Source organism: Sphingobacterium sp. R2, assembly GCF_040760075.1.
GTDB lineage: Bacteria > Bacteroidota > Bacteroidia > Sphingobacteriales > Sphingobacteriaceae > Sphingobacterium.
Genome location: NZ_CP142884.1, coordinates 5,248,104 through 5,305,774, shown reverse-complemented (window position 1 = coordinate 5,305,774; position 57,671 = coordinate 5,248,104). Strand labels below are relative to the sequence as shown.

The 57,671-nt window shown below is 39.2% G+C and carries 47 protein-coding genes (2 of these 47 cut by a window edge); 25 read left to right on the top strand and 22 right to left on the bottom strand.

Going from position 1 to position 57,671, the window contains the following annotated elements; all coding sequences use genetic code 11:
* Window positions 1-960, bottom strand: the start of a protein-coding gene (feoB, locus tag VXM68_RS22190) for a ferrous iron transport protein B (RefSeq protein ID WP_367210091.1). It extends 1,143 nt beyond the left edge of the window; the window shows 960 of its 2,103 coding nt (coding positions 1-960); its start codon is at window positions 958-960; its stop codon lies beyond the left edge, outside the window.
* The gene (locus VXM68_RS22185) at window positions 960-1,199 is read right to left on the bottom strand and encodes a FeoA family protein (protein WP_209577867.1); all 240 of its coding nucleotides are present in this window, start codon (window positions 1,197-1,199) and stop codon (window positions 960-962) included. The genes feoB and VXM68_RS22185 overlap by 1 nt, the downstream gene beginning before the upstream one ends.
* A 128-nt stretch (window positions 1,200-1,327) precedes the next feature.
* Here VXM68_RS22185 and VXM68_RS22180 point away from each other — a divergent pair, with 128 nt between their 5' ends.
* A complete protein-coding gene (locus VXM68_RS22180) occupies window positions 1,328-1,777 on the top strand; it encodes a MarR family transcriptional regulator (protein WP_293951995.1) in 450 nt (149 codons plus the stop codon).
* A gap of 4 nt (window positions 1,778-1,781) precedes the next feature.
* Here the strand turns inward: VXM68_RS22180 and VXM68_RS22175 are convergent, their stop codons facing one another.
* Both VXM68_RS22175 and VXM68_RS22170 read right to left on the bottom strand, forming a co-directional pair.
* Window positions 1,782-2,591, bottom strand: a complete 810-nt coding sequence (locus VXM68_RS22175; RefSeq protein WP_293951998.1) for a ZIP family metal transporter — start codon at window positions 2,589-2,591, stop codon at window positions 1,782-1,784.
* Window positions 2,591-3,172, bottom strand: coding sequence for a phosphatase PAP2 family protein (locus tag VXM68_RS22170; RefSeq protein WP_294183343.1), 582 nt, complete (start codon window positions 3,170-3,172; stop codon window positions 2,591-2,593). Before VXM68_RS22170 ends, VXM68_RS22175 begins: the two co-directional genes overlap by 1 nt.
* Before the next feature lie 200 nt (window positions 3,173-3,372).
* Here VXM68_RS22170 and glmM point away from each other — a divergent pair, with 200 nt between their 5' ends.
* Window positions 3,373-4,755, top strand: a complete 1,383-nt coding sequence (gene glmM, locus VXM68_RS22165) for a phosphoglucosamine mutase (RefSeq protein ID WP_293952005.1) — start codon at window positions 3,373-3,375, stop codon at window positions 4,753-4,755.
* A gap of 104 nt (window positions 4,756-4,859) precedes the next feature.
* A complete protein-coding gene (locus VXM68_RS22160) occupies window positions 4,860-6,935 on the top strand; it encodes a Na+/H+ antiporter (RefSeq protein WP_367210090.1) in 2,076 nt (691 codons plus the stop codon).
* Between the two features lie 75 nt (window positions 6,936-7,010).
* Here VXM68_RS22160 and VXM68_RS22155 read toward each other — a convergent pair whose 3' ends face one another.
* Genes VXM68_RS22155 through VXM68_RS22140 form a run of 4 tightly spaced genes read right to left on the bottom strand, consistent with a single transcriptional unit; the run spans window position 7,011 to window position 10,126 of the window.
* The gene (locus VXM68_RS22155) at window positions 7,011-8,033 is read right to left on the bottom strand and encodes a WD40/YVTN/BNR-like repeat-containing protein (RefSeq protein WP_367210089.1); all 1,023 of its coding nucleotides are present in this window, start codon (window positions 8,031-8,033) and stop codon (window positions 7,011-7,013) included.
* Between the two features lie 10 nt (window positions 8,034-8,043).
* On the bottom strand, window positions 8,044-8,517 hold the full coding sequence (locus VXM68_RS22150) for a hypothetical protein (protein WP_294351130.1): 474 nt from the start codon (window positions 8,515-8,517) through the stop codon (window positions 8,044-8,046).
* A 1-nt stretch (window position 8,518) separates the two neighbouring features.
* Window positions 8,519-9,076: a hypothetical protein gene (locus tag VXM68_RS22145; protein WP_367210088.1), complete on the bottom strand. Its 558-nt coding sequence runs from the start codon at window positions 9,074-9,076 to the stop codon at window positions 8,519-8,521.
* 27 nt (window positions 9,077-9,103) lie between these two features.
* Window positions 9,104-10,126, bottom strand: a complete 1,023-nt coding sequence (locus tag VXM68_RS22140) for a LacI family DNA-binding transcriptional regulator (RefSeq protein WP_293952016.1) — start codon at window positions 10,124-10,126, stop codon at window positions 9,104-9,106.
* A 120-nt stretch (window positions 10,127-10,246) separates the two neighbouring features.
* Here VXM68_RS22140 and VXM68_RS22135 point away from each other — a divergent pair, with 120 nt between their 5' ends.
* The 8 genes from VXM68_RS22135 to dctA all read left to right on the top strand — a co-directional run bounded on the left by VXM68_RS22135 (window position 10,247) and on the right by dctA (window position 22,962).
* Entirely contained in the window at window positions 10,247-11,731 is a 1,485-nt protein-coding gene (locus VXM68_RS22135; protein ID WP_367211317.1) for a xylulokinase, read from the top strand.
* 1 nt (window position 11,732) lies between these two features.
* Window positions 11,733-13,061: a xylose isomerase gene (gene xylA, locus VXM68_RS22130; protein ID WP_293952018.1), complete on the top strand. Its 1,329-nt coding sequence runs from the start codon at window positions 11,733-11,735 to the stop codon at window positions 13,059-13,061.
* A 51-nt stretch (window positions 13,062-13,112) separates the two neighbouring features.
* Complete coding sequence (locus tag VXM68_RS22125) at window positions 13,113-14,789, top strand: sodium/sugar symporter (protein WP_293952021.1); 1,677 nt, start codon at window positions 13,113-13,115, stop codon at window positions 14,787-14,789.
* Window positions 14,790-14,925: 136 nt separating this feature from the next.
* Window positions 14,926-16,881, top strand: coding sequence for a gamma-glutamyltransferase (locus VXM68_RS22120; RefSeq protein WP_312331840.1), 1,956 nt, complete (start codon window positions 14,926-14,928; stop codon window positions 16,879-16,881).
* 9 nt (window positions 16,882-16,890) lie between these two features.
* Window positions 16,891-17,574 carry a 2'-5' RNA ligase family protein gene (locus VXM68_RS22115; protein ID WP_367210087.1) on the top strand — a complete coding sequence of 228 codons (684 nt, stop codon included), beginning with the start codon at window positions 16,891-16,893 and terminating at the stop codon, window positions 17,572-17,574.
* Window positions 17,575-17,658: 84 nt separating this feature from the next.
* Window positions 17,659-19,536, top strand: coding sequence for an Nramp family divalent metal transporter (locus VXM68_RS22110; RefSeq protein ID WP_367210086.1), 1,878 nt, complete (start codon window positions 17,659-17,661; stop codon window positions 19,534-19,536).
* A 120-nt stretch (window positions 19,537-19,656) separates the two neighbouring features.
* Complete coding sequence (locus tag VXM68_RS22105) at window positions 19,657-21,567, top strand: amidophosphoribosyltransferase (RefSeq protein WP_367211316.1); 1,911 nt, start codon at window positions 19,657-19,659, stop codon at window positions 21,565-21,567.
* 132 nt (window positions 21,568-21,699) lie between these two features.
* A complete protein-coding gene (dctA, locus tag VXM68_RS22100) occupies window positions 21,700-22,962 on the top strand; it encodes a C4-dicarboxylate transporter DctA (protein ID WP_367210085.1) in 1,263 nt (420 codons plus the stop codon).
* A gap of 59 nt (window positions 22,963-23,021) precedes the next feature.
* Here the strand turns inward: dctA and lon are convergent, their stop codons facing one another.
* A complete protein-coding gene (gene lon, locus VXM68_RS22095; protein WP_293952037.1) occupies window positions 23,022-25,499 on the bottom strand; it encodes an endopeptidase La in 2,478 nt (825 codons plus the stop codon).
* 343 nt (window positions 25,500-25,842) lie between these two features.
* Here lon and VXM68_RS22090 point away from each other — a divergent pair, with 343 nt between their 5' ends.
* Window positions 25,843-26,499, top strand: a complete 657-nt coding sequence (locus VXM68_RS22090) for a tetratricopeptide repeat protein (protein ID WP_293952039.1) — start codon at window positions 25,843-25,845, stop codon at window positions 26,497-26,499.
* 171 nt (window positions 26,500-26,670) lie between these two features.
* The gene (locus VXM68_RS22085) at window positions 26,671-27,225 is read left to right on the top strand and encodes a ferritin (protein WP_293879461.1); all 555 of its coding nucleotides are present in this window, start codon (window positions 26,671-26,673) and stop codon (window positions 27,223-27,225) included.
* Between the two features lie 55 nt (window positions 27,226-27,280).
* Here the strand turns inward: VXM68_RS22085 and VXM68_RS22080 are convergent, their stop codons facing one another.
* The 4 genes from VXM68_RS22080 to gpmI all read right to left on the bottom strand — a co-directional run bounded on the left by VXM68_RS22080 (window position 27,281) and on the right by gpmI (window position 32,376).
* Window positions 27,281-29,575 (bottom strand): TonB-dependent receptor, encoded by a 2,295-nt coding sequence (locus VXM68_RS22080; protein ID WP_367210084.1) that lies wholly within the window; start codon window positions 29,573-29,575, stop codon window positions 27,281-27,283.
* A 192-nt stretch (window positions 29,576-29,767) separates the two neighbouring features.
* Window positions 29,768-30,094 (bottom strand): hypothetical protein, encoded by a 327-nt coding sequence (locus VXM68_RS22075; RefSeq protein WP_367210083.1) that lies wholly within the window; start codon window positions 30,092-30,094, stop codon window positions 29,768-29,770.
* Between the two features lie 181 nt (window positions 30,095-30,275).
* Window positions 30,276-30,863, bottom strand: a complete 588-nt coding sequence (locus VXM68_RS22070) for a hypothetical protein (protein WP_294183303.1) — start codon at window positions 30,861-30,863, stop codon at window positions 30,276-30,278.
* Window positions 30,844-32,376, bottom strand: coding sequence for a 2,3-bisphosphoglycerate-independent phosphoglycerate mutase (gene gpmI, locus VXM68_RS22065; RefSeq protein ID WP_367210082.1), 1,533 nt, complete (start codon window positions 32,374-32,376; stop codon window positions 30,844-30,846). Before gpmI ends, VXM68_RS22070 begins: the two co-directional genes overlap by 20 nt.
* 171 nt (window positions 32,377-32,547) lie before the next feature.
* On the opposite strand from gpmI, the gene VXM68_RS22060 reads away from it, so the two are divergent.
* The 4 genes from VXM68_RS22060 to VXM68_RS22045 all read left to right on the top strand — a co-directional run bounded on the left by VXM68_RS22060 (window position 32,548) and on the right by VXM68_RS22045 (window position 35,544).
* Window positions 32,548-33,006: a DUF4783 domain-containing protein gene (locus VXM68_RS22060; protein ID WP_367210081.1), complete on the top strand. Its 459-nt coding sequence runs from the start codon at window positions 32,548-32,550 to the stop codon at window positions 33,004-33,006.
* Between the two features lie 77 nt (window positions 33,007-33,083).
* A complete protein-coding gene (gene nadC / locus VXM68_RS22055; protein WP_367210079.1) occupies window positions 33,084-33,941 on the top strand; it encodes a carboxylating nicotinate-nucleotide diphosphorylase in 858 nt (285 codons plus the stop codon).
* A 14-nt stretch (window positions 33,942-33,955) separates the two neighbouring features.
* Window positions 33,956-34,606, top strand: a complete 651-nt coding sequence (gene plsY / locus VXM68_RS22050; RefSeq protein WP_293952051.1) for a glycerol-3-phosphate 1-O-acyltransferase PlsY — start codon at window positions 33,956-33,958, stop codon at window positions 34,604-34,606.
* Window positions 34,607-34,740: 134 nt separating this feature from the next.
* Window positions 34,741-35,544, top strand: coding sequence for a M48 family metallopeptidase (locus VXM68_RS22045; RefSeq protein WP_367210078.1), 804 nt, complete (start codon window positions 34,741-34,743; stop codon window positions 35,542-35,544).
* A gap of 74 nt (window positions 35,545-35,618) precedes the next feature.
* Here the strand turns inward: VXM68_RS22045 and VXM68_RS22040 are convergent, their stop codons facing one another.
* Window positions 35,619-36,095 (bottom strand): hypothetical protein, encoded by a 477-nt coding sequence (locus VXM68_RS22040; protein WP_367210076.1) that lies wholly within the window; start codon window positions 36,093-36,095, stop codon window positions 35,619-35,621.
* Between the two features lie 464 nt (window positions 36,096-36,559).
* Between VXM68_RS22040 and VXM68_RS22035 the strand changes: the two genes are divergently transcribed.
* Window positions 36,560-39,820 carry a carboxypeptidase regulatory-like domain-containing protein gene (locus tag VXM68_RS22035; RefSeq protein ID WP_367210075.1) on the top strand — a complete coding sequence of 1,087 codons (3,261 nt, stop codon included), beginning with the start codon at window positions 36,560-36,562 and terminating at the stop codon, window positions 39,818-39,820.
* A gap of 629 nt (window positions 39,821-40,449) precedes the next feature.
* Here the strand turns inward: VXM68_RS22035 and VXM68_RS22030 are convergent.
* Window positions 40,450-40,965, bottom strand: coding sequence for a transposase (locus tag VXM68_RS22030; protein WP_367210074.1), 516 nt, complete (start codon window positions 40,963-40,965; stop codon window positions 40,450-40,452).
* 227 nt (window positions 40,966-41,192) lie between these two features.
* Here VXM68_RS22030 and VXM68_RS22025 point away from each other — a divergent pair, with 227 nt between their 5' ends.
* Window positions 41,193-41,900 (top strand): hypothetical protein, encoded by a 708-nt coding sequence (locus tag VXM68_RS22025; RefSeq protein WP_367210073.1) that lies wholly within the window; start codon window positions 41,193-41,195, stop codon window positions 41,898-41,900.
* Here the strand turns inward: VXM68_RS22025 and VXM68_RS22020 are convergent.
* From VXM68_RS22020 to VXM68_RS22000, 5 genes are all read right to left on the bottom strand, one after another.
* Entirely contained in the window at window positions 41,839-42,024 is a 186-nt protein-coding gene (locus VXM68_RS22020) for a MepB family protein (RefSeq protein WP_366770905.1), read from the bottom strand. The genes VXM68_RS22025 and VXM68_RS22020 overlap by 62 nt on opposite strands.
* A 159-nt stretch (window positions 42,025-42,183) precedes the next feature.
* Window positions 42,184-42,942 (bottom strand): YhcG family protein, encoded by a 759-nt coding sequence (locus VXM68_RS22015; protein ID WP_367210072.1) that lies wholly within the window; start codon window positions 42,940-42,942, stop codon window positions 42,184-42,186.
* On the bottom strand, window positions 42,891-43,307 hold the full coding sequence (locus tag VXM68_RS22010) for a hypothetical protein (protein ID WP_367210071.1): 417 nt from the start codon (window positions 43,305-43,307) through the stop codon (window positions 42,891-42,893). Before VXM68_RS22010 ends, VXM68_RS22015 begins: the two co-directional genes overlap by 52 nt.
* A gap of 51 nt (window positions 43,308-43,358) precedes the next feature.
* Entirely contained in the window at window positions 43,359-43,814 is a 456-nt protein-coding gene (locus VXM68_RS22005) for a hypothetical protein (protein WP_367210070.1), read from the bottom strand.
* A complete protein-coding gene (locus tag VXM68_RS22000) occupies window positions 43,774-43,956 on the bottom strand; it encodes a hypothetical protein (RefSeq protein WP_367210069.1) in 183 nt (60 codons plus the stop codon). The genes VXM68_RS22005 and VXM68_RS22000 overlap by 41 nt, the downstream gene beginning before the upstream one ends.
* 253 nt (window positions 43,957-44,209) lie before the next feature.
* On the opposite strand from VXM68_RS22000, the gene VXM68_RS21995 reads away from it, so the two are divergent.
* On the top strand, window positions 44,210-45,595 hold the full coding sequence (locus VXM68_RS21995; RefSeq protein ID WP_367210068.1) for a putative phage abortive infection protein: 1,386 nt from the start codon (window positions 44,210-44,212) through the stop codon (window positions 45,593-45,595).
* 772 nt (window positions 45,596-46,367) lie between these two features.
* Here the strand turns inward: VXM68_RS21995 and VXM68_RS21990 are convergent.
* A complete protein-coding gene (locus VXM68_RS21990; RefSeq protein WP_367210067.1) occupies window positions 46,368-47,216 on the bottom strand; it encodes an HNH endonuclease in 849 nt (282 codons plus the stop codon).
* Window positions 47,213-49,195, bottom strand: a complete 1,983-nt coding sequence (locus VXM68_RS21985; protein ID WP_367210066.1) for an AAA family ATPase — start codon at window positions 49,193-49,195, stop codon at window positions 47,213-47,215. The genes VXM68_RS21990 and VXM68_RS21985 overlap by 4 nt, the downstream gene beginning before the upstream one ends.
* 954 nt (window positions 49,196-50,149) lie before the next feature.
* On the opposite strand from VXM68_RS21985, the gene VXM68_RS21980 reads away from it, so the two are divergent.
* From VXM68_RS21980 to VXM68_RS21960, 5 genes are all read left to right on the top strand, one after another.
* A complete protein-coding gene (locus VXM68_RS21980) occupies window positions 50,150-51,943 on the top strand; it encodes a hypothetical protein (RefSeq protein WP_367210065.1) in 1,794 nt (597 codons plus the stop codon).
* A gap of 248 nt (window positions 51,944-52,191) precedes the next feature.
* Window positions 52,192-53,028, top strand: coding sequence for a DUF5655 domain-containing protein (locus VXM68_RS21975; RefSeq protein ID WP_367210064.1), 837 nt, complete (start codon window positions 52,192-52,194; stop codon window positions 53,026-53,028).
* 23 nt (window positions 53,029-53,051) lie between these two features.
* On the top strand, window positions 53,052-54,638 hold the full coding sequence (locus tag VXM68_RS21970; RefSeq protein ID WP_367210063.1) for a DUF6119 family protein: 1,587 nt from the start codon (window positions 53,052-53,054) through the stop codon (window positions 54,636-54,638).
* A gap of 95 nt (window positions 54,639-54,733) precedes the next feature.
* Window positions 54,734-56,812, top strand: coding sequence for an N-6 DNA methylase (locus tag VXM68_RS21965; protein ID WP_367210062.1), 2,079 nt, complete (start codon window positions 54,734-54,736; stop codon window positions 56,810-56,812).
* Window positions 56,813-56,847: 35 nt separating this feature from the next.
* Window positions 56,848-57,671: the 5' portion of a restriction endonuclease subunit S gene (locus VXM68_RS21960; RefSeq protein ID WP_367210061.1), read on the top strand. Its footprint extends 574 nt past the window's final position; only the first 824 of its 1,398 coding nucleotides appear in the window; it begins with the start codon at window positions 56,848-56,850; its stop codon lies beyond the right edge, outside the window.

Here is a 57,671-nt window from a genome sequence, read left to right as displayed (position 1 = left end):
CGCAGGAAGTGCCGACTGCGTATAGGCCGCAAAATCCCCAAAAAGGCCGTCTATAAAATCCATCGCAGGTCCAGACCACGTGTAAATTGCCTGGAAAATGAGAAATAAGATTCCAAAAAAGATCACATAACCAAAAATCGGCTGAAGCAGGATGCTATCGATCGCATTTGTTTTATTCTTATTTGAAGCCTCATCTTTCACATAGATTTCTCCAAGACTATGGTCTAACGATTTGCTGCGTAATATGGCTTCCTCTTTCTGTAGTTTATCCGCCCGTAATTGGTATTTCTCCAGGATTTGCTGAATAGCCTGATTCTTTTCCTTCGACAAAAACGATACTTCGCCCTTAGCTAAATATTGCCAAGTATGGTATTCTGTCTCTAACGGGAAGAGACGTTTCGTTTCTTCCAATGCAGCATCCGCTTCCTTTGGTAGGCGAAACGTACTGATATACATTGGTGGAACGGCATCAAAGTTTTTGATTAACTGTTCTACCCCTTGCCCTGTACGCGCATTGGTTTGGTATACCTTGGTATTTAACAAATGCTCAAGTTTTTGAACATCTATGGTAATACCTTTTTCCCTGGCTTCGTCGATCATATTGATGACAAAGATAGCCGGTAGGCCGAGCTCGCGTGCTTGCTGATAAAGAATGATCGACCGTTTTAGATTGGTGGGTTCGGCAACGACAACCACAAGGTTTGGTCTGAAACTACTGTCTTTATTGACTAAAGTGTTGAAAACAACCTCTTCGTCCATCGAACTTGGAAACAACGTATAGGTTCCGGGTAAATCAATAATACGATACGTTTTATTGTTGGCTTTTACTTGCCCCTCACGTTTCTCGACCGTAATTCCAGGATAATTTCCTACTTTCTGATTTAATTTTGTAATCCGGTTAAATAGAGATGTTTTACCCACATTTGGATTCCCCAAAAGTGCAATAATCGGGTTATTCATTATTTCTGATCAATAAGGATGACTTTAGCTTCTGATTTGCGGATAGCAATTAGGGCATTATTCGCACGGATGTTTAGGCATATCGGCCCATCCAGCGGGGCAATATGTTTTACCTCGACTTCAGTACCGGGTATAAAGCCCAATTCGAAAAATTTAGCTGGAATATCGTGTGATTCAAAATCAATAATTACCGCTTTTTCCCCTTTTTTTAGCTTATCTAAGCTAGTTCTATTACGCATCTGCCTGTTTTTTTGAATTCCTCAAATATACAGAATTTCCACCATTTAGAATGATTCTAATGTCATAGTTATGTATTTACTAAAAAACAGCTATCTTTATGCTATAAAACGATTAATTATCAACCAGAATGAAGATTGAGGACGAAATCAAAGTAAATAAGTTCAGCAATGAATGGCACCGTTGTACAGTAAATATTCTCTACACCTACCACTGTATTAGCACTGCGCTCGAACAGCGAGCTGCTAAAGAAGGAATCACTTTGAAACAATTTAATGTCCTGCGTATATTAAGAGGACAATATCCTAAGCCTGCAACCAATAGTCTCATTAAATCAAGAATGCTGAGTTTTACACCAGACATCTCGCGCATGATAGACCGCATGGTTTCGAAAGAACTGGTTTCGCGCTGTCAATCGGGAGCGGATAAAAGGGCCGTGGATCTGTTTATAACCGAAAAGGGCCAGGAAATTCTAAAAAGGCTTGATGAGGATATGCTGATGATGGATGTTTTGCCCAGCCGAATTAGCGAAGAAGAAGCTATGGCATTAAATACGCTGCTAGATAAACTTCGTGGCTAAAATGTTAGTGCGCATGATCATGATGCTCATGATCATGCGTTTGATGATGCTGATCATGCCCATGGTCATGTTCTCCAACAAATAAGAAGCTTCCCAGTGCAATGGCAACTCCTGCTATCACAGCAATCATTTTCTTTTTATTGAATTTGTGATGGTCAATAGAGCCCGATTCAAAAAGTATAGTCGTGGATATGTGTAAGAAAATACCAATAACCACTGCCATGATTTTATCGAAATATTGTTGGATATTACCCACTTCTCCTGCACTGATCGCTTTACTCAGTAAAAACCCAAAAGGGGTCATTGCCGCAAATAAAGCGAGTGTAATCAGGATGGTATTTTTCTTTAAATGCGTACTGAGTAAAATACTTCCCAATGCAAATGCTGCTGGAATATGGTGGATGGATATCCCCAGTGCAAGCTCTGTCTGGTGCGTCGCAGCCAAGGGCATTCCTTCGAGGAATGCATGAAGGCATAGACTGAACATAATACCGATTGGAAAACGATGATTATGATGATCGTGTTCAGTGTCCGCATGGATATGGCCATGTTCGATCCCCTGGGAAAACTGTTCAAGAAAAAGCTGAAAAAGAAATCCAGCTAAGACATAGATACCCAATACTTCGGGTGAGGTATTGGTCGACTGGTAAACATGGGGCATGAGGTGAAGTACAGTAATGGAGAATAAATAGGCTCCACTGAAAGAAAGAATGAGTTTAAGAAAATTAGTCCCTTTCTTTTGTACAAAAAATACGGCAATTCCACTTGCAAATGCAGGTACGAATAAAATTAAAATCAATAAAATTGAATTCATTATACTTGTTCAGTTTTAAAAAAGCTTGGTACAAATCGTTTGAATAAATAACCTGTTGCCAAGCCAACCAAGATGCCTAAAACGGCACCACAGAGGATATCAAAAGGGTAATGAACACCGACATAAATTTGAGCGACTGAAATCAACGTTGCCCAGGCAATACAAAGCCAGAGCACATGTTTCCATCTTCTCCGAAAAAGCACAATCCAGAAGAAAGCTAAAGAAAAATGATTGGCAGCATGCGAAGAAGTAAAGCTAAAGCCAGAGCCACAGCGCACCCGGATGTTAATATTTTCCTTAAACTCCACATCGTTACAAGGTCGAATACGTTTGACAGTTTTTTTGATCAATTGTGAAGACAGACCATCGGAAATTCCAAAGGTGGCCAGCGTCATGGCAACAATCAGTATACCTGTTTTACCGTAGGTCTTAATGAAAAATATGATCAGAAACAAATACAGAGGTGCCCATGTATATGGATTGCGCAATATAGGCAATAACCAATCAAACACAGGGTTGCTCAGGCCTTGATTGATGGCTAGAAAAATCTCTTGATCGATATGTATTAACTGTTGAATCATAAATGTTGCTGATGACAATGAAATTCCCAAACTTTAAAAACTCGTTTTTCAAAAGTAAAAATAATTTCATTGCGAAGAACTGTTTCTTTTAAAAACAACTTTGTTGCAACAAATATACGTTAAATATTTATTATTTATAATTTTAATTCGAGATTTTATTGCCATTGTGCTAAATTTACGCGTTAATCAATTCAAAAGAAATGACTTTAATTAAATCAATATCAGGGATACGAGGTACGATAGGCGGGCGTGCTGGAGAGGCGCTTACCCCCATAGATATCGTTAAATTTACAGCAGCTTATGGCAAAATCATTGTCAAGCAGAGCGGTATCAAAAAAATTGTAATTGGTAGAGATGCGCGTGTTTCTGGTGAGATGGTCAGTAATCTGGTGATCGGTACCTTGCAGAGCATCGGTGTCGATGTGGTCGATCTGGGCCTATCCACGACTCCAACAGTAGAGATTGCTGTACCGATGGAAAAGGCAGCTGGCGGTATTATTTTGACTGCTTCACATAATCCGGGTCAATGGAATGCGCTGAAACTGTTAAATGCAAAGGGTGAATTTATTTCAGATGCCGAAGGACAGGAAGTATTGGCTCTTGGCGAATCTTTGGACTTCGATTTTTCAGAAGTGGGCGAATTAGGACAGCTCCATAAAGACTATTCCTACATGCAGAAACATGTAGATGCTGTTTTGGCTTTGGAATATGTCGATAAAGAAGCCATTAAAGCCGCTAATTTTAAAGTCGCTTTAGATGCAGTCAATAGTACTGGCGGTACCTTTATCCCTGCGTTATTGGATGCGTTGGGGGTACAGACCATTTATAAGATCCATTGTGAACCCAATGGTCAATTTCCGCATAATCCTGAACCGTTGAAAGAGCATCTCACAGATTTGTCTGCTGCAGTGATCGAGAACAAGGCTGATTTGGGGATTGCTGTAGATCCGGACGTCGACCGCTTAGTCTTTATGATGGAAGACGGCGAATTATTCGGTGAAGAATATACGCTGGTTGCCGTAGCAGACTACCTGTTGCAGCATAAAAAAGGAAATACCGTTTCTAATTTATCTTCTACACGTGCACTGCGTGATGTCACTAAAGCACATGGTGGCGAATATTATGCAGCGGCCGTGGGTGAAGTCAATGTGGTTACAAAGATGAAAGAAGTCGATGCGGTGATCGGCGGAGAGGGAAATGGCGGCGTAATTTATCCGGCATCTCACTATGGCCGTGATGCGCTGGTCGGGGTAGCGATCTTCTTAACGCACTTGGCAAAACTTGGTAAAAAAGCATCGGAATACCGTGCTTCTTTACCGCAGTACTTTATGTCCAAAAATAAAATTACCCTGACGCCCGAATTGGATATTGACAATCTCTTGGCGAAAATGCAGGAGAAATATAAAAATGAGGACCATTCCACGATTGATGGACTGAAAATAGACTTCGAAAATGAATGGGTGCACTTGCGCAAATCGAATACTGAACCGATCATCCGCATTTATTCTGAGGGCCCGACGCCCGAAGCTGCTGAGCAGATCGCGCAGAAGATTATTAGTGAAATCGAAGAAATAATTAAATAGAAGAAATAAATAAATAAAAACAAAAAGCTGCGTCTGCAGCTTTTTGTTTTAGGACTAATTGGCGAATACAAAATAGGCCTAGATAGAAAGATGTTTTAGAATTTATGATTAGAAAGATCATTTTAAGTGTATGTTGTTTTGTTCATGTAGTGTTATTTGCCTTACCAACAAGCGCCCATCAAACTGTAGAAGAAATCAATAGGGTGTTAGACCAATGGCACAAGTCCTCGGGTGAGCTAAAGTATGGCCCATTTTTGAATGTTATTGCTTCCGATGGAATCATTATGGGTACTGATCAGAATGAAAGATGGGATAAAGCACATGCTGAGAAGCTTGCCAATCAATATTTCAATCCCAAGAATGCATGGACATACACGTATGACACTAGGCATATCAGCTTCAATGCAGATAGTACCATTGCTTGGTTTGACGAATCTTTTAAGATAAATACCAAGTCCTTTCGAGGTGTAGGCGTATTGAGCAAGCTGGATAATGCGTGGAAGATCCGCCAATACAGTATGTCGGTTTTGGTGCCCTATTCGGATGTGAAAGCTGCGGTAGGCGGAAAGGCTGGCCAGAAAATCCACAGCAATCTCTTATTGGTGATGCTGCTCTTTTTCTTTATGGCCATGTTGTTTGTGCTCAGTCAACGCTTAAAGATCTCTTATCCAATTTTGTTAGTGATTGGAGGACTCGTGATTTCCTTGATTCCGGGTGTTCCCGTCATTAGTGTGGATCCTGATATTGTGTTTATGGTCTTTTTGCCGCCTTTACTTTTTGAAGCCGCCTGGTATACCAATTGGGGTAATTTTTTAAAGTGGCGCAGGTCTATTTTTATCATGGGCTTCGGTCTGGTTTTCTTCACATCCTTGGCCATTGCCTACTTTTCAGTGAGTATTATTCCCGGATTTACCTTGGCACTGGGCTTTTTGCTGGGCGGGATCATCTCGCCTCCCGATGCTGTTGCGGCGAGTTCAGTATTGAAAGGTATCAGTATTCCTAAACGGGGAATAGCGATACTGGAAGGAGAAAGCCTGGTCAATGATGCTGCCTCACTCACTGTATTTCGATTTGCATCGATCGCAATCCTTACGGGCCAGTTTGTAATGACCAATGCGGCGACGCAATTTCTTGTATTATCGGTGATGGGCGTTGTGGTTGGCCTGGTCATCGGCCACATCCTATATTTCTTCTTAAAATATGTGGCGAAATCGTCCAGCATATCAACACCTATTACCCTCATCGCACCCTACTTAATGTATATTGTCGCAGAACATTTTGAATGGTCGGGCGTTTTGGCAGTGGTAAGTGGTGGATTGTTTCTTTCTTTTCGGGCAGGGGATTATCTCAACTATCATACCCGTATTCAAACCAAAGAAGTATGGGCAACAGTAGGCTTTCTCTTAAATGGATTCGTCTTTATTTTGATTGGGCTTGAGTTACCCGTAATTATTAATGGATTGGGCGAATATTCGATGGCGGAGGCCATTGATTATGCGCTGGCAATCGCCGTGATCGTCATTATTTTGCGATTGATTGCAGTGTATCTCTCGGCTTTTGTTCCTAGAATATTATTTAAGCGGATTCGGATAAAGGAAAAAAGCCCGGGATGGAAACTGCCCTTGGTTATTGGCTGGGCAGGAATGCGAGGAGTGGTTTCGTTGGCATCAGCTTTGGCGATTCCATTGACTTTATATGATGGGACAGCTTTCCCGCACCGTAATCTGATTTTGTTCATTACGTTTGTCGTTATTTTGGTGACGCTTGTCTTTCAGGGGCTAACATTACCCTTTTTAATTAAGCTGATAAAGATGGAAGATGTCGACGAGCAAGTTTCCATGGAAGAGCAGATTGATGAGATTCGCTTACGCCTTGGTAAAGAATCCATTGCCTATTTGGATAAGCACTATGCACAGGAAATGTTGGAGTATGAAACCATCGCCCGCGTTAAAGAGCAGATCATCCGAAGTGTAAATGCATCCGAACGTGCAAAAGAAGAGGATACACGTGCGCAGCTTTCGGCAGTGAGAGGACTGTATAATAAAATTATGCTGGAACTTCTGGCCTTACGTCGTGATGGATTGTATAAGATCAAAGAAAGTAAGGCGTACGATAGCGATGTCATCAGAGAAATGGAATATTCGCTAGATCTGGAAGAATCGCGTTTGTCGCGTAAGTAATAGCTATTCATACCATGTCAGGGGCTTATGCCCGAAAGGGCAAGACATCATGTTGCGAGCAATAGCGAAGTTAACTTACATTGTTAACTTCGCTATTTTTCCTTTATCACCGGCCAGATATATGGCGTTGCCTCTTTTGGCTTTTTGAACGGCATTGAAGCTTTCCTTTCCAATCGCTATCCAGTTTTTACCACCGTCAGTCGACAAGTCTGTGCCCGAAGTACCCGTGCTGATCAGTTGTTTTTTTGAGCAATAAACAACAGCGGATTTAAATCCATTGGGCGTTGTCTGTGGTGCAAACCAGGTTTTACCACCATCGTTGGTCAGAAAGCTGTTTCTGTCCTTGTTGGTGTCTTCTTTGTAATCTCCGCCAACGACAATTCCGGTCGTTGCGGAATAGAAAGCAATAGAAAAGGGGCCGGTGCTATTTTTTCCCTGCAGGATCGGGCAGCTGTAACGTGCCCATGTGTTGCCTTGGTCGTCGCTGCGATAGATATTGGAAACTGTACCCCCAGTGGCAATCCAGTATGTTCCTTTGTTGTTGCAGTAAATGGATGTCCCGCTAGCAGCAAAACCAGCTTCTCCATCAGTTATTGAAAAAGGCATGTTTGCCGTGATGTCTTTCCATGACGCTCCAAAATCGACACTTTTTAATAGCGGCATTTTGCCTTGAATGGCATCACCGAAAGCAATACCCACACCTTCTGATGTAAATGCCATGCCGTCATAAAATATTGCTGGTCGCTTGTCACTGAAAACCTCCTTCCAGCTTCGGCCGCCGTCGCTGGTACGTAAGATGATGGCCGGGGAACCCGCAGAAATAACGATGGCTTCATTTTCATCAAACGCTTCAATATCTCTAAAGTCTGTTTTTTCATAGCCAATTGGGTTGACCCACTGCCAGTTTTTTCCAGCATCGGTACTGAGCCCAACGGTGCCATTGCTACCGCTCACCCATACGGTCTCATCATCGACCACGCTTAGCCCTCTGTAGCTGCTGTTACGCTCCTGATTGACCAAGCTAAGTATTGCCTGTTGCGCTGTAAGCGGGTTTAGCCAGAAAATTTGAATAATAAAGACCAGAAATAAAGGTTTCATGTTTAACTATTTATTTAAACAAATCTACTTGTCTTTTCGATACTTTCCGTTGTTTTTTTAAGATTGTTTTACGGAGCTGCAGAAAGCCAACGGTCATTTTTCGGCGTGATTTGAAATATGGAATACTTAAAACGACCAATAAAGCAATGCAGGCTGATGTGCCCAGCGCGCCACCATACCCGGCAAAAAACTTGCTCGTGTTGAGCAGGATCGTTGTAAAGATAATACCGGCAAGGGCCAAACCGAAATAGGTTGATAACTGGTTTTTGGAGACCATGCCTATAAATGAGGCCCCAATAAAAACCGGAGGAATATATTGAGCCAGATACGGCGTCACAGTTTGTGGGAAAAAATGAAGAAAGCCGGCGACAAGCAATGTCAGCAATGCCGAGGAACGTACCGCACCTTGATCAAACTTGGTATTGACGTAGTAGGTCGCCGTGCTGGCGATAACACCAACGAGGTATAAAATGAATGTTTCCATATTACTTAAAAAGATATAACAGCAGGTAGGTCAATGAAACACCAAGAAAGGCCAATGTGCCTAATTTACCGCCGACCCCATTCAATAGACTTTTCGATACTATCAGAAAAATCGCTGTAAAAACGCTGGCGGCCAGAACAAACGAGAAGCCATGAGCTACCTGCGCATTGGACATGCCTACAAATGCACCGCAATAAATTGCCGCCGGAAGATGAGGGAGATACGTTGAATCTTTATAGATATTGGGTATGAAGGAGCCTAGTGTACCTGTAAGTGCTGCGCCCAAGACCGGACCTAACCCAAATGTATGATTGAAATAGTAAGAAATAATCGCTCCTACAGGCACCCAAACGGCAATTCGGATGGACTCATATTCATGTTTATGATGATGAATAGGCGAACGAAGGTAACTGTATAAAATAAGTAAGGAGAGTAGACCTATAAAAGCCAGTATAAGATAAGAACTTCTATTTTCTACAAAGATGGCCAATAAAAAAAGGGCCTGAATGACAAATAATAAGCAGATGCTTGCTGTCCTAAATTTGTGCCGGGCTTGCATTTAAAAAAATTTAGACAAAGGTAGGGATTATTTGTCTATTCTATGAGTAGATTTTCTTTTTATCAATACAGGATCAAGAACAATTTGCTCGATCGTTTCATAAGGACTTTTTTGTTTGACCATTTTCAAAAATAACTTTGCGCATTCTTCCCCCATTTTGTTGGCCTGTTGGTCTATACTGGATAGTGTGGGGGTAATGAAGGAGGAAAAGGTCTGGTTTGCAAAACCGATAACACCCGTTGCTGGAATATCAATATGGGCAGCTTTTAAAGCTTGGATAATCCCTACAGCTGTAAAGTCATCGCCTCCAATGAAGGCATCCGGTTGGATGGCAGATTGTAGAATCTGTTCCGTGCCTTTGATGCCGGCTTCAATGGATAAGTCGCCGCGGATAATAAAATCTTTGCGCGGTGAAATGTTCGCATCCTTTAATGCGGCTTCGAAACCGAGGAACCGATCCTGGAAAATTGCGATCTCTTTGTCAGTTGTAATAAAGGCTATATTTTTGTATCCCTCTTCCAGTAGATGCTGTGTTGCAAGATAACCCGCTTTATAATCGTCGAGTTTTACGACGGGTGCAGGAATATTTTTGTGGGTACGGTCAAACACAACAAGGCATTTGCGCTGGTTGATCACTTCCTGAAAGTGCTGTGTTTCTTGGGTTTCCAGAGACAGAGACGCAATGATACCAGCTACCTGCGCTTCGAGTAAAGTTTTTACGCCATTGACCTCGTCCGCAAAAGATTCATTCGACTGATAGAGCAATAAACTATAATTGTGTTTCTTTAATTCTTTTTCAATGCTGTGTACGGCTTCCGCAAAAAAATGAATTTGCATCGTTGGTACAATCACTCCGATGGTATTGGACTTGCCCGAAGAAAGGGACGAGGCCAGCTTATTGACACTATAATTTAATTCCTTTGCCTTTTCCAGCACTATTTTTCGTGTAGACTCACTGATGGTAGGCACATTGTTCAATGCGCGGGATACAGTGGAGACTGTTACTCCTAGCTCACGGGCGATATCGTAAATGGTTGTTTTTTTATTCACGCTCCAAAGTAAATAATTTTATTAATATTTTGAAAATTCAGAAACATGTCCTACTTTTATGCAACCGGTTGCAAAATGGATGCCGCCGGCGTTTTTTATAACCAATTAGAATTAATTACCATGTATTTGTTAGGTATAGATGTAGGTACTTCTTCTGTGAAAGTTTCAATTGTTGAAGCCTCTTCGCAACGCAAGGTGTGCTCGGTGCAATATCCAGATGTAGAAGCTCCAATAATTACTGTCGAACCCAATTGGGCTGAACAGAATCCGCTCGACTGGTGGGATTACTTCAAACAGGCTTTATTGAAAGCTAATGCATTGGGACTTTACGATCCTAAAGCAATTTCAGCCATTGGAATTGCTTACCAGATGCACGGATTGGTTGTCGTTGATAAAGAGCAGCAGGTGCTACGCAATTCAATTATCTGGTGCGACAGCAGGGCTGTTGAATTGGGTAATATCGCTTTTGAAGAAATCGGGCGGTCTTTTAACTTAAGCCATCATTTGAATTCTCCAGGTAATTTTACGGCGTCAAAGTTGGCCTGGGTCAAAGCAAATGAGCCTGCGGTTTACGAAAAGATAGACAAGATTATGTTGCCGGGAGATTTTATAGCGATGAAGCTGTCGGGACAAGTGACCACCTCCATATCGGCGCTTTCGGAAGGTATATTCTGGGATTTTAAAGCTAATGTTCTGTCGCGGACAATCATGGACTATTATGGTTTTGATGATGATCTCATTCCCGAGATCTTACCTGTCTTTTCAACACATGGTCAGATTAAAGCTACTGTGGCCGAGGAACTCGGTCTGTCTGCTGCTGTGACCATCAATTATAAAGCCGGTGATCAACCTAATAACGCGCTTTCGCTCAATGTGCTACAGCCTGGAGAAGTTGCTGCGACCGCAGGTACTTCTGGTGTGATCTATGGGGTCAGCGACCAGCTGATCGCTGACCGCGAATCACGCGTAAATACATTTGCACATGTGAATTATCGCGAGGACGATATCCGAACAGGCGTATTGCTCTGTATCAATGGAACGGGCATTATGAATAGTTGGGGCAGAAAGATGCTAGGGCGTGATTTGTCGTATGAACAGATCAATGCCATGGCGGGAGCTTCCCCCATCGGCAGCAAAGGACTACAGGTTATTCCATTTGGCAATGGTGCCGAACGCATGCTCAATAACCAAACCGTCGGCGCTTCAATCTCAGCAATAGACTTGAACAGACATGAGACCAGCGATATCTTGCGCGCCATACAAGAAGGAATTGCCTACGCGTTTCGTTACGGCCTGGATATCATGCGCGAGAACAATCTGTATCCGAATATGATTCGTGCAGGTTATGCCAATTTATTCTTGAGCTCTGTTTTCAGAGAGTCATTTGTAGGGGCTACAAACGTTCCTGTAGAGATTTTCAATCATGATGGAAGTATAGGAGCCGCACTCGGCGCAGGAATAGGAAGTGGGTATTATGCAGATTTTAAAGAAGCCTTTCGTTCATTGAAGCCTGTATATACCGTGGAACCCCAGTTCGTAGCGCAATATGAAGAGCATTATCAACAATGGAAAGAATTATTAAACAAACAAATAAATAGCAATTAAAATGAATGTTATCAAAGGGAAAAAAGAATTTTTCAAAGGCGTAGGCCAAATTCAGTTCGAAGGGAAAGACAGCACAAATCCATTGGCTTTCCGCTATTACAACCCGAAGCAACTTGTCGGGGGAAAGACAATGGAAGAGTATTTTAAATTTGCCTGTTCGTACTGGCATTCGTTCAATGGTAACGGATCTGATCCTTTTGGCGGACCGACACATCAGTTTCCATGGGATGAAAGCAGCGACGTAATCAGCAGAGCAAAAGATAAAATGGATGCGGCATTCGAATTTATCAGTAAAATTAATATACCTTATTACTGCTTCCACGACGTAGATTTAGTGGATTATTCGGATAATGTCGTTGAAAATGAAAAACGCCTGTCCACTATTGTTGATTATGCAAAGGAAAAACAACAGGAAAGCGGTATCAAATTGCTTTGGGGAACAGCCAACCTTTTTAGCCATAAGCGTTATATGAATGGGGCGGCGACTAATCCTGATTTTCATGTTCTAGCACATGGTGGCGCTCAGGTAAAGGCAGCATTGGATGCAACAATTGCCCTCGGCGGTGAAAACTATGTGTTCTGGGGCGGAAGAGAGGGTTATATGAGCCTTTTAAATACCAATATGAAACGCGAGCAGGAACATCTTGCGCAGTTTTTGCACATGGCCAAAGATTATGCCCGCAAAAACGGCTTTAAAGGGACTTTCTTTATCGAACCCAAACCATGTGAACCGACAAAACATCAGTACGATTACGATGCGGCTACCGTACTTGGATTCTTACGTCAGTATAATCTTTTGGACGATTTTAAATTAAATTTAGAAGTCAACCACGCGACATTGGCCGGACATACTTTTCAACACGAGTTACAGGTCGCTGTAGATGCCGGTAAATTAGGTTCTATTGACGCCAACCGCGGTGATTATCAAAATGGATGGGATACGGATCAATTTCCAAATGATATCAATGAGTTGACCGAAGCGATGTTGATTATTTTAGAGGGTGGCGGACTCCAAGGTGGAGGTGTGAATTTTGATGCCAAAATCCGTCGGAATTCCACAGATCCCGAAGATTTGTTTTATGCGCATATTGGTGGGATGGATATTTTTGCCCGCGCATTGCTTACAGCAGATCGTATCCTGCAAGACTCGGAATACAAAAAAATACGGGCAGAGCGTTATGCCTCTTTTGATACCGGCCATGGTGCATCATTCGAAGGACAGGCATTGACATTGGAGAACTTAAGAGATTTAGCAGTAGAATTGGGAGAGCCAAAAACGATTAGTGGTAAGCAGGAGTATTTAGAAAATTTGATCAACAGATATATATAGTTCTAAAAATATTTCTATATTAGGCGATCGAATTAAACCAATTACCATTACATGAATAATTATTTAAGCACAAAAGATTACATCGTTTTCCTGATCTACTTTGTCATTGTGGCGGGTTACGGATTATGGGTGTATTATCGCAAGAAATCTGAATCTGTAGGATCTAAAGATTATTTTCTGGCTGAGGGGTCTTTGACCTGGTGGGCTATTGGAGCATCCCTGATTGCATCCAATATATCTGCCGAGCAATTTATCGGTATGAGCGGTTCCGGATTTAAGATGGGATTGGCTATTGCAACGTATGAGTGGATGGCTGCCATCACGCTGATTGTTGTTGCCGTATTTTTTATACCGGTATATCTAAAGAACAAGATTTTTACGATGCCACAGTTTCTCCATAAACGTTATAATGGAACTGTTGCGATGATTATGGCCGTCTTTTGGTTACTGTTATATGTTGTCGTCAATTTGACTTCTATCCTTTATTTGGGGGCAATAGCAGTAAGCAGTATCTCGGGTATCAGTCTTGAAGCGTGTATGTATGCCATAGCAATTTTTGCGGTTATCATTACTTTAGGTGGTATGAAGGTGATTGGCTATACGGATATTATTCAGGTTTTCTTTTTGGTATTGGGCGGTTTGGCGACAACTTATCTCGCCCTCAACCTTGTTTCGGAGCACTATGGCGGATCAGGGGTATTGGAAGGTTATCACTTGATGACCGAAAAGGCTTCCGACCACTTCCATATGATCCTTGATCGTAAAAATGAGAATTACCTCGATTTGCCAGGCTTAACCGTCTTGATCGGAGGGATGTGGATCGTTAATCTCAATTATTGGGGATGTAATCAATACATTACGCAGCGCGCGTTGGGGGCAGATCTTAAAACTGCCCGAAACGGAATTCTGTTTGCAGCATTTTTAAAGTTATTGATGCCTATTATTGTTGTATTGCCGGGTATTGCAGCCTACGTCATGTGGAAAGATGGCTTGTTCCAAAATGAAATGATGCAACATGGTGAGGTCAACCCTGATCATGCGTATCCAGTTTTGTTGAATTTGTTGCCGGCCGGTCTCAAAGGACTGTCTTTCGCCGCATTGACAGCTGCAGTGGTAGCTTCTTTAGCTGGTAAGGCAAACAGTATTGCAACAATCTTCTCCTTGGATATTTACAAAAAAGTATTCAATACCGAAGCATCTGATAAGAAGTTGGTCAATATTGGTAAATTAACTGTTGTGGTTGCCATGATTTTGGGTGTGCTGATTGCTCCACATTTGGGTATTGATAAGAAAGGTGGATTTCAATACATTCAAGAGTATACGGGTTTTGTATCTCCAGGTATTTTTGCGATGTTCATTTTAGGATTCTTCTGGAAGAAAGCAACTTCAAATGCGGCTTTGTTTGCAACAATTGGAGGTTTTATTTTCTCCATTATCTTCAAAAAATTGCCGGATTGGGTCGATCTGTCATTCTTGTCATCGACAGGTTTCTCCGTTCCAAATCCAACAACAGGAGTGTACGAAATTCCATTTTTGGATCGAATGGGATTTGTCTTCGTGATCTGTATTGTCGGTATGATTCTCATTAGTATCATCGACAATAAGCGTGGTGTAGTACCCGCTGGATTGGAAGTTGATACCACGATGTTTAAACCACACCGGGCGTTTTTGGTCATTGCCTTGATCGTGGCGCTGTTGGTTACAGCATTATATTCTATTTATTGGTAAACCAATAGTAAATAAGATTTTAAAAACTCCTATCAATCTCGGTTGATAGGGGTTTTTTGTTTGTTTTAAAAATACCTATCTTGGTTTCACTAAAACCATTTCTTAACGAAAGATTGCTTAACGAAAGATTGCTGCTATGAAAAGAAGATGCCCCTTGCTACTGATGACGCTGTTTGGATTGCTTACTACCTGTACGCCGATGCTGAGTTCCGCCCAGCGTACACAGAAACCACCGTTACATGGAAAACATTGGATGGCTATTACGGGTAAGCCTTTGGCAGCTACTGCGGGTGCCCAGCTATTCCAGCAAGGGGGAAATGCGGTGGACGCTGCTTGTGCCATGCTCGCAGCAACCTGTACGATGTGGGATGTATTGAGTTGGGGCGGAGAGACACAAGCGTTAATTTATCATCCGAAGTTAAAAAAGGTGATTGCCATTAATGCATTGGGAGTAGCACCAACTGGAGCGACAGTCGATTTTTTTAGATCAAAGGGCTATGAATTTCCACCGGAATATGGTCCCCTTGCTGCGGTTACTCCGGGTACACCCGGCGGATTGTGCTATATGTTGGCGCAATATGGAACGAAAAGTCTTGCAGAGGTATTGGCTCCTGCTCTTGAAATGGCTTCGGGTTATCCCATTGATGCACAAACAGCAACAAGTATCGAGCGAGGGAAAGACCGTATTAAAGAATGGCCCTACAGTAAAAAGGTGTTTTTAGTGCATGAAGGGAAATCTTGGGAAGCGCCCCAAGCGGGAGAGGTTTTTGTGCAGCAAGATCTGCATAAGACCCTGTCCAAATTGGTAGAAGCGGAAAAGAAGGCGCTAGCAGCGGGAAAAGACAGGAAAGCTGCAATCATGGCTGCCTATGAACGCTTTTATACCGGCGATATTGCAGATGAATTTGTCCGTGGCAGTAAGGAGCAAGGTGGCTTAATCACGAAAGCAGACTTGGCCAATTGGAAACCTATTGAGGAGGAACCATTGCATGTCGATTATAAGGGCATTGACGTGTATAAATTACAAGAATGGACCCAAGGTCCAGCCATGCTGCAGAGTCTGCAGATGCTGAAAAACTTTGATCTAAAGGCAATGGGCTATAATTCTGCTTCTTATATTCATACACTCTATCAGGTGATGAACTTAGCCTTTGCCGATCGGGATTTTTATTATGGTGATCCCTACGGTACACCGAAGACACCTATTCAAGGTCTTTTGCATCAGTCTTACGCTAAGGCGAGGACCACAACCATTGATCTTAAGCAAAATAACCCGAATGTACTTCCAGGAGACCCATACCCCTATGAAGGTAAGCAGAACCCGTATTTGTCTTTACTGGAGCAGCGTCGGCAGCAGTTTGAACCGAACACTGAAGTGAAAAATGATTTTGTCCCTAAACATGACGCACGCTCAAGTTCGTCTGTGAAGGACTTGTCGGCGGCGGCGCTTGTGGCTTCGCTATCCGTTGATAGTGCATATATGGACCGCTTATTACGGGGAACCACCAGCGTTGAGGCAGCAGACGCCGAAGGCTGGGTTGTTTCGATCACACCAAGTGGCGGCTGGCTACCTGCCTGTATCGCCGGGAATACCGGAGTGGGTATGAGTCAGCGTTTACAGAGTTTTGTATTGGATTCACTGATTAATCCGTTCAATGTGGTCGAACCCGGCAAAAGACCGCGTGTAACACTTAGTCCGTCAATGGCTTTAAAAAATGGGAAACCTTACCTTTCTTTCGCCGTGCAGGGCGGAGATACACAAGACCAAAACCTATTGCAGTTTTTCTTGAATATGGTCGAGTTTGGTATGACGCCACAACAAGCCAGCGAGGCGGCCAATATCAATAGCAATCAGCTTTGGCTTTCGCTGGGTGGAACCAAGACCGATGATCGAAAACCACGCTCAGGTAGCCTGCTATTGGATAAAACTACAGCACCGGCAATTATTGAACAATTAAAGGGTATGGGCTACAGTATTCAGCTAGGCGAGCGTACCAGCGGACCGATCAACGCTATTTATTTCGACGAACAGCACCACACGCTTTGGGGGGGTAGTAGCAACAATGGGGAGGATTACGGCATCGGTTGGTAACCTGTACTGTTGTTTAAAAGGCTAGCCTTAAGTTTTGTTATCTCCGGGCTATTTGTTATCTTACCTACTGATCGAAAATTGATTTTTGTTATGGAGGGTAGTGTCAATAAATATTCGTTTGTTTTTCAACCTGATGAAGCTGGTATTGTTTTCGTGGATGGTTTGAAGCGACGCTTACGTGCGTCGTTGGCCGAACTATTTCCCGACAAAAACAAAGGCTGGTACCGCAGTTGTAATGCCAAAGCTCATGTCACGATATGTGCTGTCGAGGCCGGGGAGAGTGAACTGGCCAGAGCTGTCGAGGCTTTGCAGGAAACCTTGGTGTACGAACGGAGCCAGTATGTTTACTTTGATCATTTTTCGTCTTTTTCTGGAGGTGCCTTTGTTATCGCGCCGACGGTACATGCGCGCAGTTACCTTAAGGATCGCGCGAGAAAGGTTGTGCAGACCTTAACGGAGTTTGATTTGATCGATATTAGCGACGAACCTCATATCTCAATCGGGCGGCAGCTTGAGCCAGAATGGCTCGAGATCGCCAAGCAGCAATTCAGATCGGTTGACCTAAGCTTTATGTGCAAGGGTGTTCATGTGCGAGAGTTTAAACCGGATTTAGGCCAGTACGAAACCATCGATTTTATACCATTTGGCAACCAGTCAAAAGAGAATTCAGGCCAGCTCGCATTTAAATTCTAATTATATCACTGTTTAATTGCCAAATCGTTTAAAGCTTTTTATCTTTAAGCCAGACAATAGACGATATTGCACTTACAGTACCTTATGCATTACGACGAATCCCATCATAAATCCCTTTCTGATATCCACGAAAGTGTAGATGTCAATAAAGGAAAATCCAAATTTAAAAAGATACTTAGTTTCTTTGGGCCTGCTTATCTCATTAGTGTAGGATATATGGATCCAGGTAACTGGGCAACGGATCTTGCCGGGGGGAGCCAATTTGGCTATACCCTGATCTGGGTTTTACTGATGAGTAATATCATGGCCTTAGTGCTCCAGAATTTATGTGCACGGCTTGGTATTGTGCGCGGCAAAGATCTTGCGCAGTGTAATCGGGAGACCTATCCTAAGCGGATGAATTTTGTGTTGTATGTGCTCGCTGAAATTGCCATCGCAGCCTGTGACCTGGCCGAAGTGCTGGGTATGGCCATCGGTCTTAACCTACTTTTTGGTATTGATCTGATCTGGGGTGTCATGATCAGTTTTGCAGATACTTTCTTATTGCTTTATCTCCAGAAGCTGGGGATGCGAAAAATGGAACTTTTTATCATAGGACTGATCGCACTTATTGGCATGTGCTTTATGGTGGAAATGTTTTTGGCTAAACCAGATTTTGCAGAGGTGGCCACCGGATTTATACCCAGTATCCCCAATAGTGCCGCACTCTATATCGCTATAGGTATTATCGGTGCAACGGTCATGCCACATAATCTGTATCTGCATTCGGCACTTGTGCAGACACGGAAAATTGATCGCGATGACAGCTCCATCCGAAAATCGTTAAAATATAATTTTTGGGATAGTGCCATTGCTTTAAATCTGGCATTTCTTGTGAATGCGGCGATTTTGATCCTTGCAGCATCTGTTTTTCATAAGAACGGTAGGCATGACGTGGCCGAACTCGAAGATGCGTATCATCTATTGGGGAATCTGCTCGGAACGGAATGGGCATCGAAATTGTTTGCTGCCGCATTGATTCTCGCGGGGCAGAGCTCTACCGTGACAGGTACTTTAGCTGGCCAGATTGTCATGGAGGGATATCTACGCTTGCGTATTAGCCCCACTTTACGGAGGATTATTACCCGGCTGTTGGCCATTATTCCAGCGATATTGGTTATCCTGATTTCGGGTGAAGGCCGCGTGGGGCAGCTCCTCATCTTTAGCCAGGTCATATTGAGTATGCAACTTGCCTTTGCAGTTATTCCGTTGATCCATTTTGTAAGCGATAAAGTAACCATGGGTGACTATGCAATCAAGCCGTTAACAAAGGCCGTGGCCTGGCTGATTGCTGCCATTATCGCTGTGCTGAACCTGAAATTGGTGTACGACGAAGTGGTCGGCTGGATTGGCGAAGCCAATAATATTGTGGTAACGGTGGTACTGATAATGGGCGCCGTGGGGTTGTTTGCTTTGCTGGTCATGACGGTATTGTATCCAATCTTACTAAAATCTAAAGCGATAGATCTGGAGGTCCATCCTCCATTTGAGGCGTTGCATGTTGAACATAAAGGCTCCTTCAAGAAGGTCGTTATTGCGTTGGACTTTTCAAGTTCGGATCAGAAGATCATTGAATATGCTTTGCAGCTATCTCATAAAGACACCGCGTTTGTCGTGGTACATATTGTTGAGAGCGCCTCTGTAAAATATACCGGAGAGTCGACAGATGATTTCGAATCACGTCAGGACTTAGCGCGTCTGAAATTATATGCTGACTTTCTTGTGTCGAGAGGGCATCCGACAGCATACGAATTGGGCTATAATAACCGGATCAAGAGTATCGCAGCAGTTTGTGAAAAACATGCAGCTGATCTGTTGGTTGTCGGTAGTCATGGGCACAGCGGTTTGAAAGATTTTATCTTTGGAGAGACAGTCAACAAATTGCGACATGCAGTAAAAGTACCTGTTTTTATTGCGAAATAGGTCGTCAGATGCTGTGACGAACACCCTCTGTCTACTCACTGTAATTTTATTACTTAAAAAGTGAGCCGGTAGATCGCTAAGTGCCAAATAATGCTTACTTTTGCGACATCAAATCAAGATATGAGCGACGCTATTAAACACGAGTGCGGAATCGCACTAATTCGCCTGTTAAAACCCTTATCTTATTATCAGGAAAAATATGGTACGCCATTTTATGGCATCAACAAATTGTACCTATTAATGGAAAAACAGCACAACCGTGGACAAGACGGTGCTGGGATTGCAACCATTAAATTTGATGTAAAACCTGGAAATCGTTACATTTCGCGTTACAGAGCTATGGGCTCAACTGCCGTGGCAGACATATTCGAATATGTGCAGAAAAAATTCGCTTCCGTTCAGAAAGCGTTTCCAGAGGAGTCAAAAGATACCCAATGGTTAAAGGATAATGTAAGTTTTACCGGAGAAGTACTTTTAGGACATTTGCGCTATGGAACACATGGCAAGAACAGTATCGAAAGCTGTCACCCGTTTTTAAGACAAAACAACTGGATGTCTCGCAATTTGGTTGTAGCGGGTAACTTCAACATGACCAATGTGGACGAATTGTTGCAGCAGCTATACGAGTTGGGACAGCATCCGAAAGAAAAGGCAGATACGGTGACTGTTTTGGAAAAAATCGGTCATTTTCTGGATGATGAAAATCAAGATCTATTTGATCAATTCAAAAAAGAAGGTTATTCTAATGTTGAAATCAGCTCGCTGATCGCTAAAAATATTGATGTATCAAAAATTTTGAAGCGTTCGGCCAAAACGTGGGATGGTGGTTACACCATAGCAGGTATCTTTGGCCACGGCGATGCGTTTGTTATGCGCGATCCGGCAGGTATCCGTCCAGCGTTTTATTACCAGGACGAGGAAATTCTGGTGGTCGCATCAGAAAGACCTGTTATCCAGACAGCATTTAATATCCCTATTGGTGCTGTGAAGGAAATTAAACCGGGTCATGCCCTGATTGCCAAAAAGGATGGTACCGTATCCCAAGAGATGTTTAGACAACCCGTAGAACAGCGTTCTTGTTCTTTCGAAAGGATTTATTTCTCCCGTGGATCGGATGCTGATATCTATCAAGAACGTAAAGAATTGGGAAGATTACTGGTACCTCAAGTATTGGAATCTGTCAAAAATAATATCAAAAATACCGTATTCTCATTTATTCCAAATACTGCAGAAGTATCTTACTATGGTTTAATGGATGGTATTAATACCTATGTTCGTGAGTTTCAAAAAGAAACTTTACTGAATCGTTCAGAAAAGATTTCTGATGAAGAGTTGGACGAAATCTTGAGTATTAAACCTCGTTTTGAAAAGCTCAACGTGAAGGATGCCAAGTTGCGTACATTCATTACGCAGGACGCAGACCGTACGGATATGGTGCAGCACGTCTATGATACCACTTACGGTATCGTAAAAGATCATGAAGATACGATTGTTGCCATTGATGACTCGATCGTTCGGGGAACAACATTAAAACAAAGTATTCTAACGATCTTAGACCGTCTGAATCCGAAAAAAATCGTCATTGTTTCTTCTGCCCCGCAGATTCGTTATCCCGATTGTTATGGTATTGATATGTCGCGTATGGGTGAATTTGTCGCATTCGAAGCAGCAATCAATCTCTTGAAACAACGTGGTATGGCACATGTTATCGATGAGGTTTATCAGAAGTGTGTGTTGTCGATGACCCAGGATGTCAATGAGATTGAGAATTATGTCAAAGCGATCTATGCGCCGTTTACTGATGAGGAGATCTCAGAAGAAATTGCTCGTATCGTCAGACCGCACCATCTCAAAGCTGAACTGGAGGTTGTGTACCAAACCCTGGACAATTTACACCGAGCTTGCCCAGACCATAAGGGTGATTGGTATTTTTCAGGCGATTATCCTACACCTGGTGGAAACAAGGTTGTCAACAAAGCGTATATGAACTGGATTGAAGGAAAGAATGTGAGAGCATATTTCAGTAATTAAGTTCAAAAATATCATTGGAAGGGATGCATTTATGCATCCCTTTTTTTTATCTTCGTACTCGGAAAATTCTGAATCCTAAATTAAAATACCGATCAATAGCAAAGGGAATTGCTGTCAATAAATAAACCGATCATGAAACATATTTTTAAGAGCCTCTATTTTCAAGTTGTGCTGGGTATACTGTTGGGTATCATCTGTGGAATCTACTACCCTGACTTTGCTGTTAAGCTAAAGCCGTTGGGCGATGCTTTTATAAAACTGATCAAGATGGTCATTGCGCCATTGATTTTTAGTTCCATTGTGATCGGTATCGCTGGAATGCAGGATACAAAAAAAGTGGGAAAAATCGGCTTGACTTCGATTATCTATTTCGAAATTATGACCACCATCGCCCTGATCATTGGTCTGGTCTTTGTCAATTGGATACAGCCCGGGACCGGGATGAATGCCGATCCGGCAAGTCTTGATGTATCTTCGGTATCCCATTACATTTCAGAGTCCAAAGAACCGCATAGTTTTATGGATTTCATCATCGGAATTATTCCAAGTAACGTCATTGCTGCGGTAGCTTCAGACAACATGTTGCAGGTGCTCGTATTTGCAGTCCTGTTTGGTATTGGTATGACCAAGATAGGGCAAAAAGCGTCCGAGCCTGTGCTCAATGTATTGCAGTCGTTTCTGAAGGTGCTTTTTTCCATTATCAAAATGATCATGTATCTCGCGCCGATTGGCGCAATGGGGGCCATGGGCTTTACGATCGGTAAGTTTGGCATTCAGGCTTTATCTAAACTCGGTATGTTGATGGTAAGTTTCTACCTGACCTGTTTTATCTTTGTGATTATTGTCATCGGAGCAGTATTGTATTTTTATCTCAAGGTAAACGTATTTAAGTTTTTAAAATATATTAAAGAGGAAATTCTGATTGTATTGGGAACTTCGTCCTCCGAGTCGGCATTGCCTGGTATCATGCAAAAGATGGAAGATGCCGGCTGTGCAAAACCTGTTGTCGGGCTGGTCATTCCTACGGGCTATTCTTTCAATCTGGATGGGACAAGTATCTATCTGACGATGGCCGCGGTCTTTATTTCACAGGCGCTCAATATGCACCTCAGCTTGGAACAGGAAATTACGCTATTATTGGTCCTGCTGTTAACTTCCAAGGGAGCAGCCGGTGTTACCGGAAGTGGTTTTGTTACCCTTGCTGCAACATTACCGGTTGTTGGCCATGTCCCAGTAGAGTCGGTCGCCTTGATCTTTGGCGTAGACCGTTTTATGAGTGAAGCCCGGGCAATAACCAATTTAATCGGAAATTCAGCGGCAACGCTGGTGATTTCTAAATATGAAAACAGTTTGGATGAGGAGATCCTGCACGAAAAGCTGGGCTCAAAAAAATAAAAAAGCCCGGAAAAACATATTTCCGGGCCATTTTTAATCCATGATCATTTGAGAATTGGCTAATTCTCTTTTTTTGTATTTTCTACATCTTGCGCCAAATTGATGGCACCGATTACTTTTTCTTCCAAGAGGGCGAGTTTGATCACCTGAGCCATTTCAGTCACATAGTGGAACTCCATGTCTTTGATATAATCTTCTTTGATCTCCAAAATATCTTTTTCATTCGATTTGCAAAGGATAATATCCTTGATATTCGCGCGTTTAGCAGCAAGAATTTTCTCCTTGATACCGCCAACAGGCAACACCTTTCCACGCAGGGTGATTTCACCTGTCATGGCTAATTTTTCCTTCACTTTGCGTTGCGTAAAGAGTGATGTCAGCGCGGTGAGCATGGTGATACCTGCCGAAGGACCATCTTTTGGAATCGACCCCGCAGGAACGTGAATGTGAATATCCCAATGGTCAAATACACGATAGTCTATTCCGAAATCAGAAGCATGCGCTTTGAGGTATGCCAGTGCAATTGACGCAGATTCTTTCATCACATCGCCCAGATTACCCGTCAGGCTCAAACGGCCTTTTCCCGGACTCAGTGAAGACTCTATAAACAAGATGTCGCCGCCTACAGACGTCCAGGCCAGTCCAGTCACCACCCCAGCCACATTGTTATTTTCATACATGTCCTTATCAAATATCGGCGCACCCAGGATATCGATCAGGTCTTGTTCACTGATATTTGGATTGTAATCTTTTTCCATGACGATACGTGTTGCAATACCACGGACGATGGAACCAATCTTTTTTTCCAATCCACGTACGCCAGACTCACGTGTGTAGTCCTCGATTATTTTTTCGATAATTTTACCTTTTAAGCTGACATTCTTTGAAGCCATCCCATGCATTTCCCGCTGTTTTGGCAAAAGGTGCTTTTTGGCAATTTCGATTTTCTCTTCGATGGTGTATCCATTTACTTCAATAATCTCCATCCGATCCAATAAAGCTGGCTGAATGGAACTCAATGAATTGGCTGTTGCAATAAACATCACTTTGGAAAGGTCAAACTCCATTTCCACATAGTGATCATAGAAATGCGTGTTTTGTTCGGGGTCCAATACCTCCAATAAGGCCGAAGAAGGATCTCCTTTAAAATCTGCACTCATCTTATCGATTTCGTCCAAAATAAAGACAGGGTTTGCTGCCCCGGCTTTTTTCAACGATTGAATGATACGGCCGGGCATTGCTCCGATGTATGTTTTGCGGTGACCTCGGATTTCTGATTCATCGCGTACGCCACCTAGCGCCATGCGAGTATATTTACGGCCCAGTGCTTTGGCGATAGATCTTCCCAACGATGTCTTGCCCACTCCCGGAGGACCTACTAAACAAAGAATAGGAGCCTTCATATCATTTTTTAATTTTAATACCGCAAGGTATTCAATGATACGTTTTTTTACTTTCTCCAGTCCGTAATGGTCTTTATCGAGTACTTTTTGTGCTTTGTTTAAGTCAAAATTATCTTTTGTTGTTTCATTCCAGGGCAGGTCCAAAAGAAGCTCAAGGTAATTGAGCTGTACCGAATAATCTGCAGCAGCAGGGTTAATGCGGGAGAGCTTCTCCAGTTCCTTTGTAAAATGTTTTTCAACTTCAAGACTCCACTTCTTTGACTTACCGCGTTTTTTAAGCTCTTCTAATTCAAGATCAGGCGTATTTCCGCCCAGCTCTTCCTGAATCGTTTTCAGCTGTTGGTTTAAGAAATAATCGCGTTGCTGTTTGTCAAGATCCACACGTACTTTATTCTGAATCTGGTGCTTTAGTTCCAGCATCTGGATTTCAGTAGTCAACAGCTCCAATAAAAGTTTGGCGCGGTTTTCTACTTTTGGTATTTGAAGCAGCTCCTGTTTCCTTGTCATTTCGACATTGATATTCGACGAAATGAAGTTGATCAGAAAAGAAGGGCTTTCAATATTTTTGATAGCAATACCAGCTTCACTCGGTAAGTTTGGCGACAGTTGGATGATCTGCAGCGCCATTTCTTTTAAAGTGGAAATTGTCGCTTTGAAGTGCTTGGTCATCTTCGGCTTTGCCTCGTTGAATTTCTCGACGCGTGCCTTTAAATAAGGCTCAGTTTCGACAATTTCCAACAAGTTGAACCGTTGTTTTCCCTGGATGATGACGGTGGTATTACCATCAGGCATTTGGAGTACTTTAATGATATGAGCTACCGTGCCCACTTTATTTAATTCTTCAAATCCTGGATCCTCAACGGTCATATCCTTTTGAGAAACGACACCGATAGTCTTGCTGCCCTTATAGGCTTCTTTGACCAATTTGATGGATTTATCTCTACCGACGGTAATTGGAATAACAACGCCGGGAAATAATACGGTATTACGTAAAGGCAAAATTGACAATGCTTCTGGAATTTCAGCATTCGCCATATTATCTTCATCCTCTTGCGTAAGTAAGGGAAAGAATTCGGTATCCTCTGCAACGATTGGAATTGCTTGACTGAAATCAAAAGTTTCGAATTTGCTCATAGTGTTTATTTTGTGTATTTGGCAGTCGCTGACATGTTGACGGCAGACTTTCAAATTTTAAGCTTCTAATAATGTTTCTCCTGTAATGCAAGGGGAGTGCCAATTGCTAGAAGTCAGCAAAATTACAAATCTATTTTCCAGAATAGGAAAAAAAGGCAGGTTAAATAAAATTTATCTGCCATTTATTGGAGAAATAGGCATAATAATTGTAATATTGGAATGTGAAAAAGCACTGATGGCAGTTTCTGATGTTAGGGAAATGGCACGGAGGCTATTTTCAGAGACGTAGAAAGGATCGCAGGCGATCATTATGAAGTGAATATAAAAAAGTAACTATTTAGATATGAATTTAAAATCATTTAAATTGGGTTTGTTTACTGGGGTTTTTGCCTTAGTTGCTTTTAGCGCAAATGCACAACAACCAAAACAGGCCGAACATAGCAACGCTAATGTGAGAATGGGGCAAAAAGCTCTTTTGGATGGTGATTTCAAGAATGCCGAGTCATACTTGACAAAAGCACTGCCTCAAGAAGGAAAAGATCCGGATGTATTATATATGTTGGGTTATTCCCAGTTTCAAAATGGTGACTATAAAAAATCAGCAGAAACTTTTGGTAAAGTCGTTGCGTTAAATGGTAAAAATGCCAATGCTTTATATTTCAAAGCAAAAGCAACTAACAACCTTGCCGTTCAATCGGCAAATAAAGCTTCAGTGGCAAATAAAGAACAGTTATTGAAAGGCGCTATCGAAGATTATACAAAGGCAATTGCCATTACACCAAACGATTCCAAATTCTATCAGAATAGAGCGATTGCTAATCGTGACTTAGGTATTTTGATTGGCACAGCAGGCACGCCAAACTATAATAAGGCGATGGCAACCGATGCCTATAATAATGCGATCAAAGATTATGAAAAAGTATTAAGCTTTGATTCGTCTAAGAAAGACATCCAAACCGAAATCAAAAAAGCAAAAGTATATAGAGATAATTTAAAATAGTATCACTAGTACGTATAGAGAGGGAATTCCAGAAGGGATTCCCTTTTTTTTGTCTAAAATTTTACCGCTTTATGGGGTAAAAATAAATTGGTCCACTATTTTTTATTTATCAATATAAAAACGAAAGACGGTGTTATTCTGTTATTATTCTAAATCAAAAAAGGAATAAGTATGGAAACGAATCGATTGTCAAAAGAAATGCAAGAAACTTTAATCAAGCAAATGACTAAGGAAGCTGAAGCAGCACAGATTTATTTGGCATTAGGGGTCTGGGCAGATGATCAGGGTTATGGTGGAGTGGCCAATTTCCTGTATAGACATGCACAGGAAGAGCGTAACCACATGACAAAGATTATGGGGTATATTCTGGAGCGGGGTGGCCGGCCAAGAATTGAAGCCATTGCACAACCTCCAGCAGATCCGCAAACGTTGACAGAATGTTTTAACCGTGTTTTCAAACACGAAGTAGATAATACCGAAGCGATTTATAACATCGTCAATCTAGCGATGGCGGAGAAAGATTGGGCAACGTGGAATTTTGCACAATGGTTTGTGAAAGAACAGATCGAAGAAGAGAAGCTAGCGCTTGAATTGATTGATAAATTGAAAATTGCCGGTGGAGACCGTGCTTCGGACGAATCATTATTTGCTTTAGATTCTTCTTTGGAAGCTATGCCAGACGAAGTGACGCTAGCAAGAGAAGCAACTGCTGACGATCCTAAATAACACTAAACTGTATAAAAAAAATGAGGAATCCTTTTTAGGTATTCCTCATTTTTTTTTATTTGATGTTAAGCGGTAGATAGACACCGAATGTGATGTTTCTGCCCATATTGTAGACGCCAAAATTAGGATCTTCTTGCGATAGCCTACCCGGGCGCAATCGGCTTAAGGCATCGTAATAACGCTTGTTGGTCAGATTGGATGCCGCTGCAAATATTTCCAGTTGCTGCTGCCCGAAGTGCAATGTCGTGCCGATTCCAGCATTCAACAATGTGTATCCGTTTGCTGGCGTTTCGAAGGTTTCGTCAATGCGATTCTGTTTAAAATAATTGTCTAGCCCCACAGATAAGTAGAAGGCATTTAATCCGCTTACTTTAGGTTCAAGGCGCAGCGTATTGTGCACAACGCCAGCTGGAATCAATGCCAATGGTCTGTCAAAGGTTGTATTCTGTGCATGCGTATAACTAAACGTGTTGTCTAGGTGAATCCAGTTCAACAAATGAAAATTCAAGCTTCCTTCAACACCATATAGATTGGCATTGACCTGTCCATAACGGTATACGTCATAGGTATGAGAATCGCCATCTTCGCCAACCACAGTTTTTGTATCCCCTTTTGTTGCCGAGGCATATATAAAGTTGTGAATATAATTTTCGTAGATTCCGATACTTCCGGTAACGATACTATGGCCAAACTCCAGTGTCGCATCTGCTTGATAACTTCTTTCGGGTTTTAGGTTCTCATTACCGACTTCATACCGCGAAGTACCCTCATGAACACCATTGGAGCCAAGCTCTGCGGGGTTGGGTGCTCTAAATGCTGAGCCCGCATTTGCTTTAAAATTGAGATCCTCATTGAAAATATGCGTATAACCAAGGGCACCACTGACATTACTGACGCTATTTTTAAAACCAGGAAATTGCTCTTCATCTTCAACAAACAGCTGTTTGCCTTTGTTGTTGACATAGTCATAGCGTAAACCGACATTAAACGTGTTTTCGCCCCAGCTTTTCTTCGCATAACCAAAAGCTCCCAATTCCAGCTGGTCATAGGCTGGGATTAAGAACTCGGTCCCTTTATTTACACTGTGTTCCTGACTGGCACTAATACCAAATACATGTTGCCAGCCGTTTCTTTCACTTAAAGAATACTTGGCATCGAGGGAATAGGTGTTGAGGTCAAAGAACAGGGATGGGGTCGCTTCTTCTAATTCTCGACGTTGATTCTTTTGGTAGCCTAAGTCAAGTTTTAAATTTCCCGATCCGACAACGAAGCTGTTGTTGAGGGCCAATTTATAGTGACGGATGTCCTGTTTGGGAAAATCCAATGTACGGCTTTTAGCGTTTGTGTACAGCGGGTCACCCGGTTCGGCATCGTAAAAGCCGATGTTATTTTTTAGGTAAGAAAAATTAAGGTGCGAATAGCCCCATTGCTTGTTTAGCCCGAGCATACCGCTTAAATTGCTGTTGTTAAAGCCGCTATTGCCGTATCTTCCTGCAGGGGTATTATAAGAATACGCATTCTGATACGATCCACGGCCACGCCATACGAAGCCATTTTCATTACCAGTTAACATAACCGAACTATTGGTCAGTCCATTGTTGGTCGCATAGCTTGTCAGTAATTCACCTTTAATATGCCCCTCAGTAGGAACATTAGGTTCCAGTACATTGATCACACCACCGATGGCATCAGATCCGTACATCAATGAAGCTGCACCACGTAAAATCTCGACACGGTCGGGTTGATTTTGGTCTATTTCAATGCCATGTTCGTCGCCCCATTGCTGTCCCATCTGTTTTACCCCATCGCTTACCGTGACGACACGATTATACCCCAGACCCCTTATAATAGGCTTTGAAATTCCTTGTCCCGTTGTGATCTGACTTAGTCCGGGAACTTGCCGGGCGAGTGCATCAATAAGATTTGTTCCATTTCCCTGCAACTCATCTTTGGAAATAACAGCTACTGAGGTGCTGTTGCGACGGCTCTGAGAAGTGACCAGTGTACCTGTAACGACTACTTCATTCGTTTCAATAATACTTTCTGTCAAGGAAAAATCAAGGGAAAGATTTTCCGAAGTTAAATCTACGGCCTTGACAACGGATTGATAACCCAAAAAACGGACCTCAACCAAGTAGCGTCCACTTGCAGGAAGAGATTTAAAGCTATAACGACCTTGTTGGTCTGATGCCGTGCTCGAACGAAGCTGCTGCAGTGATATGGTAGCACCAGCAATTGGTAGGTTGGTTTTGGCATCCGTTACTTTACCGCTAATTGTTGAGGCAAGCGCCGGAAGTATGGAGCAATAGGAGACAAGCATAAAAATGCAGCCTATAATTTTAAGTTTCATCTGTACTATAATTTCTACGTATGTAATATCAGCGGTACAAACGACAAAGCTTAAGTCAGCTACCAAGGCGTTGCTGTGCCAAGGTTTAACCGATAGCTGGTCGTATGGATCGTTGGATTGTTGAATTGTAAAGACCCCTATAGAGGCCTTGCAGCAATAGTGGTCAGCTTACGTTGATAGGCACTATTGAAATTAGCATAAAGATGAACAGGTGGGTGGGCCTCGATTGCCAGAAATCAATGATCTGACGATCTGGTCTCCAATGATGAACAGACCAAATTCAATGATTTTAACAGGCAATATGAATTCACCCTGCGTAAAATTAAAAACTAGTTGAGGATGTGCATTTTGGTCGCAGATAGCACATTTGGGGTGATCAGCATGATGTTTTTTTGCTGGACCATCTACGATATGCAGTGTAGCTTGGGGATGTTCATGACTGTACACAATGAACTGACCAATTAAGAAGGTCATCAAGAGCACGAATGCTGCGAATTTGTTCAATGAGATGTCTTTCACGCTGAAATCACTACGTTTAAACCCAAGTTGACACTCGAATTATGATGTTAACCGGGTCAAAGATAATGAAAATAAAATATAAAGCAATCGTGTTGCATTTATTATTATGATAAGATCATAAAATTTGCCGCTGAATCAAAGACTCAGCGGCGAATTTTGCTGATGTATAAGACTTATCGTTTTACTTTTTGGGAGGAATGAACTTGCCGACAATTTCATATTGATTGGCATCTAGTCCCTGAACGTCTTGCAATTTGACAATGCGATAAAGCGAATCGCTGAAATAGTCTAATTTTTCCTGACTATCGTATAAGCTATTTGTTATCTTTTTAACGATATGGATGTGTTTTACCTTTTCGTTCTTATCAAATTCGATACGCAGTTTCTGTATCTGTAGATCTTTCTTTTTCGCTGTAAATTCGGTCACACAATCGACAGCTTTAACTTCATACAATGTGGGATCGAAATTTTTGCTGATATCAGCAGCTTGAAAGGCAGACAGTTCATTTTTCCAGCTTCCAATTTTCAGCTCGCGCTGTTCTTTTTCTCCATCTTTGCTGACAGATTTTAGCACGGCGGGATTGAGCTGTTGCAAGCGATTGACTTCTCCATTAAAAAACGAGTCGACAGAAAATATGTCGGAAGATTTTTTGTGGCTTTTTGTTGCGGAAGGTGATCCACAACTCCAAAAAAGCAGCGCACTACCCGCAAAAAAGGAGAGTGCTCTGCTACTGATTTTATGTAGGTTATTATTCTGATACCAATACATTTCCTGTCATTTCAGCGGGGATATTGACGCCCAAAATTTGTAAGACGGTTGGGGCAATATCACCTAATTTACCGTTGGCTATTTTTTTGTACTGATCGTCAATCAAGATACATGGAACCAAATTTGTTGTGTGTGCGGTGTTTGGCGATCCGTCCTCATTGACCATAAACTCCGAATTGCCATGATCGGCCAGAATTATAAAGGAGTAACCATTTTTAAGACCAGTTTCTACGACCGTTTTGGTACATTGATCCACAGTTTCTACGGCTTTAATGACAGCATCAAAAACTCCTGTATGACCTACCATATCTGGATTTGCAAAGTTCAGACAGATAAAATCAGGCTGAAGTGTTTCCATATCGTTAACGATAGCCGCTGTAATTCCTTGTGCGGACATCTCGGGTTGAAGATCGTAAGTCGCCACTTTTGGTGATGGAACCAACAAGCGGTTTTCACCTTTAAATTCTTGTTCACGGCCTCCCGAGAAGAAAAATGTGACGTGTGGATATTTTTCTGTTTCGGCGATACGTGTTTGTGTTTTATGGTTAGCCTCCAATACTTCACCCAACGTGTTGGTCAAGTTATCTTTTTGAAAAACAACCCGCACATTTTGGAACGTTTCATCGTAAGACGTCATGGTCACATAATATAGATCTAACGGTTTCAGATCATATTCTGGGAATGCTTTTTGGGTTAGCGCGATAGTAATCTCGCGGCCACGATCCGTTCTGAAATTATAGCAGAATACCACATCGCCTTCTTGTATTGTAGCCACAGGCGCTCCATTGCTGTCTACCAAGGCAATTGGTTTCACAAACTCATCCGTTATACCTTCATCGTATGATTTTTGGATAGCGGCGACCAGGTCATTGGATTTTTCACCTTCCGCTTTCACTAAAAGATCGTATGCTAATTTTACCCGTTCCCATCTGTTGTCGCGATCCATCGCATAGTACCGACCGATTGCCGATGCGAAGGTACCTGTTGTTGTTGTCAAATACGCCTGTAAATCTCTCACGTAACCAATACCCGAGTTTGGATCCGTATCACGGCCATCCAAGAAAGCATGTACAAATACTTGTTCACTGCTCAGTCCAGCATGTTTTGCGGCATCACATAAACCCTTTAAGTGCTTCGTGTGCGCGTGTACGCCACCATCGGAAAGCAAACCGATAAAATGTACCTTTTTGTTATTTGCTAAAGCATATTTAAATGCGTCTTGAATCACTGGGTTCGAATTGAATACGCCGTCATTGACCGCTTTGTGAATACGTCCCAATTCTTGGTAGACAATTCTTCCGGCACCAAGATTCATGTGCCCTACCTCAGAGTTACCCATTTGGCCGGCAGGCAAGCCAACAGCTTCGCCCGAAGCTTCTAAAGTTGAGTTTGGATATGCTTCTAATAAATGGTCTAAAAATGGGGTGTTTGCAGCTTCAACTGCATTTGATTTATCATGTTTTCCATATCCTAGTCCGTCTAGGATCATGAGTGCAACTTTTTTCTTATTCATCGTATAACAAAGATAATCTTAATTTTAGAATCTATCAACGCATCTTAAAAACTTCCCTTGTTAATCACCAATATTTTTATAGGTTTGTGGCATCATTTGTGTTCCATCATAAATGGAACTGCCTAAGGATTGATTTTGATTACAGAATCTTTTCTATACATGTTAAGCTATATGAAACTTTTAAGCCATTGCGGATTTATACTTATTACGAATCTTTTTTTACACAATGCTGCGTTTGGTCATTTTTCGATGCCTGTAAAACCACGGATGGAAGCGAACTTGCCCGGGGATGATGATGCTTTGCAACGAATTTCGGAGGAGCTAAAATCATTTTTAAAAGAAGGTAGTGCTAAAAACATAGCCAGGTATTTTGCCTCAAACATCACCTTGTCGATTTCAGGTGAAAATGGTATTTATACAAAATACCAATCAGAAATCATGTTGGGGACATTTTTTAATCAGCATAAACCCAAGACTGTAAAACTGACCCAGTCGAGCAAAGCCAACAATGGCTATCAATATTTTACCTATTCCTTAGCCACCGAACAGGCCAACTATCGGGTCTTTGTAAAGATAGGAGCAGGGAGTAATAACCATTCCATCGAAGAGTTGAGGATCGACAAAAATTGATCCTGATCCTATTTTTTTTATCAATCTATTTTTCGATTAAAAAATTATTCCACATCTTAGCCCAATAAATAGCATTTATGGAGAAGGAAATCAAGGACTATTTGGCCCAGTTTGTAAAACAGGCTGTCGCGGAGGATTTGGGCGATGGAGATCATACCTCCTTGTCGACAATTGAAGCCGGCGCGCAAGGTGAAGCCAAGTTGATTGTGAAGGATGATGGTGTACTGGCAGGTGTCGAAGTAGCGCAGGCAATTATCGCCTATGTGGACGATAGTTTGGTCTGTGAGGTCTTTATCCAAGATGGAAGCCGGGTTAAAATGGGGGATATTGCTTTTTATGTCAGGGGAAATATCCAAAGTATTTTATTGGCCGAACGCTTGGTGCTGAATGTGATGCAGCGTATGAGTGGTATAGCGACAACAACGCGGCAGTATGTGGATCTGTTGGCCGGTACAGACACAAAAATTTTAGATACGCGAAAAACGACGCCCCTGTTACGGGTGCTGGAGAAAGAAGCCGTGCGCATTGGTGGCGGCACCAATCATCGTTTTGGTCTTTTTGATATGATTTTAATTAAGGATAATCATGTAGACTACAGTGGCGGGATTGTACCTGCGCTAGCGCGTGCAAATGCCTATAGAAAGAGCCTAAATAAACCAATAGAAATAGAAATTGAAGTCCGAAATTTTGTGGAACTTGATGAAGTTCTTAACTTTGGCGAAGTGGATCGAATCATGTTAGATAATTTTTCACCGCAAGATGTTGCCAAAGCTGTTCAGATTATCGACCGTCGGTTCAAGACAGAGGCCTCTGGGGGAATAACTTTTGACACGATTAGGTCATATGCGGAGGCCGGGGTAGATTATATCTCAGTAGGTGCTTTGACACACAGTGTGAAGAGCCTTGATCTTAGTCTGAAGGCCAAATTAATATAAGAACTAATTAATTAATGATATCGATTTATTTAGTAATTGCAGTATTACTAGCGTACGTGTTTGGGTCCATACCAACGGCTGTTTGGTTGGGACAGGCATTTTATGGGGTAGATGTTCGTGAGTATGGTAGTGGTAATGCTGGGGCGACTAATACCTTTCGCGTGTTGGGACCGAAAGCGGGATCGATCGTGATGTTTGTCGATATTTTTAAAGGCTGGACAGCAACCAATCTAGCTTATTTAATAGAACTGGGGCAAAATACGAGCGATGTTCAGTTTGTTAACTTTCAGTTGGCATTGGGCGTTATCGCGGTATTGGGACATTTATTTCCTGTATTTGCGGGGTTCAGAGGAGGGAAGGGCGTAGCAACGCTCTGTGGTATGATTCTCGCGATCCATACGCCTGCAGCCTTGGTTTGTGTTTCTGTATTTGTTATTATCCTGTTGACCACCCATTACGTTTCATTGGGTTCCATTTCGGCAGGATTTGCATTTCCATTCAGTTTGGCCTTTATATTCAAAACAACGATACCTTCGGTGCTTCTCTACGGAATAGCGATTTGTATCCTCTTGTTGATTACCCACCAAAAGAATATAGAGCGTCTGTTAAAGGGGCATGAGTCCAAGATCTACCTTTTTAAGAAAAAAGCGAAGGAAAAAGAATAGGCACAATAATTGCATCCGCTACGATGGATTAATAAATTATTGTAAAATATCCATGTTGGATGCGCTGAAAAGCGATTATCTTTCGCTTTGAAACTCCATATGGCCCTTGAAATAAAATATAAACTATGAACGGAATGTTTAAGTATTCAGCTATGGTATTAGCGTGTGTAACACTGGCATCGGGGTTGTCAGGTTGTGCAACTTCTGCTGTTACCGGGAAAAAATATTTGAAATTGGTCAGTGCTGATCAAGTGAACGAGCAAGCTGCATTGGCTTATAAAGATTTTTTATCGAAGAATAGTTCAAAAGTAGTCACTGGGACTGCCGATGCGGCAATGGTTAAACGTGTGGGCAATAAACTGGCCACAGCGGTGAACCAATATTTGCAAAGCACCGGTCGTGCCAACCAATTTAACTTCAATTGGGAGTTCAACTTAGTAAGGAGTGATGATGTGAACGCATGGTGTATGCCTGGTGGTAAAGTGGCGGTTTATACGGGAATATTACCTGTTACACGTACCGAAGCCGGACTTGCCACAGTAATGGGGCATGAGATCGCCCATGCGATTGAGGAGCATTCCGTAGCGCAGGCTTCGAATCAGATTGCTTTGCAATTGGGCGGACAGATTTTAGGTTCCGCAGCAGGGATATCTGGCAACAGTACCCTTGGAGTTTTCAATAATCTTTACGGTTTGGGCGGAAATTTGGCGCAGTTGAAATTCTCCAGAAGCGACGAGTCCGACGCAGATGCAGCAGGCTTGATTATTATGGCCTTGGCGGGATATAATCCAAACGAAGCGGTCGATTTTTGGAAGCGTATGGCTTCAGGAAGTCAGAAAGGGCAGCCAGAGTTTTTGAGTACGCACCCGAGTGATGAGCGACGTATTGCGGATATCCAAAAATTGATTCCGAATGCGATGAAATATTATAAGAAATAAAAGATTAATAGGATACGAAAAGAGGGATTTGCGCGAGCAGATCCCTCTTTTTTTTGAATTATATTTTGATCAAGTTACACCCCGGCTAGCGCATCGCTAACGCCGAGTACTACACCGATGACCAATCCCATAAAATTAAAGGCGATGGTAATGATGACCATGATGCCAATAAATTTGTAATGTTTTTTTAACGCATCCAAGCAGAGCTCCAGCTGAATGGTGTCGCGGTTTTCAATTGCTTTTTTCGCTTTGGATCCGAAATTATACAGAAAATAGATGGGAAGGCAAAAGAAAGCAAGAAAGAGCAGGTAGAGGACACCGAATGTGGATAAGGCCCCCGCTGTGACATATTCGTCTGCACCGAGTGACAATGCGCTTGCGCCAAAGATCAGGCTAACCATGGTGATGGCCGAGATGCCGATGAAAATAAAACAGACGATGGCCAAAAAATTGGCCCATTTGGCTGCTGAAGCTAAAAAAGCGAGTCCTGCAGGAGACAGTTTAAGGTCTGCAGGTTCTACAAAAGAAGAATTTTGAATACCGTCTTCCATGAAGCGTAAAATATTAGGTGTGCGAATTTCAGAAATGTTCTTGGCTTTTGAAACAAGTTTTTATACAAAACATCCAGCGTATACAATCGTTTAGATTTTTTCAATTCGTTAGGCTCTTGTAGTGCAATTGCTACAGGAAACTGAGTTGTATAAGGTAATTTTCAACTGTTAGGAAATTAGCTAAAAATTTTTAAAAAATTAAATTCCGATTGGAAGAATGTTGTTACAAAAAAAAATCCAGAATTGATGTGGAAAACTATTTTTGATCAGATAATACGAATGTAAATGTTGGTTTAAAACATCTTACAACGTTTTTTTTCGTGATAAATTATAGGTTGATGTCTGATTTTTGGTGTGGATTTCATGAAATGGGTGTGGTTTAGTGTGTTAAGTTTATATTAAGTCCTTTGTAATTTCAAATCTCTTAGTAATTTTGCTTAACATTTTTTAACAAATCACATTATATGAAAAGATCTTTACTCTTTTTCGCTCTTGTTATGGCTAGTTATGGTGCTGTACAAGCTCAGGTTACAACAAGTAGCGTTACAGGTATTGTAAAAGAGGCAAACGGCAGTCTAACTTCGGGTGCTACGATTAAGGCCACGCATGTGCCCTCAGGGACCATTTATACCGGTTCGGCAAATGCAGCAGGTCGCTTCAATTTAGCTAACATGCGTGTTGGTGGACCTTACAGAATTGAAGTAACTTATGTTGGACAAGACCCTATAATCTATAATGATGTCTATTTACAATTGGGACAGCCATTTGTGTTAAATCCTGTTTTTGCGGATAAAAACACAACGTTGGAAGAGGTTACGGTTACGGCGCGCAGAGGTGCAACTAAAACTGGTGTTTCCACTGTTGTAGGTAGAAAGAAAATTGAGGAAATGCCAGCTATTTCTAGAAGTATCACCGATTTGACAAAGCTAAATCCGCAAGCAAACTCACAAGGAGATGGTTTCTCATTTGCTGGAAGAAATAGTTTGTTTAACTCATTAACTTTGGATGGTGCGCAGATGAATAATGCTTTTGGTTTATCCGCTCTTCCAGGTGGACAAACAAATGCACAACCATTTTCTTTAGATGCAATTGAGTCTATTCAAATCAATCTTTCTCCTTATGACGTAAAACAAGGTGGTTTTACTGGAGCAGGTGTCAACGCGATTACAAAATCTGGTACGAACACAGTAACTGGATCGGCTTATTGGTATTTCAAAAACCAAGACTTACAAGGCTATAAAGTCGATGGTGAAAAATTACCAAAAACAGAATCATATAAAAATAACCAGCTTGGATTTAGCGTTGGTGGTCCAATCATTAAGAATAAATTATTCTTTTTCTTAAATGGCGAGACAACTAAGCGTACAACTCCCGGCTCTAATATCCTTGCGAACCGTGGTACTGGTGGAGCAAATGAGTCAAATGTTAAGGCGTCTGATTTAGATTTAGTAAAGAAAACCCTGATCGATAATTATGGATACGATCCAGGTGTTTATGAAGGATTTAATAACGATCAAAAGGCGAATAATATTACAGCTAAAATCGACTGGAATATTAACGAAAAGCATAAATTTACTCTTCGTTATAATCACTTAGATTCCTATAGAGATATTAATCCAAGTGGGTCGAATAGTAACAGTGGTCGTGGACCAAGTGTAAACTCCATGATCTTCTCGAACTTAAGATATCGTCAGAATAATAATATCAATTCCATCACTGCTGAATTAAACTCAACATTTAACAGTAAATATGCGAATCAAATACAGGTCGTTTATTCAGCTTTTAGAGACTACAGAGATCCATTGGGTACAGCTTTCCCTACTGTTGACATTGAGAACGGCAACGGAGCGAACTATATATCATTTGGACAGGAACCATTTTCTGGTTTGAATAAACTAAATCAAAACTTATTTAGTATTACCGACAACTTTAATATTTTTGCTGGAGCACATACTTTAACATTTGGCGGTTCCCTAAGCTATCAAAAGTTTAGTAATTCCTTTGCTCAATTTATCAATGGTCAATTTAGATACAAGAGTATGAACGATTTTATTGCTGCAGCTAATGGCGATAAAACTGTAAATCCTTCATTATATCAATTGACTTATTCAGTGGTTCCAGGTGTTAGCCGTCCATCAGCTGATTTCAGCATGATGCCAATAGCACTTTATGCTCAAGATGAATGGTTTATAAAGCCAAACTTTAAATTGAGCTATGGCGTGAGAGCAGACATTCCTGTATATACAACAGATATTGTCTCCAATGAAAAAGTATTGGGAATGACATTTGCTAACGAAGAAAAACTTGATGTTTCACGCTTACCGAAAGCTCGCGTATTAGTTTCTCCAAGAGCGGGATTTGATTGGGATATTAGACAAGATAGATCTTTTGTATTGCGTGGAGGAACAGGTATTTTTACAGGTGGTGTTCCAGGGGTATGGTTAACGAACCAAGCTGGACAGACTGGTATGACCTTTGGAAACATGTTTATCACCAATCCGACAGATAAGCCGTTTAATCCTGATCCTTCAGCTTATATTCCTGCGAATCCACAAAATCCAGCCACTTATGAGATTGACGTTACTTCTAGGGACTTTAAAATGCCTCAAATCTGGCGTTCAAACTTAGCAGTGGAATATCGCCTTCCTGGGGATATGAAAGCTACCTTAGAGGGGATTTATACGAAATCGATCAATGAAGTTTATCACAGAGACGCGAATTTAACTGATCCAGCGGGTAATTATAAAGGAACGGGAGACACCAGATCATATTATCCTTCTTACTACGATGCGACCGCTAAAAAGACGGTTTATACTAACCAAATCAATCCCTCAATTACGCGTGCTATCGTATTAGATAACACTTCAAAGGGCAGTGCCTATAGTTTAACTGCGCAATTGGAGAAACGTTTTGGAAAATATGGAGATGCGATGGTGGCTTATACCTATAGCAACGCTAAAGATATTACCTCCAATCCAGGTTCACAAGCAAACTCTGCATACACAGGTAACGCTATTGTAAGCAATCCAAATTCACCAGTTTTGGCTTATTCAAGCTTTATGGTGAGAAATAGAATAATTGCAGCAGTAAATATTAATTTCAATATTACGCCACAATTACCTACAAGAATAGGCTTAGTGTATGAAGGTAGGCCATATGGAGATAACTTCGGTGCGACTAGATACAATTATACCGTGAGCGGTGATATCCTGCAGACAGGTGGACGCTTTTCTAATGCTTTGATGTATGTTCCAACAGATCGTGCTGATATTGCTCTAGTGGATATCGTGGACTCAAAGGATAAAACTAAAGTTCTAGAAACTGCCGATGCTCAATGGTCAAGACTTGATGCCTTTATTGGTCAAGATAAGTATTTAAGTACAAGAAGAGGACAATATGCAGAAAGAAATGGTGCTGAATATCCTTGGATGAATCGTTTTGATATCCGTATCATGCAAGAATTATCTAAAGTGTTGAAAACAAAAGATAATCACAGGTTACAAGTTTCTTTAGATATTATTAATGTTGGTAATCTACTTAGTAGTAAATGGGGGGTAACAAAAACTCCAAATATTACCAACTTTATGCAATATAAAGGAATGGATAGCACTGGAAGACCGACTTATAATGTAAGTCAGAATCTTAAAGAGCAGACTTTCAGAAATAATACTGGTATTGATTCAAGATACCAAATGCAATTAGGTATTCGCTATATCTTTAATTAAGCTGACTAACTAGTTTGAATAAAAAAATCCTGGACCTATCATAGATCCGGGATTTTTTGTTTACTGTATTTGAATATTCTATCTATTTTTGATTTTGACAGTTTATCTTTAGTTGAAAGAAGCATCTGTTGACGCTGTATTATAAAGTTAGGTGAATAAAAAATGTGAAATCGTTTGAGCTCTAACATCTATTGAGTATATTTAATAAGTTTTCTATTAAAAAAAATGCTCGAATTAGGCGGGATTGCAAATTAAAACTTAAACAAATTATCAGTCCATTAGAACTAAAAAGTTCTTTGACAATGTTTAGAAATTACTTATACTATGATGTAAAACGGAGGTTTTGATTTATATTATCAAGAGCAACTTTAACAAAGTTTTGTTTTGTCGCAAACAAAGTTTTTTTACGATCACTCCAATTTTCGATCTTTCCGATTATTTGATCAACTGTGTTGATGTTTTCAGTCACCTTTAGAAAATCTACCGTTGATAACAACTCTAATCCGAAATCCGAATAAAATCCACTTAGAAACTTTTAGTTTTATTCGTAATATCAAAATATTAGTTGTTTTCCGGCTTATTTTGGTAGTCATTCACTTCTTTTTCAGACTCTAGAATAATGCCGACTTCTATAAATGGTTTTTATCTTTTGCACTGTACACAGTAATATAGCTTCGATTTAAATAATAAAGTACATGTTTTACTTTACCTGAATATGGAACGTAAAAGTTTTGTTTGAACTCAAGTTTGAAGACATCCTTCGCCCCAAACTTCTGCAAGAAGTAAGCAACTTTTTCAGCTGAAAATTCTGAGATAAACTCGCCATTCTTTACAAGTTCGAACAATACAGATAATAACATTGCTCGAGCAGGTGTTAAGGCTACTCTTTCTTTCTTTAGTATTTCCTTTACAGCTTTATTTGGCTCATAAATTATAATTTCACAATCTAAATCTTTGAGAGAGCTCAAAAGCATGTCTTTGATGATATTCCAGTCAAGTCCACCATTACCAGCTCCCAAACGGGGCTCGAAGTTAGATCTACGGTCACGGGGTGTTTCGATATTGATCGTGCCCTCCGAAGTTCGGATCTTCTTACTGGACTTTCCGTTACGCCGATTACCGCCGGAGCGCTGAATCAAAATCAAAATCGCTTTTTTTAATACTCATAATTACTGTGTCAAGGATAATAATACTTCTTATTATTATCCTTGACACAGTCTATTTTACAGTCTCTTTTTTACTTCACTATTGACATATTCTCCAAATTAAAGTTTAACACCATGAGAGGGGAATTTAGCTGTTTTCAATTTCTTGCCCTATGAAAAGGATGCTAATAGAAAATATTTATACCTTGCAAACTTATTAGGCTAAGATGTTAACAAATTTACCCATATACATTCCTTTAATTTTTGGATTGACAACCGTCGTAACGCTTTTTATGTTCTCTTGGATTATTAAGACTTCAGAATCCCCAACTACGCGACAACACTCAACCAAAATCATTATCGGTTTGATAGTGTGGTTAATCATTCAAGCTGTTCTGTCTCTTAAAAACACGTACAATTCTGACACAAATTCATTTCCTCCCAAAATATTGTTGTTTGGGATTGTACCGCCAATTTTAACAATTGTGACCTTGTTCGCAATGAAAAAGGGACGGCAATTGGTTGACAGCCTCTCTTTAACAAACATTACTTATTTGAATACAGTCAGAATTCCTGTAGAGATAGTGCTGTTGTGGCTTTTTCTGAACAATGCTATTCCCGAGTTAATGACTTTTGAGGGGAGAAATTTTGATATTATCGCAGGCATAACCGCGCCATTAATTGCATACTTTGGGTTAGCAAAAGGAAAGATTAGCCATAAAACAGTTTTGATTTGGAACCTTGTCTGTCTTGGTCTTCTGATTAACATTGTCATAAATGCTTTTTTTTCCGCACCATCTCCCGTACAAAAATTCGCCTTTGAACAACCTAACATAGCTATTTTAAATTTTCCGTTTAGTTGGTTGCCAACATTTATAGTGCCCATTGTGTTATTTGGTCATCTGGTTTCCATAAGACAGCTATTGAGGCGCTGAGTGTCACAAACTGTCCAATTTTCTTTGGCGTAATTTTCGCCTTTCTATATTTTATTTTAAGCGTTCCAACATTAAAATTATACCCATCGTATTCCTTACATTCGGCTTCTCCTTGTATATTCAAGATTCATAAACCGTCCGTTTTTAAAAGCCAACTTTCTATAAGCTTTAACTCTTCAATCATTGTATGCTTGCTACGGTTATTGTTGGATTATGATGAATTGAAAAATTTACAGAGTTGGCAATAAAACACAATTCTTTACCTCTCAATATTTTTTACTGTCTATTGCCTATCTTCGATATTATTGTTCTCGAAAATCTCGTGTAATTTTTGTTGCAATAGCTCTTTATTGGGCAATTGGGTCTGGTATTCGGCAACCATTGCAGGGGAAAGTGAACGGCTCAATGCAAATTCTACAACTTCGTTTTCCTTATCCTTGCAAAGCAAGATGCCAATACTCGGGTTTTCGTGAGGTTTCTTTACGTCCCTGTCTAATGCTTCTAAATAGAAATTGAGTTGCCCCAAATGGTCGGGTTTAAATTTTTCGGTTTTAAGTTCAAAAGCTACTAAGCATTGCAAACCTCGATGATAAAACACAAGGTCAATATAAAAATCACTGTTGCCTACCTGTACTTTGTATTCTTCATCAATGAAAATAAAGTCCCTGCCCAATTCCAAGATAAAGTTTTTCATCTGTTTGATTAAGCCTTTTTGCAGGTCGCTTTCGCTGTGTGGTTCGGGCAAGTTCAGAAATTCAAAAACATAACTGTCTTTGAAAGCATTCGTAATATCTTGCGAAAATTCTTTGGGCAATGATGCGATGTTTATTTTGCCCAACATAACGCGTTCAAACAGGCTTGCGTTAATTTGGCGGTCAAGCTCCCGAACACTATAATTTTCTTTGATACTCATACGCAAGTAAAACTCTCGCTCTTCTTCGGTTTTGCACCGTGAAAAGATTGTGCGGTGGTGCGACCAACTCAACTGTGCTACAATGGTATTTCTGATGTCTTGGGGTTGTGGATGTAATTGTCGCCCCACTGTGGCGACAATTTTAGTTTCTTGTCTAATGGAGCTTTTTCATTGAGATCATATGCTGGTGGGTATTTGCTATTCAACGTCAACAATTCTTCAACAATATTATCTTTCAAAAATATTTTGTGTAAGGAAATTTTGGTAAACATAACTTGCTTCACATGCAAATTTTCGGATATGTTACTGATCGAGAACAATTGATCTGGAGAAAGAATGGCTATTATATTTGGAACAAGTTCAAATTGATGATACCCTATCTGAATAGATGCAGCCCCCGTTTCACATAATAAAAGGGTATAATGGTTATTCTTAATCGGTCCGTTTACCATTAAGGTTTCTTTCTTTTCAGAATACATTATTTCAAAATCCATATCTTTAAATTAAAAAATGCATGTTTCTGTTTGCTAAATTACAAATAGGGATTAGTAGTTAAGCTGCTCTTTATGTTTTGCAATAAATTCAGGCCATTTTGTGGGCTGCTTACCTGTTATGGCATAGAAATTATCAAAGACCTCATCGGCTCCTGGTATCAGACCATTTGCGTATAGCTTCCAATGTTCGTACACGCAGGTAATATAACTCATCTCTGCACCAGCGGCAATCATATCCTGAAGAAAATCCTCTGGAGGTAAGGGGATATACGTATACGGCTTACCAATAATATCCGTCATCAGTTCTGCTATTTCTGCGTAGTTTTTAGCATCATAGCCTAGTCTGTATGTTTGTCCGGCATGTTTAGCAGGCGATTCAATGACTTTAGCTGCTACCAGGGCAATATCCTCAACATCCACCCAACTTTGTTTAGCATTTGCTAAGTAAGCATTCAATACGCCTCTTTCAGCAGTGCTCTTTCCTCCATACCTTAGTATATTTTGCACCACGCTGTTTCAGATCGGTGAGTACCGAAAGCCAGAACTTGGCACCTTCATTTTCCATCACAAAATCATGCGTAACATATATATTGAGTTTCACACGTAACTCTTCATCGTTTTCTACTACTATTTCCTGTGTATTGTGCAAAGGGAGCGACTTAATGTACTTCCCCTGAAATGCAGAATAGGAAAGGATCACCTCCTCGATTTGCTGCTCTTCGCGCGGAAGGATAATGCCGAACCCGTGCTCAAAAAGCGTTTCAAGATTTAAAACACGTGATTTTAATTTTTCTGATTTTAAAACAACTAGTCCACTAAAATTCTGTCCAAGGAAGGAATTTGTTAATATATTATTTTTACATAAATTAGTTATATATTAACCGGAAATTCAATCATATTATATGGGCAATTTATGGGCAGTTTATGCTTTGTTTATTACAACTTTATTTATTACAACTATCTTATTTAGCTTCTATTTATTTATTGTGAAGGCAAACAATAATGAAAAAACATTACAAATTGTGAAAGATAAGTATAACGAATTCACACCTACAATTAAATTCTTGTTATTGTTAGTAGTCTTATTAATTTTTATAGGATTTTGGATGCCTTTTCTTTTGACTCGAAAAGCCTTTATCAATGAATTTGATTTCACAAATACAGGCGCTATAGGGGATACTTTCGGTGGAATTTTAAATCCATTTGTAGCGTTAGCTGCCGTGATAGTAACTGGTTTAGCTTTTTATGTACAATATCAGGCTAATCAACAGGGAAGAGAACATTTTTATGAAGGTCTAAAGCGGCAAAAGGAACTATTTAATAAACAGATTGATTATGAAAATAGGAATTGGTTGGAACAGAAAGATGTCGAACAGAGAAAATCTCAGCTTGACAGCTTCGAAAACCAATTTTACGAGTTATTAAGGCTCCATAAGGAAAACGTCAATGAATTATTTGTTGAAATAGATATCAAGTCTGCTAGTTCCGGTTCTATTGTTCAAGGTCGAAGGGTATTTGTTCTTTTTAAATCAGAAATAATGAAATCGTACGAAGCTATAGATATGATTTATAGACATAGATATCCTGATTATAAAGAAGTATTTAATGATAAATTGTTTAGATTATCTTATTATTTCTTTTTCGAAGGTTTATTTACCGTTTGTAAAATACCAGATGAGATAATTTCACAGAAATTTGATTTTGAAGTCGATTTTATAGCCTATCTTAAAAAGATCCTGATCAAATTTTCTTTGAGTTACAAAGTAAGTCAAACAGAACGACAAAATCTAATAGGTCTAAATGGTGAAACTATCACAATTTGTTCGTTTGTTTACCAACCATTTTTGGGACAGTCAACAAGACTAGGCCATTATTTTAGACATCTTTATTTTATTGTAAAATTCGTTGCAGAACGTAAAAGTGAATTATTTGATTATTCCTTAAAACGATACTTTTTGAAGATATTAAGAATTCAACTCTCGAATGAAGAGCAAGTATTAATTTTTTATAATTGGTTATCTGGATATGGGCAAAAATGGGAGGAAATTAATTTGGAACAGAGAAAGGCGAAAACCGGTAACTATTTCTTTACCGATTATAGGATGATTCATAATCTGAATCAAGACTACTTAATCAAGGGAATCGATTTGGATAAAATATTTAACACATTAGACTATAAGCAATTTCTATTTGAGAAAAATAGAAGGAAAAGTGATGATCTCTTTGAAGTGCATGGTTATCAAAGTCAACTATCTGATCAGGATAATATTAAAATGCAAGAAAAGTGATTATTTATATGTAGTCAAATCCGTCTGAGTTTAGTCTTTGTCTCTATATAAATTAACCTAAATATGAAATTAGATTGAATGGTAATATACGAAGTAGTCAAAGAAGATGAAAATTGTGGCAGGCTTTAAACCATTTGAAAACCTTTTGACTGTAAATGATCGTTTACAAGTATAAGTCAGGAAGTCTATGAATCATTTGAAAAATTGATTAATAGGTTTGTAAATTTAGGCCACATAGGCGGCGAAAGCCTGTATTTATTAATATTCATAAGTATGCAAGGTATGACGAGACAGATAAACACTTCTTAACGTTACTAATTAATTTTTTTATTTTTGTATCATATATTTTTTGATAATTCCGCTGGTGTGAGATTCCTACGCTTTTCACGGGGTCTGTTTTTATTATATCATACATCCATGTCTGGGTATTTCAGTTAACATCTGACAAGTTGAAAATAAATGATCATCCAAAATTTCTTTGTGATAACTTCGATTTAACCGTTCTACATAGGCTTACCGAGCTGGATAAATTGAACAGCAATGCCTTCGTCTTCGCACTAGAGCTGAAAATGATGGCTGGTGAATTATGGTCCATTATGTATGCGTAGACACAGCGTTTCGCGCCGCCAGTATGCCATTTTTTCCATTGTTCTTCAATGAGAGTCTGTTTTGTTTGTTTGTTTGTTTGTTTGTTTGTTTGTTTGTTATGACGTCGACGATTAATACAAACAATCGTCTACGCTGTCAATGGCTGATAGAAATTTAAATATTGTTATTTTATTTTTAACTGATTTAATATATCCCTTGTTAGTTTTGATAAGGGACGTTTTTCATGATCTGCATTTTCAAGGTAATTTCCCCAAATAAATCGATCAATGTCTGCCGCTTGATTACCGAGCCCTTTGTAGGAATCTATTAGCGAAGTATAATAATTATGATTATAAGCTTGTGCTTTGTCTATTATTTCTCTCACATAATCAATATGTTCATTGTATAATTCTTTTAGAGCAAATGCTCCAATATTTAAATTGGTGTCTGAAAAATCAATTTCTATATCTTCCTCTAAGGCCCAATCTAATGATTCCTCTTCCCCAGTTTTGGTTTTAATCCTAAACTTAAAATTGTCTTCAAATCCCGCTTTATAAGGACTTGTGTCTATTAAATTATTATTTTTTGTGTGATTACAAATAGAACAAGATGGGATCAAATTGTAAAATGAAAGAGCTAAATAAGGAAATTCTGATTTTGAATGAAAATGATCAAATTCAGGACGGATGTCTTTACTTCCTTTTTCTATTGTAAAAGTGTATTGTCTATTGCAGTATGGACAAGTTCTTACACCAAGTTGTTTAGATAACCATTTACCTATTTTTTTACTATAAAATATCTCTTCATATTGTCCTATCATATATTTTTTAAAGTCAACGAAGCCATCTTGATTTAAAGCCTGAAATTCTTGAATAATACTATTTAAATCATTAGATTTAATGATTCTATCTTTGTTATTTACCCAAAAATTTTGGAGCACATTATTTTTCTTCCTATTGAACCTTTTCGATTTCAATTCTTTTAAATACAAGCCTGCTATAACTGCTAAATTACTACGATTGATTTTTATCATTGATTGCTATTCTTTAAATTATCTAATTCAGCACGAAGTTTTCGGACTTCATCCTTTAAAGATGAATACTCTAGTGGTTTTAGTTCATTATATTTTTTCAATAATTGGCTTTTTATAAATGGTTCGCCTACTAAAAGTATTTCATTAAATAATTCATCCGAACATTCTCCCTTATGAAGTCTTGCAAACATTTGGTTGATTTTCTGCTTCGCAAAATCACCGATTGGAACACCATTTAGAAAAAAACCATGCTGTAACAGAGTGTGAATGTTTGCGCCAAAAGTATCTTCTTGCATTTCGTCTACAATGTTGTTTCCATGTTCCAAAAACAAAACATTCTTTTTTGGAATGTCAGACAAAATAAATGGAGAATGTGTTGCCATTTGAATATTGATACTATCAATATTAAATTCCATATTTTGAATGTTAAGTATAAGATTATTAACAAATTGTCTTTGAAACTCGGGGTGAAAATATAGTTCTATTTCGTCTAAAACAATATTTATGTGATTGTATTTGACTCTACGCAAATTACCTTCAATTGAGCTGAGATTTCTTATATGATATAGGATAGAGCTGGTAGTATACACCAGCTGTTTTTCCCCCGAACTAAGTTTAGAAAAAGAGTAAGTTATCTTGTTACTATTTTTTTCTTTCAATTGTATATCTGTTTCAAAACAATGAGGGGGAATAAGATCGATGTATCTCCATTTTCTAAGGTTGTTAATACCATCAATAGATTTGGCAAATTCATCAATAGAGTAATTCTTCGCTGAAATATGTCGCAATTCAAGGAAAGCTAGTACTTGTTTTATCCTGAAAGTTAGGTGACTTTTATCTTTATCAATTTCTTCAATTAAATCTTTAAGTTCCGTATCTGTTTTTTTAGTCCAAGATTCTGAATATAAGGGGGATAAAGGAGCGAAATTGTTGAATGCATCGTATTGTGATACTTTGATAGTCTTGTATACAAGGTAAAGTAAAGCCGCATCATATTCGTCATCTACTTTTTTTGTGGTTTTAAATTGATATTTGTGCTTCCATGAATTAATAATTTTTTCTCTCAATTCTTCAAAAAAACTATCTTCCGTTCTATTGCCAGCTTTTTTCCAATTGTCTATAATTTTTTTCCATTTTTTATCTATTTTTTCTCTCTCAAGCTTAATTATAATTGAATAGACAGAATTTTTGTCATTAATGTCTGTAAATAAAGCATTGCGTTGTTTTTTTTCATTGAAAAGCAGCGAAATTAATCTATCATTAGCTAGAGCATTTTCTCTCGAAATATTGATATTACCATTTGTACGCAGTGGATTTAAAACAATAGGAGTTTGGTAACCGTCATTTTTATGAAAAATTCCACGAAGCCAACAGTCTTTTTGCTTTTCACCCAATTCATCCTTGTATTCTTTTACTTTATCCCATTCGTCCTTGTATTCTAGTGTGTTGAAAGCGTGTAAGGAGTAATTCATTAAAATTGTATAGAAAAAGTGTTCTCCTAAGACTTTTTTCGCGTCCCTCAAATTGTTCCATTTTCCTGATGTAAAGTGGTATAGTATTATACTTTCACCTTGCTGTTGAAGTAGATAGTATTGATCTCCAATGGTGAAATACAATTGAGCAAAAGCACCTTCAACAAACATAAGATTCGCATCTACTTTATCAGAAAGTATTTTGTAGGATATGTTATTTATTAGTCTTACAATTATATCAATCAATGCACTTTTTCCACTTCCGTTTTTACCAACAATTGCACTAATACTTATTGCTGGTGCTTTTGATTTGTTATTATTGAAAAAATCAAAATTTAATTTTTCACTTTCTTTCTTTACAATTTGTAACTTCTCTGATCTTTCGATTTTCAATAACTCATAATCATTATAAAATAGGTAAGGATTATTTGTTTTTAAATTCTTTTTAATATGGTCTACACATTCTTCAAGAATGTTTACTGCAATAATTTTTAGCTGATTTTTCATTTACCACTTCTTCTAGTTTGTCTTAAATATATTAAATGTGAATCATAATGATTAAAATAGCGTTTGGAACTCAGTGTTTTGTGTTTGTATCTTGTCCATTCGAAAAATTTGAGTATTCTCAAACTATTCATTGGTTTACAAGACAATTGCTTGCTAAGCAAATATTGATATTAATAAAATTTGAAAAGGTCAATATCTTTTTTAAAAATAGATATTTTTTTAACATAATGGATTTTTATTAATAAAAATACGCTCATATTATTTTCTTTAATATTGTTTATACTGTTAAAGCTAAAAACTGAGATTAGATAAATAAATATTATTTTGTCAGACGGATACCATGAGCAAGGAATAATTAGAAGATGAACTGGTTGAGGTAAAGAAAAAAATCGGAATTTCCGTTTTTTCTACGCCCCACTATTGTTACGAGCTGGATGTTGTTATCTTCGTAGGCTACCATGTAAAGATCATAGGAAGCTAAGTTTCTAAAATAGTTACGGCATATAGAACGCTTACGAGAGTAAACTATCTCGGGATTTAACATAATTAGCAAGATGATGGCACAAGGCTTAGGTGCAATATTTTTACTGAAATATACGCTGTTTTCCTTGATCTTGGATTCAACTGAAACCGGTCCAAAGAGATAAAGTATTAAATATGCTAGCGACATAACTGTAAAAAATTATAAGAAACTAGTTAACCCAGTACGCTATCAGTACTATGTCGAAACGTGTCTTCAGGACTAATATATGTAGCTGTTGCGTAGATTTGGTATGTTAATCTGAACATGCAACCCTTTATTATTTATACCTATTTGGTTAATTAATTAAAATTTCATATCTTGAAGTTATAAACAGATCAGCCATATCATTGGCTGATCGTTAAGCTATATTGATTATAAACCCATATGAGTACCTACAGCACTGCTTTAGGAATCTAAAACCCTAGTGTATTATGAAATCAGCAAATGCAGATACGCAACCAGTATTACAAGTATTTCTCAGCGATAGAATGTATACTCCTAAGCAACATTCCGATTTTTATCTGTCAGATTCGCTGCCGATCTTTAATTTTCACGAGCATGTTTTCGATGACGCTACCATCAAATGCCACGAACTTTACGGAAGGAATATAACAGCAAGATTCTCCAACTGCTTTATGGAGGAAGAAAAAGAGATATACGCTATTCCCGCTCAGCCTATAGTCACATTTCATATACAGTTGTCTGCTGACTGCCTTACTCGATTTGTTAACGAACAAAATCAAAGTTGTTATAACGAACTAGAATGTCGGTTATTTTGGCAGAGTGATCTTTCTTTAGCATATCTATTACCGCAGACAGAATCTGATTACTTAGAACTGTATATCCGGCCGAGTCATTTTTTTGATATGGCAGACCGTCACCCCATATTTCGCGAATTAGCCATGGAAGTTGCTACAGAAAGTCAAAGTTCGATGGATTTTTCCGTAGATATTGTTGACCAGAGGGTTCTGAACTTTATCGATACTATGTTTCATGAAGTTACGATCTATCAGGTATGCGACCGGCGATTTACCCATCTTTGTGAATGTCTTTTGCTCCAGAGCATGGGCATTTCTGTAAACGTGGAGCCCATACCGAAAGATGCAAGTAAAAGGATGTTCGACAGTGCTTTTGCTAATTTGGAAGATGAAGTATTTTCTGATGAACAATTGAGTTCTTTAAAAATTATTACGCGCTGTTATAACCGAGACCAGCTGATAGACAAGTTTTATAAATTCAAACAAGAGTATTTGGAGCTCAAGGCAGATCGGGCTAGATATAGGATGCTCGAACAGGAGATCAAAGTATGTTATCGTCAGGTGATGGAAGACTCGGCCGATCTCCTAGCCGAGGCATACTTTTGGATGGCAAAGCAGCTGGATGAGTATAAGAAAATATTTACACTAAGTGAGCATGAAGAACAAAACTTGGCTCACGCTATTATTACGGTTTGCGATCAGTCCTTTGAACTGCGTGCACCCAGTGGAGATCAGCTTAAATTTTATACTGGATACACGCAGCGGCCTTTCGTAGGCGATCTAGGGATGCAAGAGTTTGGACAGATTTTAAATATGTTGGTTCCCGATATGTATTTACCTCTTGACAAACTGGACGAAAGCAGGGAGAGCGGCGCGATCCTAAATGAATACTTACAAGACAGTCTAAGTTTTAAGCCCTTATCGCATTTTACAGAAAAAGGAGAAGAAGACAAACCTCCAAAGGTGGTTGAGCTTTATCATACGCTTATGCAGTGGATGACCGATGAACTTACGATAAGCGAGACAGGCGACATCGAAAAGAGCGATCTTATCCGCATTTTGGATCATGCTTACCAGCAAAACGATTTGATTATGCTATTGATGTTTGAAATCGAGCATCTGACAGGACAAGAGAACTACGTCAAGAGCCAAAAGTTTAATAAAATAAGTGCATGGGTGATGGTACTCGAAGACGCTATCGAGAATTGGTATGACGGACCCTACAGCAATATACAGCAAAAGCTATTTGACCATTTAGTAAATATCTATATGCAGTCAGGTAATGATATGAAAGCTGTGGAGCACAAAATACGGAAAGCGAAGAGGATATATGACCAAATGGTGCCGGCGCTTCTCCATTTAGGCAATGACATGGAATCTCTGACTAAAAAGAACATGTTCATGCTTGTGGCAGAATCTTTGATTGTCGCCGCTACCCAAAATCCCTTTGAGGAAGGGGAAATCTAAATATGAAAAGAGAAGCAACGTTCCTTTTAATAGAACTTGAATGAAGTATTACCTATTTATAACTGTTGGGATACTTTATTATGGTTTTCCGTAATTTTAGGTAAAATGTAATTGTTAGATTTGCTGCAACTTTCGCTAATAATTGAAATAGAATATGAAAATATGTATTTTTCATTATGCAACTTTTTAGCCATACCAAAAATCAATTAATCGGTTTGAAAGAATCTCCTTTTAAACTTGAGATAGAGATGCAGAAACTTTTCGAAGAGAATCTCTTAGCAATTACAGGTTTACAACTTGTGAAATCCGAGTTTGTAATCAAAGGACAGCGTTTTGATACGTTGGCTTATGATATGGAGAGTAAGTCCTTTATTATAATTGAATACAAGAGGGAACGCAATTTTTCAGTCGTTGATCAAGGGATCTCCTATCTTAATATAATGTTGGAAAATAAAGCTGAGTTTATTGTTGAATACAATGAAGCAAATCAGCAAAATCTTCGAAGATCGGATATCGACTGGTCACAGTCGATGGTGATTTTTGTATCGCCTTCTTTCACTGATTTTCAAAAGCAAGCCTCGAACTTTAAGGATCTCCCGATTGAACTTTGGGAACTAAAGCGATATGAGCAGGATATTATTGTTATAAATCCGATCAAGAAATCGAAGGCGGCTCCGAGTATAAAGCAAGTTCAGCAGAGAGCAAATTCAGCGATAGCCAATGTCACCCAAGAAATTAAGGTTTATACCGAAGAGGATCATCTACAGAGTAAATCTGAACAAATAAAAGAATTGTATGAAGCATACAAAATTGCAATCTTGAACTTAGCTGACGCTATAAATTTGGTACCCAAGAAGCTATATATAAGTTTCGAAAAAGAAAATAGAATTATAACGGATATTGTGGTTCAATCTCAAGAGTTGAAACTCTATATAAATACCCAGAATTGTACTTTCTCCGATCTTAAAAACTTAGGAGTATTAATGACGGATAAAACAAAATGGGGGAGAGGATATTATCAAATATCTATTCGTAATACAAACGATTTGGAGTATATAATGAGCCTTGTAAAACAAGCAATTTAAGATAGATTAATTATTAGCCAATTATGACCACAGTAAAACCTACTATTTATCTGTTAAAGGAGGATGTATTAGATCCGAAAAAATTATTTAAACAACGGCTTAGGAGTGAAGAGAAGGATGGATGTATTCTTTACTACAAAGCTAGTGGTGGCAATAGCCCTGACTGGGCAGGCTTTGTAGTAGATAGTTTTCAATTAAATTCAAATCCGTTTCGCAATTCTTCATCCTATGCAGTCGTAGTAATAAAGATTAAAGATAGATATTTTGCTATTCCTTTTGGGATGGGGATTCACTTGATTGATACTACAAAGATCGAATACAATTTTGGACTTAGGACGGCAATTAATGCAATACCAAAAGATGAGATTAGGCAATTGGATACTACAAAACCAGAGCTGAAATCTCAGAAAACAAAAAGATTATCTGCTGTTGGTACTACGCCTGAAGATTTTGAAATAAATAAGGATCGAGAAATATTGCGGGGTATAGTGGGAAAACTGCCAGAAAAGCTGGATTTAGGTACTTCTTTCGAAGGTCGCGACAGCTTGAGGACTGGCAAGGCAATAGACTCTCTCGTAGAATTAAAAGAATATGTTAGCAAAATTTACGAGCTGTATCAAAAAGATACATATAAGAAAGAGTATCCTTGGATTGATAATATCTCGCTCGTACGTGATAAAAAGCTAGAGCTCGAATTGTTAAAATTGCTTTCTAAAGAGCTCAAAAGTGGCAACTTAGATGAAGTTTATTTAATTCCACCAGTATTTTTCGGGGAAGATACTGAAATTAAAGGATTTGCTTTTACCACGGGGGATGGTACACATTTGGACAAAAAAGCAGTATTCGATATGCCTTCTATAATGGATTGGAAAGCAAGCATTGGGGACGAGAGAAAGAAAATAGCTTTTGATACGCTGGATAGTTTTAGACTTCATGAGATTAAAGAAGGAGGCAAGGGACGAGTGTGGTTGCTTGAAAGGTCATTATCTTGGGAGGTAGATTTTAAGGGAAATAGATATATCCTTTCGGAAGGGAGCTGGTATGAAATCTCACCAAATTTCTATGCATTAATTAATTATTACTTCCAAAATAGAGTTATTGATGCTAGCAAAATCCTGCCTGCTCCCACAAAAAGTAAAATCAAGGAATCAGAATACAATAAGGCGATTTGTGATGCTTTAAAAGACCATTATCTTTTTGACCTTGGCCATAAAGATGCTAAATTGAAATACATTGGTAACGATAAAAATGAAGTATGTGATGTATACGACGGCAATACCAATACCTTTATCCATGTTAAAATGGGCAAATCTTCATCCAGTCTTAGCCACTTATTTCAACAGGGAAATTTCAGTGGTATAATTCTAAAACAGGATGAAAAATTGCTAAAGCAATTTGTTGAGCACTTAAAGAGCTACAAATACCGTGATATAAAAAAGTTTAAATCATATGTTCCTTCAAATTACACAATATTATTCATATCGGTGGTAGATGGAGGTAAGAAGCAGGACATTCCTTTTTTTAGTAAAGTTACTTTTTACCATATTGTAAGCAATAGCCTTGAACTTGCAGGTTACAAATGTAAATTTGGCTATGTTGCTCTGCCATAAAATAATATCTTTTTTTGGGTTAGCCTAACGCAAGATTAATTAAAAAATTTGAATAAATTTGCACATTTTTGTTATTCAATATCTATTAAATTGTAATGATGAACTTATCCGAATTTTTAAAAGATTCTAACTATAAATTATCCCAGTTCTCAAATGAGCAAATACAACAGTTTGAAGCTGATATATTTCTGAGAGAAGTAAAGGAGAAGCATGTACCATATGTCAAATGTATTATTCGTAGAAAAGAAATTAAGCTAACACCAGAAGAGGCTATCAGACAATTGTATCTTACTGTTTTGACACAAGAATTGTTGTATCCGATAGATAGAATAGAGCTAGAATATGCTGTTTCTTTCGGACGGGAGAAAAAGAGAGCAGATATTGTTGTTTTCGATAAAGATAAAACTACATCACCATATATAATTGTAGAACTTAAAAAGCCTAAGCTAAAGGATGGTAAAGAACAATTAAAGAGCTATTGTAATGCAACAGGGGCACCTATTGGCGTATGGAGTAATGGAGAGTCCATTTCGTATTATCATCGTAAAGATCCTAATTATTTCGAGGATTTATCTGAATTACCAGCTGCATCGCAGAGGCTTTCTGATATATTAAAGGAGCGTTGGGCGCTGGATGATTTAATTAAAAAAGATAAATTGGTTACTGAAAGAAAGTCTTTGAAAGACTTGATTTTAGAAATGGAAGATGAAGTATTAGCTAATGCGGGGGTAGATGTATTTGAAGAACTTTTTAAGCTCATCTTTACAAAGTTATTCGATGAAATGGAGAGTGGACGGAATAAAAGTCGTTATCTAGAATTCAGAAATTATGGTGATACTGAAACCGAGTTAAAGGAAAAGCTACAAATTCTATTTGATAAGGCTAAGAAAAAGTGGTACGGTGTATTTAGTGATGATTCACGGTTGATGCTTACTCCTTCGCATTTATCTGTTTGTGTATCTTCCTTACAGGATGTGAAGCTTTTTAACTCCAATTTAGAAGTGGTAGATGAAGCTTTCGAATACTTGATAAACAAGAGTAGTAAGGGGGAAAAAGGGCAATATTTTACACCTCGTTACGTGATTGATATGTGTGTAAGAATGCTGAATCCGCAAAAAACTGAAACAATTATAGATACCGCAGCCGGTAGTTGCGGATTCCCCGTACATAGTATTTTTTATGTCTGGGAACAGATATTAAAGGAAAAAGGTTTAACGAAAAGCCATTTGTTTACACTTGAAGATAAACCGAGCGAATGTACTGATTATGTAATTAACAACGTGTTTGCAATAGACTTCGACGAACGTGCTGTTCGAGTGGCACGGACCTTAAATCTTATTGCGGGAGATGGTCAGACCAACGTCTTGCACATGAATACCTTAGACTGGGAACGCTGGGACGAAAATACTAAAGATGAAGACTGGATTGACACGTATAATGATGGATGGAAGAGATTAAAATCTTTACGTACTAATAAGAATAGCAACCAAGATTTTGAGTTTGATATATTAATGGCGAATCCACCGTTTGCTGGCGATATTAAAGAAAGTCGTATATTGGCTAAATATGAATTAGGTAAAAAGGCGGATGGTAAATATCAAACAAAAGTTGGTCGTGATATATTGTTTATTGAACGCAATCTTGATTTCTTAAAACCTGGAGGTAGAATGGCTATCGTTTTACCTCAAGGGCGATTTAACAATAGCAGTGATAAGCAAATACGTGAATACATCTCAGAGCGTGGGCGGATACTAGGAGTAGTAGGATTACACGGCAACGTTTTTAAGCCACATACTGGTACTAAAACCTCTGTATTATTGGTTCAAAAATGGAACGATGACCCTAAAGTAGGTCCACTTTGCCCCAAAGTAGAAGATTATCCTATCTTTTTTGCGACTATGCAAGAACCAAGTAAAGATAATAGCGGGGAAAAAATCTATGTAAAGAAAAAAGATTATCCTAAATCTGCACGCAGCAAAAAAAGCCAAGAACCTGCAGAAGAGCCAATCGATGTATATGATGGAAATCCTATCAATTTAGAAGAGTATCTTTTGGATATGCATGATCATTTGATTGTAAAGCATGATCTATTTAACCATGATCAAATGACTCGTGATGGTATTGCCGAAGCTTTTATAGAATTTGCAAAAAAAGAGCAGCTTAGTTTTTTTTAGGTAGCCCTTTCAATGAACAACGATATAACGAATTGTTGAAAGGGCTAGAAGTAAGTGAGATATTAAAATCTAATTTAGAATATAGTGGTAGAATTGATGCAGAATATTATAAACCAGGGTATTTAAAATTCGAAAGTTTAGTGAAAAGTAAAAAGGGAGGAGTGCTTTCTGAAAAGGTGAGTTTCCTTATTGGTCCTTTTGGCTCCGCGTTTACTGTAGATAACTATGTTGAAGAGCCAGTCTATAGATACATAAGGGGTAAAGATGTCAAACCTTTAAAGCTGATGAATGATGACAATGTATACATGTCTAAAGAACATTATAATAGTTTGTCAAGATACCACTTAAGAGAAAATGATGTGATGGTTTCTGTAGTCGGTACAATAGGAAATGCAGCAATTATTCAAAAGCAGGATTTACCTGCAGTTTTTAGTTGTAAAAATACTGTAATTAGATCATCAGAAATAAATCCTAAATATTTGTTAGCATATTTAAATTCCAAATATGGAAGAGAATTGCTGCATCGGAAAGAAAGAGGGGCTATTCAGAAAGGTTTAAATTTAGATGATCTTAAAAATTTAGATATCTTCTTAGCTTCAGTAAAATTTGAAAACGCAATTGAGAAAATATTTGATATTTCTAATTTAAATATAAACGCTTCAATGCAACAATATTCTCAAGCTGAAAGATTATTATTAGAGATACTAGGTTTACATGATATTCAATTATCTACTGATGCTGTAAACATAAAATCTTTTAAGGAAAGTTTTTTTAAAACAGGTCGTTTGGATGCTGAATATTATCAACCTAAGTATGAGCAGTTAGAAAAATATATTAAATTTTTGGAATACAAGAGATT

What these genes read in the sequence shown, in the direction of transcription:
- VXM68_RS22185 (WP_209577867.1), bottom strand. Translation starts at nt 1,199, where the DNA reads ATGCGTAATAGAACTAGCTTAGATAAGCTAAAAAAAGGGGAAAAAGCG.
- VXM68_RS22180 (WP_293951995.1), top strand. Translation starts at nt 1,328, where the DNA reads ATGAAGATTGAGGACGAAATCAAAGTAAATAAGTTCAGCAATGAATGG.
- VXM68_RS22175 (WP_293951998.1), bottom strand. Translation starts at nt 2,591, where the DNA reads ATGAATTCAATTTTATTGATTTTAATTTTATTCGTACCTGCATTTGCA.
- VXM68_RS22170 (WP_294183343.1), bottom strand. Translation starts at nt 3,172, where the DNA reads ATGATTCAACAGTTAATACATATCGATCAAGAGATTTTTCTAGCCATC.
- glmM (WP_293952005.1), top strand. Translation starts at nt 3,373, where the DNA reads ATGACTTTAATTAAATCAATATCAGGGATACGAGGTACGATAGGCGGG.
- VXM68_RS22160 (WP_367210090.1), top strand. Translation starts at nt 4,860, where the DNA reads ATGATTAGAAAGATCATTTTAAGTGTATGTTGTTTTGTTCATGTAGTG.
- VXM68_RS22155 (WP_367210089.1), bottom strand. Translation starts at nt 8,033, where the DNA reads ATGAAACCTTTATTTCTGGTCTTTATTATTCAAATTTTCTGGCTAAAC.
- VXM68_RS22150 (WP_294351130.1), bottom strand. Translation starts at nt 8,517, where the DNA reads ATGGAAACATTCATTTTATACCTCGTTGGTGTTATCGCCAGCACGGCG.
- VXM68_RS22145 (WP_367210088.1), bottom strand. Translation starts at nt 9,076, where the DNA reads ATGCAAGCCCGGCACAAATTTAGGACAGCAAGCATCTGCTTATTATTT.
- VXM68_RS22135 (WP_367211317.1), top strand. Translation starts at nt 10,247, where the DNA reads ATGTATTTGTTAGGTATAGATGTAGGTACTTCTTCTGTGAAAGTTTCA.
- xylA (WP_293952018.1), top strand. Translation starts at nt 11,733, where the DNA reads ATGAATGTTATCAAAGGGAAAAAAGAATTTTTCAAAGGCGTAGGCCAA.
- VXM68_RS22125 (WP_293952021.1), top strand. Translation starts at nt 13,113, where the DNA reads ATGAATAATTATTTAAGCACAAAAGATTACATCGTTTTCCTGATCTAC.
- VXM68_RS22120 (WP_312331840.1), top strand. Translation starts at nt 14,926, where the DNA reads ATGAAAAGAAGATGCCCCTTGCTACTGATGACGCTGTTTGGATTGCTT.
- VXM68_RS22110 (WP_367210086.1), top strand. Translation starts at nt 17,659, where the DNA reads ATGCATTACGACGAATCCCATCATAAATCCCTTTCTGATATCCACGAA.
- VXM68_RS22105 (WP_367211316.1), top strand. Translation starts at nt 19,657, where the DNA reads ATGAGCGACGCTATTAAACACGAGTGCGGAATCGCACTAATTCGCCTG.
- dctA (WP_367210085.1), top strand. Translation starts at nt 21,700, where the DNA reads ATGAAACATATTTTTAAGAGCCTCTATTTTCAAGTTGTGCTGGGTATA.
- lon (WP_293952037.1), bottom strand. Translation starts at nt 25,499, where the DNA reads ATGAGCAAATTCGAAACTTTTGATTTCAGTCAAGCAATTCCAATCGTT.
- VXM68_RS22090 (WP_293952039.1), top strand. Translation starts at nt 25,843, where the DNA reads ATGAATTTAAAATCATTTAAATTGGGTTTGTTTACTGGGGTTTTTGCC.
- VXM68_RS22085 (WP_293879461.1), top strand. Translation starts at nt 26,671, where the DNA reads ATGGAAACGAATCGATTGTCAAAAGAAATGCAAGAAACTTTAATCAAG.
- VXM68_RS22080 (WP_367210084.1), bottom strand. Translation starts at nt 29,575, where the DNA reads ATGAAACTTAAAATTATAGGCTGCATTTTTATGCTTGTCTCCTATTGC.
- VXM68_RS22070 (WP_294183303.1), bottom strand. Translation starts at nt 30,863, where the DNA reads ATGTATTGGTATCAGAATAATAACCTACATAAAATCAGTAGCAGAGCA.
- gpmI (WP_367210082.1), bottom strand. Translation starts at nt 32,376, where the DNA reads ATGAATAAGAAAAAAGTTGCACTCATGATCCTAGACGGACTAGGATAT.
- VXM68_RS22060 (WP_367210081.1), top strand. Translation starts at nt 32,548, where the DNA reads ATGAAACTTTTAAGCCATTGCGGATTTATACTTATTACGAATCTTTTT.
- nadC (WP_367210079.1), top strand. Translation starts at nt 33,084, where the DNA reads ATGGAGAAGGAAATCAAGGACTATTTGGCCCAGTTTGTAAAACAGGCT.
- plsY (WP_293952051.1), top strand. Translation starts at nt 33,956, where the DNA reads ATGATATCGATTTATTTAGTAATTGCAGTATTACTAGCGTACGTGTTT.
- VXM68_RS22045 (WP_367210078.1), top strand. Translation starts at nt 34,741, where the DNA reads ATGTTTAAGTATTCAGCTATGGTATTAGCGTGTGTAACACTGGCATCG.
- VXM68_RS22040 (WP_367210076.1), bottom strand. Translation starts at nt 36,095, where the DNA reads ATGGAAGACGGTATTCAAAATTCTTCTTTTGTAGAACCTGCAGACCTT.
- VXM68_RS22035 (WP_367210075.1), top strand. Translation starts at nt 36,560, where the DNA reads ATGAAAAGATCTTTACTCTTTTTCGCTCTTGTTATGGCTAGTTATGGT.
- VXM68_RS22025 (WP_367210073.1), top strand. Translation starts at nt 41,193, where the DNA reads ATGTTAACAAATTTACCCATATACATTCCTTTAATTTTTGGATTGACA.
- VXM68_RS22010 (WP_367210071.1), bottom strand. Translation starts at nt 43,307, where the DNA reads ATGGATTTTGAAATAATGTATTCTGAAAAGAAAGAAACCTTAATGGTA.
- VXM68_RS21995 (WP_367210068.1), top strand. Translation starts at nt 44,210, where the DNA reads ATGGGCAATTTATGGGCAGTTTATGCTTTGTTTATTACAACTTTATTT.
- VXM68_RS21990 (WP_367210067.1), bottom strand. Translation starts at nt 47,216, where the DNA reads ATGATAAAAATCAATCGTAGTAATTTAGCAGTTATAGCAGGCTTGTAT.
- VXM68_RS21985 (WP_367210066.1), bottom strand. Translation starts at nt 49,195, where the DNA reads ATGAAAAATCAGCTAAAAATTATTGCAGTAAACATTCTTGAAGAATGT.
- VXM68_RS21980 (WP_367210065.1), top strand. Translation starts at nt 50,150, where the DNA reads ATGAAATCAGCAAATGCAGATACGCAACCAGTATTACAAGTATTTCTC.
- VXM68_RS21975 (WP_367210064.1), top strand. Translation starts at nt 52,192, where the DNA reads ATGCAGAAACTTTTCGAAGAGAATCTCTTAGCAATTACAGGTTTACAA.
- VXM68_RS21970 (WP_367210063.1), top strand. Translation starts at nt 53,052, where the DNA reads ATGACCACAGTAAAACCTACTATTTATCTGTTAAAGGAGGATGTATTA.
- VXM68_RS21965 (WP_367210062.1), top strand. Translation starts at nt 54,734, where the DNA reads ATGATGAACTTATCCGAATTTTTAAAAGATTCTAACTATAAATTATCC.